This is a genomic window from Microcoleus sp. Pol7_B2, assembly GCF_036701035.1.
In the GTDB taxonomy this organism is placed as follows: Bacteria; Cyanobacteriota; Cyanobacteriia; order Cyanobacteriales; family Microcoleaceae; genus Microcoleus.
Genome location: NZ_JAUBQB010000012.1, coordinates 65,056 through 116,227, shown reverse-complemented (window position 1 = coordinate 116,227; position 51,172 = coordinate 65,056). Strand labels below are relative to the sequence as shown.

The 51,172-nt window shown below is 46.3% G+C and carries 40 protein-coding genes; 13 read left to right on the top strand and 27 right to left on the bottom strand.

The genetic code is table 11. From position 1 onward, the window contains the following. Nucleotides 1-81: 81 nt before the first annotated feature. The 3 genes from rppA to QUA57_RS07520 form a co-directional block, all read right to left on the bottom strand. Nucleotides 82-768 carry a two-component system response regulator RppA gene (gene rppA / locus QUA57_RS07530; RefSeq protein ID WP_333063066.1) on the bottom strand — a complete coding sequence of 229 codons (687 nt, stop codon included), beginning with the start codon at nt 766-768 and terminating at the stop codon, nt 82-84. A 52-nt stretch (nt 769-820) separates the two neighbouring features. Beyond that, nucleotides 821-1,471, bottom strand: coding sequence for a glutathione S-transferase family protein (locus tag QUA57_RS07525; protein ID WP_333063064.1), 651 nt, complete (start codon nt 1,469-1,471; stop codon nt 821-823). A gap of 165 nt (nt 1,472-1,636) precedes the next feature. Next, a complete protein-coding gene (locus tag QUA57_RS07520; protein WP_333063063.1) occupies nt 1,637-1,894 on the bottom strand; it encodes a hypothetical protein in 258 nt (85 codons plus the stop codon). A 197-nt stretch (nt 1,895-2,091) separates the two neighbouring features. On the opposite strand from QUA57_RS07520, the gene hisG reads away from it, so the two are divergent. Beyond that, nucleotides 2,092-2,736: an ATP phosphoribosyltransferase gene (gene hisG, locus QUA57_RS07515; RefSeq protein WP_333063061.1), complete on the top strand. Its 645-nt coding sequence runs from the start codon at nt 2,092-2,094 to the stop codon at nt 2,734-2,736. A 148-nt stretch (nt 2,737-2,884) separates the two neighbouring features. Here hisG and QUA57_RS07510 read toward each other — a convergent pair whose 3' ends face one another. The 3 genes from QUA57_RS07510 to QUA57_RS07500 form a co-directional block, all read right to left on the bottom strand. Continuing rightward, complete coding sequence (locus QUA57_RS07510; protein ID WP_333041134.1) at nt 2,885-4,345, bottom strand: response regulator; 1,461 nt, start codon at nt 4,343-4,345, stop codon at nt 2,885-2,887. 226 nt (nt 4,346-4,571) lie between these two features. Next, nucleotides 4,572-6,785 carry an ATP-binding protein gene (locus QUA57_RS07505; protein WP_333063060.1) on the bottom strand — a complete coding sequence of 738 codons (2,214 nt, stop codon included), beginning with the start codon at nt 6,783-6,785 and terminating at the stop codon, nt 4,572-4,574. 868 nt (nt 6,786-7,653) lie between these two features. Next, the gene (locus tag QUA57_RS07500) at nt 7,654-8,367 is read right to left on the bottom strand and encodes a DUF1997 domain-containing protein (RefSeq protein ID WP_333063058.1); all 714 of its coding nucleotides are present in this window, start codon (nt 8,365-8,367) and stop codon (nt 7,654-7,656) included. A 121-nt stretch (nt 8,368-8,488) separates the two neighbouring features. Here QUA57_RS07500 and QUA57_RS07495 point away from each other — a divergent pair, with 121 nt between their 5' ends. Further along, entirely contained in the window at nt 8,489-9,148 is a 660-nt protein-coding gene (locus tag QUA57_RS07495) for an NAD(P)H-binding protein (RefSeq protein WP_333041137.1), read from the top strand. Nucleotides 9,149-9,557: 409 nt separating this feature from the next. Beyond that, nucleotides 9,558-10,844 (top strand): glycoside hydrolase family protein, encoded by a 1,287-nt coding sequence (locus tag QUA57_RS07490; protein ID WP_333063056.1) that lies wholly within the window; start codon nt 9,558-9,560, stop codon nt 10,842-10,844. A 93-nt stretch (nt 10,845-10,937) separates the two neighbouring features. On the opposite strand, the gene QUA57_RS07485 is transcribed toward QUA57_RS07490, so the two are convergent. Further along, a complete protein-coding gene (locus QUA57_RS07485) occupies nt 10,938-11,330 on the bottom strand; it encodes a hypothetical protein (protein ID WP_333063054.1) in 393 nt (130 codons plus the stop codon). Between the two features lie 262 nt (nt 11,331-11,592). On the opposite strand from QUA57_RS07485, the gene QUA57_RS07480 reads away from it, so the two are divergent. Beyond that, nucleotides 11,593-11,793 (top strand): hypothetical protein, encoded by a 201-nt coding sequence (locus QUA57_RS07480; RefSeq protein ID WP_333063052.1) that lies wholly within the window; start codon nt 11,593-11,595, stop codon nt 11,791-11,793. Between the two features lie 254 nt (nt 11,794-12,047). Here the strand turns inward: QUA57_RS07480 and QUA57_RS07475 are convergent, their stop codons facing one another. Then, nucleotides 12,048-12,296, bottom strand: a complete 249-nt coding sequence (locus QUA57_RS07475; protein ID WP_190659973.1) for a hypothetical protein — start codon at nt 12,294-12,296, stop codon at nt 12,048-12,050. Between the two features lie 173 nt (nt 12,297-12,469). After that, a complete protein-coding gene (locus tag QUA57_RS07470) occupies nt 12,470-12,814 on the bottom strand; it encodes a Dethiobiotin synthetase (protein WP_333063051.1) in 345 nt (114 codons plus the stop codon). Between the two features lie 207 nt (nt 12,815-13,021). On the opposite strand from QUA57_RS07470, the gene QUA57_RS07465 reads away from it, so the two are divergent. Beyond that, the gene (locus QUA57_RS07465; RefSeq protein WP_333063049.1) at nt 13,022-14,530 is read left to right on the top strand and encodes an SGNH/GDSL hydrolase family protein; all 1,509 of its coding nucleotides are present in this window, start codon (nt 13,022-13,024) and stop codon (nt 14,528-14,530) included. A 162-nt stretch (nt 14,531-14,692) separates the two neighbouring features. On the opposite strand, the gene QUA57_RS07460 is transcribed toward QUA57_RS07465, so the two are convergent. The 5 genes from QUA57_RS07460 to QUA57_RS07440 form a co-directional block, all read right to left on the bottom strand. After that, a complete protein-coding gene (locus QUA57_RS07460; protein WP_333063048.1) occupies nt 14,693-15,505 on the bottom strand; it encodes an MlaE family lipid ABC transporter permease subunit in 813 nt (270 codons plus the stop codon). A gap of 225 nt (nt 15,506-15,730) precedes the next feature. Further along, nucleotides 15,731-16,765 (bottom strand): patatin-like phospholipase family protein, encoded by a 1,035-nt coding sequence (locus QUA57_RS07455; protein ID WP_333063047.1) that lies wholly within the window; start codon nt 16,763-16,765, stop codon nt 15,731-15,733. Nucleotides 16,766-16,920: 155 nt separating this feature from the next. After that, on the bottom strand, nt 16,921-17,541 hold the full coding sequence (mtnB, locus tag QUA57_RS07450) for a methylthioribulose 1-phosphate dehydratase (protein WP_333063045.1): 621 nt from the start codon (nt 17,539-17,541) through the stop codon (nt 16,921-16,923). A 248-nt stretch (nt 17,542-17,789) separates the two neighbouring features. Continuing rightward, nucleotides 17,790-18,629 (bottom strand): HAD-IB family phosphatase, encoded by an 840-nt coding sequence (locus QUA57_RS07445; protein WP_333063044.1) that lies wholly within the window; start codon nt 18,627-18,629, stop codon nt 17,790-17,792. Next, the gene (locus QUA57_RS07440; RefSeq protein ID WP_445242201.1) at nt 18,583-19,416 is read right to left on the bottom strand and encodes a Crp/Fnr family transcriptional regulator; all 834 of its coding nucleotides are present in this window, start codon (nt 19,414-19,416) and stop codon (nt 18,583-18,585) included. Before QUA57_RS07440 ends, QUA57_RS07445 begins: the two co-directional genes overlap by 47 nt. Before the next feature lie 355 nt (nt 19,417-19,771). Here QUA57_RS07440 and QUA57_RS07435 point away from each other — a divergent pair, with 355 nt between their 5' ends. Together QUA57_RS07435 and QUA57_RS07430 are read left to right on the top strand one after the other, a co-directional pair. Continuing rightward, the gene (locus QUA57_RS07435) at nt 19,772-20,752 is read left to right on the top strand and encodes a DALR anticodon-binding domain-containing protein (protein WP_333063042.1); all 981 of its coding nucleotides are present in this window, start codon (nt 19,772-19,774) and stop codon (nt 20,750-20,752) included. A gap of 351 nt (nt 20,753-21,103) precedes the next feature. Then, nucleotides 21,104-22,636, top strand: a complete 1,533-nt coding sequence (locus QUA57_RS07430; RefSeq protein ID WP_333063041.1) for an MFS transporter — start codon at nt 21,104-21,106, stop codon at nt 22,634-22,636. A gap of 180 nt (nt 22,637-22,816) precedes the next feature. Here QUA57_RS07430 and QUA57_RS07425 read toward each other — a convergent pair whose 3' ends face one another. From QUA57_RS07425 to QUA57_RS07410, 4 genes are all read right to left on the bottom strand, one after another. Beyond that, entirely contained in the window at nt 22,817-22,984 is a 168-nt protein-coding gene (locus tag QUA57_RS07425; protein WP_333063040.1) for a hypothetical protein, read from the bottom strand. Between the two features lie 82 nt (nt 22,985-23,066). Beyond that, nucleotides 23,067-24,224: a HAMP domain-containing sensor histidine kinase gene (locus tag QUA57_RS07420; protein WP_333063038.1), complete on the bottom strand. Its 1,158-nt coding sequence runs from the start codon at nt 24,222-24,224 to the stop codon at nt 23,067-23,069. Further along, nucleotides 24,221-24,592 carry a response regulator gene (locus QUA57_RS07415; RefSeq protein ID WP_333041151.1) on the bottom strand — a complete coding sequence of 124 codons (372 nt, stop codon included), beginning with the start codon at nt 24,590-24,592 and terminating at the stop codon, nt 24,221-24,223. Before QUA57_RS07415 ends, QUA57_RS07420 begins: the two co-directional genes overlap by 4 nt. Nucleotides 24,593-25,028: 436 nt before the next feature. Continuing rightward, entirely contained in the window at nt 25,029-26,492 is a 1,464-nt protein-coding gene (locus QUA57_RS07410; RefSeq protein ID WP_333063036.1) for an ATPase domain-containing protein, read from the bottom strand. 97 nt (nt 26,493-26,589) lie between these two features. On the opposite strand from QUA57_RS07410, the gene QUA57_RS07405 reads away from it, so the two are divergent. From QUA57_RS07405 to QUA57_RS07395, 3 genes are all read left to right on the top strand, one after another. Further along, nucleotides 26,590-28,005 carry an FAD-binding oxidoreductase gene (locus QUA57_RS07405; RefSeq protein ID WP_333063035.1) on the top strand — a complete coding sequence of 472 codons (1,416 nt, stop codon included), beginning with the start codon at nt 26,590-26,592 and terminating at the stop codon, nt 28,003-28,005. A 174-nt stretch (nt 28,006-28,179) separates the two neighbouring features. Further along, the gene (locus tag QUA57_RS07400) at nt 28,180-29,589 is read left to right on the top strand and encodes a heterodisulfide reductase-related iron-sulfur binding cluster (RefSeq protein ID WP_333063034.1); all 1,410 of its coding nucleotides are present in this window, start codon (nt 28,180-28,182) and stop codon (nt 29,587-29,589) included. A gap of 66 nt (nt 29,590-29,655) precedes the next feature. Beyond that, nucleotides 29,656-29,874, top strand: a complete 219-nt coding sequence (locus QUA57_RS07395; protein ID WP_333041155.1) for a hypothetical protein — start codon at nt 29,656-29,658, stop codon at nt 29,872-29,874. A gap of 64 nt (nt 29,875-29,938) precedes the next feature. On the opposite strand, the gene QUA57_RS07390 is transcribed toward QUA57_RS07395, so the two are convergent. After that, nucleotides 29,939-32,257: a beta-propeller domain-containing protein gene (locus tag QUA57_RS07390; RefSeq protein WP_333063031.1), complete on the bottom strand. Its 2,319-nt coding sequence runs from the start codon at nt 32,255-32,257 to the stop codon at nt 29,939-29,941. Nucleotides 32,258-32,873: 616 nt separating this feature from the next. On the opposite strand from QUA57_RS07390, the gene QUA57_RS07385 reads away from it, so the two are divergent. Continuing rightward, a complete protein-coding gene (locus tag QUA57_RS07385; protein WP_333041157.1) occupies nt 32,874-33,389 on the top strand; it encodes a phycobiliprotein lyase in 516 nt (171 codons plus the stop codon). Nucleotides 33,390-33,414: 25 nt separating this feature from the next. Here the strand turns inward: QUA57_RS07385 and QUA57_RS07380 are convergent, their stop codons facing one another. From QUA57_RS07380 to QUA57_RS07365, 4 genes are all read right to left on the bottom strand, one after another. Next, nucleotides 33,415-34,086: a hypothetical protein gene (locus QUA57_RS07380; RefSeq protein ID WP_333063030.1), complete on the bottom strand. Its 672-nt coding sequence runs from the start codon at nt 34,084-34,086 to the stop codon at nt 33,415-33,417. Nucleotides 34,087-34,260: 174 nt separating this feature from the next. Further along, the gene (locus QUA57_RS07375; RefSeq protein ID WP_333063029.1) at nt 34,261-36,792 is read right to left on the bottom strand and encodes a DUF3769 domain-containing protein; all 2,532 of its coding nucleotides are present in this window, start codon (nt 36,790-36,792) and stop codon (nt 34,261-34,263) included. Nucleotides 36,793-37,093: 301 nt separating this feature from the next. Beyond that, entirely contained in the window at nt 37,094-37,210 is a 117-nt protein-coding gene (locus tag QUA57_RS07370) for a photosystem II reaction center protein I (protein WP_039887172.1), read from the bottom strand. 78 nt (nt 37,211-37,288) lie between these two features. Further along, nucleotides 37,289-39,274, bottom strand: a complete 1,986-nt coding sequence (locus QUA57_RS07365; protein ID WP_333063028.1) for a hypothetical protein — start codon at nt 39,272-39,274, stop codon at nt 37,289-37,291. Nucleotides 39,275-39,456: 182 nt separating this feature from the next. Here QUA57_RS07365 and QUA57_RS07360 point away from each other — a divergent pair, with 182 nt between their 5' ends. Next, the gene (locus tag QUA57_RS07360; RefSeq protein ID WP_333063027.1) at nt 39,457-43,059 is read left to right on the top strand and encodes an alpha-mannosidase; all 3,603 of its coding nucleotides are present in this window, start codon (nt 39,457-39,459) and stop codon (nt 43,057-43,059) included. A 57-nt stretch (nt 43,060-43,116) separates the two neighbouring features. On the opposite strand, the gene QUA57_RS07355 is transcribed toward QUA57_RS07360, so the two are convergent. The 3 genes from QUA57_RS07355 to QUA57_RS07345 form a co-directional block, all read right to left on the bottom strand. Further along, the gene (locus QUA57_RS07355) at nt 43,117-44,304 is read right to left on the bottom strand and encodes an anion transporter (RefSeq protein ID WP_333063025.1); all 1,188 of its coding nucleotides are present in this window, start codon (nt 44,302-44,304) and stop codon (nt 43,117-43,119) included. 180 nt (nt 44,305-44,484) lie between these two features. Continuing rightward, complete coding sequence (locus tag QUA57_RS07350) at nt 44,485-45,075, bottom strand: cytochrome b (protein WP_333063023.1); 591 nt, start codon at nt 45,073-45,075, stop codon at nt 44,485-44,487. 128 nt (nt 45,076-45,203) lie between these two features. Continuing rightward, entirely contained in the window at nt 45,204-45,416 is a 213-nt protein-coding gene (locus tag QUA57_RS07345; protein ID WP_333063022.1) for a hypothetical protein, read from the bottom strand. 297 nt (nt 45,417-45,713) lie between these two features. On the opposite strand from QUA57_RS07345, the gene QUA57_RS07340 reads away from it, so the two are divergent. Next, the gene (locus QUA57_RS07340) at nt 45,714-49,667 is read left to right on the top strand and encodes a PAS domain S-box protein (RefSeq protein WP_333063020.1); all 3,954 of its coding nucleotides are present in this window, start codon (nt 45,714-45,716) and stop codon (nt 49,665-49,667) included. Between the two features lie 98 nt (nt 49,668-49,765). Here the strand turns inward: QUA57_RS07340 and QUA57_RS07335 are convergent. Next, nucleotides 49,766-51,172 (bottom strand): calcium-binding protein (locus tag QUA57_RS07335; protein ID WP_333251019.1); only part of this gene is annotated, 1,407 nt, incomplete at its 5' end.

Here is a 51,172-nt window from a genome sequence, read left to right as displayed (position 1 = left end):
TTAATCCACAGCACTTTAAAAACTGGTTTACAAGCTGCTGCTACTGTACTTCATAAACCTGGAATCGGCTGTATATTATTTTTAATTGGCTTCTCCAAAGCGATAGCCTCTGCCGTAGACTGTGTGAATTAGCACCGATTCGCCGGGGGCTTCTATTTTGCGGCGCAGCAGGCGAATTTGAGCGGCTAATACATTGCTGCTGGGTTTTTCTGCTTCACTCCACAAATACTGGTGCATTTGTTCGTGTGTTAGCAATTGACCGGTATGGCGCATTAAGTATTCTAATAACTGGCATTCTTTTTCTGATAAGTCAATTGTGCGATCGCCCCGATAAGCTAATTGATTGTCGTAGTCTAGCTGTAAATCTGCAACTTGCAGCCGCCCGACAGCAACCTCAGCATCAATAGTAGGAGGCCGCCGCAGTAAGGCGCGGACTCTGGCTAGCAGTTCTCGCAATTCAAAAGGTTTGACCAAATAGTCGTCCGCACCGGCGTCGAGTCCTTGTACGCGATCGTCTACGGTATCTTTGGCGGTGAGAAATAGCACTGGCGTACTCCTTCCTTGCGATCGCAACTTCTGGCAAATTGCCAGTCCGGTTTGTCTCGGCAGCATCCAATCCAAAATTAGCAAATCGTAATTGCCCTGCATTGCTAAATTGCTGCCACTTGCTCCGTCAAATGCCACATCAACTGTATAACCTTCGCGCGTTAAGACTCGACTCAAAGGGTCAGTTAACTCAACTTCATCATCAACTAAAAGAATCCGCATCCTGATTTCAAATTTGAGATTTGAGATTGTAGGTTAAGTAAACTGATTTTTCCTAGATTTTAATGTGTGGAATACTTTCCGTTTCGCTGCAAGCTGCTGCTACCCATTCCTGGATTGCAGGCAATGCCAAAATCGCATCCGCATAAGCTTTTGCTGATGAATCTAGTTTGACTCCGTAGGTGACAAAACGCATGACAACGGGGGCAAACATAGCGTCAACAATTGTGAATTTTCCGAACAGCATATTGCCGCCTGTCCCGAATTTTTGGCGGCATTCGCGCCAAATGGCAAAGATGCGATCGATATCTGCTTCGACACCGGCAGTCATCCCTTCTCCCGGATAGCGGTTGCGGCAGTCCATCGGCATATTTTCGCGCAAATTTTGGAACCCCGCGTGCATTTCGGCGCAGATGGAACGGGCGATCGCCCGTTCCGCTACATCGGCCGGCCACAAATCATTTGCAAAGCGATCGGCAACGTATTCGCAAATTGCTAAAGATTCCCACACTTTCAAGTCGCCGTCGATTAAAACTGGCACTTTTCCCGATGGAGAATAGCGCCGAATTTCTTCATTGGTTGTCGGCCAGTCTAAGGGGATTCTCACCTCGGCAAATTCCAGTCCAGCTTGTTTCATCGCCAGCCAAGCGCGCAGCGACCAAGAGGAATAATTTTTATTACCAATAACAAGTGTCAATTCGGTCATAGTTTAGCTGTCAGCTATTGGCGATCGCCAGTTAAATTTTAAGTTTTAGAGTTGAATACACAAAGGCGTGACACACAATGGCGATCCTGTTCGAGGGCGATCCGAAGGAAAGCCCTCGAACAGGATCGTCCTGTTCTGTGCACCGGACTGTGCAAGCATTTTACATTAACAGCCTCCCAGCGTTCCGCGTTTTTCTGCAAACTTCGATCGGGGGGCGCGATCGAACACGCTTGATTGCACATGAGATGAGAAGCCTCTGTCCCTGGGAACCCTTGCCTGGTTAGCGCTAGGTACAGCTACTGTATAGTCCATTTCCTCCCTCTCTACACCACCGCCTGAGATGATTTCATCTACTGTAATCTTTTTCAGGGAATCCTGGTCTACACTGTCAAAATTTGCGTCAAATTGTTGATTGTTTTCCATACTGCTCGCCCTTTAAAAAGTGACTCAATAAAAAATTACTAAATATAATATATCCTCAAACAAAGGAGCGAGCAATACCCTAATTTTTTTTTTACCTAGGAACTCTATGTGTTATTCTGAGTTGGGTAAAAGCTGTTTCTGCTTTTGCGACGCTTGCCCCCTTCTAAAATTTAGAAATTTACACTCTAAAAATTGACATGATTACTGTTGCACTTCCCAAAGGCGGATTGTTAGGAGATAGCATTCGGCTGTTTAAATCGGTTGGATTAGACTTCAGTGCTTTTCTCGATTCCTCTAACCGACAACTTCAAATTTATGACGCGACCGGCACTGCCAAAGCTTTGCTAGTAAGGACGCACGACGTGCCAGTTTATGTGGAATACGGTCAAGCGGATTTGGGTATTGCTGGCTATGATGTTTTGCGGGAAAAAAAGCCGAAAGTTGCCAATTTAATTGATTTAAAATTTGGCAAGTGTCGGCTGTCGGTGGCGGTGAAGGAATCTAGTTCTTATCGACGAACTGTGGATTTGCCTCCTCACGGTAGAGTTGCTTCAAAATTCGTACACTGTGCAAGGGAATATTTCCACAATTTGAATTTGCCGGTGGAAATTGTGCCGCTTTACGGTTCTGTGGAGTTAGGGCCGATTACGGGTATGTCGGAGGCAATTGTGGATTTAGTTTCGACTGGCAAAACTTTGCGAGAAAATGGTTTGGTGGAAATTGATGTTTTGTTTGAAAGTTCAGCTTATTTGATCGGTCATCCTCTGAGTTACCGTTTGAATGCGGGGGGGGTGAATGAGTTGATCGGGAAGTTGAGAGAGCAAGTTTTGACGACTGTTTGATGCTAACTCCAATTAGAGTAGACCTATTGCATAAATCTTTCATTGATAGGGAAAGCACAGACGCAACGCAGATGCAATGCAGGATAGGGATCGACTTTTTCAATAGGTATTAACTATTGTGGGGTGGGCTTCAAGCCCGCCCTAAACGTTAAATCGAACTGCTATTTGCAGGTAGAAAACCTAGTTTTTCCTGGCAGCGATTTATATAAAAACTGACGACTGTATCAGCAGGGTTTTGTTCGATTAGTTGCTGAAAATACCCCAAGGCTGCGACAAATCTTTCGGATTGCCATCCTTGAATGCCTTTGTCAAATAAACTCTGGGTAAGCTGCTTTGCCTCAGAGTCTGGACAGGAGGCTGCCCAGATTTCGTAGATTTCAATAGCTTCCTGCTTGCCGCGCGGGGTTACTCGATCGATCCAGCGATAGTAATAATTGTTGCGGGGCAAATGGCTGTCAGCAGCCGTCGCCCCAGAAGTAGAAATAATACTCTCCTGTGTTTCCACTTCTAAGTCGCACTTTAATAATAGACTTTCTTTTGAGTGGGAGTTGGAACTTATGCCATTTAGAAATTCTCTCGCATGAACGATCGCATTTTCGCTAACAATAATTTGGCAGCCGTATATTTTAGTTAAATTTTCTAACCGAGAAGCTGTATTTACCACATCGCCGATGACTGTAGAGTCCATGCGGCGATCGGAACCTAAAGTGCCGATCATGCCGATACCTGTGTTAATTCCCGTACCAATATTGACGGGAGATTCTAAATTGTATTGGTGGCGACTGGCATTAAATTCTTGCAAGGTTTCTTGCATTGCTACTGCGGCTTCGATCGCATCCATGGCGTGAGAATTTGGCTTGTCAAATACTGCCATGATTGCATCGCCTAGGTATTTGTCAATAAACCCGCCGTGAGACGTTATGCACTCGTTCATTTTAGTAAAAAAAGCGTTCAACCATTCAAAAGTCTCGCGAGCTTGTTGAGATTCAGCGATCGCAGTAAACCCGCGAATGTCACAAAATAAAACAGTCAGCTCTTCTTCTGTGGCATTGCCCAACTGAATAGATTCTATTCCTTGCGGCGCAATTCGCTCCAGAATTTGCTCTGGCACAAATAGCTGAAATTTTTCTGAAAGATATTCGTTGGCTTCCCAAGCTGCGGCGATTTGGCGTTTGCTTTGCTCTCTGACTTGCTGGTTGAATAGGGAAGATACAGCTTGCGATCGCATTTGACTCAACTGCAAAATATTTTCCACTTTCGCCAGCAACAAACGACTGTTAAAAGGCTTTGTCAAATAATCATCGGCCATCATTTCTAACCCTTTGATGCGAGACATATCGTCATCGAGGGCAGTCAAAAAAATCACCGGTACAGTTTGCAATGCCGTATCCTTCCGCAGGATCTCGCACACATCAAAACCGTCCATCTCTGGCATCATAATATCTAGTAAAATTAAATCGGGTCGAGAGGCGCGGGCAAGGGAGAGCGCTTCATGGCCAGATAGCGCTGATACTGTAGCGTATCCTTTCAGGTGCAATAACTCTTCCAGTAAAGTCAGATTAGCTGGCTCGTCATCAACCAACATGATGCAGGGCGACTTGTTTGACATGGAATATGATATAATATATTGAATTTAGCTCGGGAGTTGCGCGTGGGGAAGCTCGAAAACGGGTTGATTGGTATATTTCTCCTTACTAAACTCGATATTTTTCGTAGGAACAGGCTTTCGGAGGCAAGTGCGGGCAAGTCATATAGATATTTATCTACTATTGAGTTTAACCTTTGTTGTTATCAATTATCATAAATGGCAGTGCTGGAACTGCAAATAATTATTGTTAGCCAAGAAAAGAACGGACAGTAGCGATCGTCAAATTCAAATCCAGTGGCTTGCTCAAATAAGCAGAAGCGCCAGCTTCCAAACATCGCTCACTGTCACCGGGCATCGCCATCGCCGTCACCGCAATCATCGGTACCGAATCCCAGACAGGATCTGCTTTAACTCGGCGCATCAACTCAAAGCCGTCAACATCCGGCAACTGAATGTCCATCAAAATCAAATCCGGCAGCAACTCCGGGGCTGCAGAGGCGGCGAGAATACGATCGGCCATCGCCTTCCCATCCGCGAGTATCTCTACCCCGTATCCCTCCAATTCCATCACCTCAGAAATTAACATTTGGTTAAAAGGCTGGTCTTCGACAACCAAAATCCGCTTCCTGGCAATTGGTAAAGCAATCGCAGAAGCAGGAACTAACTTGGTATCCAAAGCACAAGAAGCAAAGTTTCCCAACTGTTGACGTATCTCCGTCAAAGGCAGCCAAACGCGGAAAAGACTTCCCCGATCGCAAACAGATTGAAAAGAAACAGTTCCCCCGTGCAATTCTGCCAGACGCTTAGTCAAAGCCAAACCCAAACCTGTACCTTCGTGCCTCCGAGTCAGGGAAGAATCCACCTGTTGAAAAGGTCGAAATAACAAGTGCCAGCGGTCTTGAGGAATGCCGATGCCGGAGTCTTTCACCTCAAAACAAAAATAAGGAGTGCTGGCATTTACAGGAGAACAATCCGGTCGGTAGTCGCCGTCTATTTCGCTGCCGTAGGCCAGACGCCCGCTGAGTTTAACTTGTCCCTGTTCGGGGGTAAATTTGATGGCATTGGAAAGTAAATTAATCACAATTTGTCGCACTCGCCGTTCGTCGAGCCAAACTTTAGTAATACGGTTGTCGAGTTCTAAAGACAAACCGATTCGCTTTTTCTCGGCCCGTGGCTGCATCATTTTCAGACAGTCTGTCGCGAGTTCTTGAACGCGAACAGGCTGTAAGTTTAGTTCTACTTTCCCCGCTTCAATTTTAGAAAGATCGAGAATATCGTTGATTAGCTGCAACAAGTGCTGGCCGCTTTTTTCGATCAGTTCTACATAGTTGATTTGTCGATCGCTCAACTGTCCGGCTGTTTGCCGCAGCAGCAAGTCAGAAAAGCCCAGAATGCTGTTCAGAGGCGTCCGCAATTCGTGGGACATCGAGGCTAAAAACTCAGATTTCAACTGAGAAGAATACTCTAATTCTTCATTAACTTGGCGCAGGTTTTCTTGTGTCTGAGCCCGCTCGATCGCCGCCCCCAAGGTCCGGCAAGCAGCCTCCAGCACTTCTTGGTTGAGGGCGGTTTGCAGTTTTTTGACGTTGCGGGACTCCAGCGTCAGTACGCCAATAATTGTACCGTCGGTGGCTGCGATCGGAAAAATGCCCAGTTGTCCAATTCCTGGATGCCGAAATTTCGGCACGGCATTGGGATGTTGGGCATAATCCTCTACGAACAAAGGTTTACCAGTTTTCACCACTTCCCACAGCAAACCGATGCCGTAGGGAATGCCTTGGTCGAGCAATTCTTGCATTGCTGCGACTACTGGTTCCCCGTAAGTAGCCAGAAATTGACCAGAAATGTGGTTGGAAATCGCCGCTGCTTGCCGATCGTTTCCCTTGCCGCTAATCACCTTGACATCTCCGAAAGCAGCATTCATTGCCTCTACTAGATAGGTGAGGGCAAACTGACCTATTTCTTGCAAACTGTCAGACTTTTGCAGGCGTTCGGTTAAACCTAAAAGAAAGCTCAGCCGCCTGACTTCTGCGTTCAAGCTAGCTTGGGAGTTTTGGTATACCGTAACGTCTCGAAAGGTTAACAGCCGTCCGCCACTGTTGGTAATCGTGGCGCACACCTCCAAACAAACCGCATTGGATTGCTCGAAATAAAATGATAAACTTTCCTGCTGAGATTTTTCGAGCGCTTGCTGAAACTCTTGCCACTGCTGAACTGACAAGTAACCCTGATCGACAATTTCCGCAAACAGCAAGTGGCACTTCGGCTTTGTTTCCAGCCATTCTGGGGACAGTCCCCAGATTCCCGCCAATTTTTTGTTAAACAAAACTAAGCAATCAGACGAGTCGAACAGAGCGATCGCATTGTCTACTTGATTGAGAATCAGTTCTTGGTCTGCCCTCAACTGGTGCAAGTCTCTCTCCATTTTCTCTGTGTGTTTAGCTCTTAGTTTCGTTGTCATAACTTTCTAGGGATATGGCAAGAGTTATTTTATAACTCCTTACTTAATGTGACATAATTTTATGTTTTTGGGCAGTGAGGGCGATCGATCGGCCTTGTGATCTGAGACACTTGCTAGTTTCGGAGGGCGCTCGGAACCCGCTTTGAACTGCGTCGGCTACACTGCTTAATCATGAGGCAATAAGGAGGGAAAGCATTATGACAGAAGCAGAATCTTTTAATAACAATGCTGTCGAACTTGATGGCATCTGACTTGAAACTCTTGTGTCCAACCCTGTGCTAAACTGACCCATAATAAAAACTAATTCCGATGATAAGAAATCAGCATATAGCAATCATAAGTCATTTGTGAATTTCTTACGGACTCCCAGCGGGTTCGGGGAGGGTTGGGGTGGGGTAAAAAATTTACGACTCCTGCAAGGATTGCTATATGTCAAATGCAATCATGACCTTACCCTTAAATTTTCTTAGCAATAACTTGATGATTGGGATTAACTGCTCAAGCAAGTATTGGATTCAAAAACATAGGCATAAGGCGCGCCCTAAGCACCCGGAGACAGTGATATCAGTTTCAAAAAAGCAACTGTAGCCTCGTGAACCCAACCCATACACAATCAGTTATTCTCAATAATTTAATCTCAAATTGTGCGATTGAGCGCTCACGCCGAAGTCTAAAATCTACAATGATATGAGTTATTACGATCGCACTTATGAGTAAGGTGTGCACAGGGCACACCCTACAAATGTGAGTTAAGCTAATCCGCATTTAAATTGCAGAGAAAAATAAATTTTTACTCTTGTGGGGTGGGCAGGAGATGCCGCACTTAACATACAATTTAAATGCAGTACAGGTTAGAGCGTAAGTATTGTTAATGTTTCTTAGGATTTTTCGGAAAAGGAATGCCCAAACTTTCGTGAAAAACAACCTGAGTTTTATAAGTCAAGCGCCGGTTAACTTGTTTGATGATTTTTTCCAAAAGCGCATCGCCGGTTTTTTCTATTAAAGGCTGAGACATCGATCGAATAAACTTGGGAAAGCAAACCCCCACAGCCAAATCCAGCTTCCAGCTAGTAATGGTAATCGCAGGCGGCAGCTTAGCACGTTCCGAGCTCGGCCAATCGGCGGCAAACTCCTGAGACGCTATCTCCACTAGCTTCATTGCCGATCGAAAATCCACTTCATACCCAGGGGAGGTATAATCCGGAACCGGAATAGTCTTAATCAAATAGCAGCCTTCAGCGTCAGGCGGCAGCAACTCTAAACCAATTCTCGCTTCAACGCGGTAGCCGAAAGCCCCAAAACGCCCGATTAATAAATCATAGCCGTTTTCTCCGAGCGGCTCGGCCTTCATCGGCGAAGCGCACTGGCAAAACCAAGTCTTGTGGTTGTTCAAATGCTTTGCCACCGTCTCCGCATCGGCGTACATCTCCATGCTGTCTTCAAAATGCGTGTGAAACCAAATCGGCTCAACTTCCTCACCTGCATCCGCGCTTCCACTTTCCGGCTGTCGGAAACTCGCATCTGGGTAGTAATTTTCGTCAGAAGCTTCAACAGTGTGATATTCAGCGGAATCCTGCTTCATTGTATGCTCTCCTGTTATACACGCCAATCGATCCGGTTGGGGATGTGTTAAGGGAGTTTCCTCCCTACAATTGAGAAATTGATAGTAACAAAACTTACCCTAATCCAGCATAACTCGACTTATGAAAGCATTTGTAGCAGGAGCCACAGGTCAGACTGGCCGCCGCATCGTCGCAGAATTAGTCAAGCGAGGTATTCCCGTGCGCGCCTTAGTCCGAAATCTAGACACAGCTAGACAAATTTTACCACCGGAGGCTGAGTTAGTGACTGGGGATGTATTAAATGCAACTTCCCTGGGCGATGCCATCGGGGATAGTACGGTATTGCTGTGTGCGACAGGGGCGGCCCCTGGTTTTGACCCGACAGCGCCTTACAAGGTGGATTTTGAAGGTACTAAAAATTTGGTGGATGCAGCTAAGGCTAAGGGCATTGAGCATTTTGTGCTTGTGACTTCTCTGTGCGTCTCTCAGTTTTTTCACCCGCTGAATTTGTTCTGGCTGATTCTGGTTTGGAAGAAGCAAGCCGAGGAGTATTTGCAAAAAAGCGGTTTGACTTATACGATCGTCCGTCCGGGCGGTCTCAAAAATGAGGATAATTCAGATGCGATCGTCATGACTGGTGCGGACAAAATGTTTGAGAGCAGCATTCCCCGCACTAAGGTAGCCCAAGTGTGCGTGGAGGCGCTGTTTCAGCCGGCTTCTCGCAACAAGGTTGTGGAAATTGTGGCGAAGTCGGAGGCTCCGCAAAAGAGTTTTGAGGAGTTGTTTGCCAGTGTGATTTGATTGAATTAGCCTCGCTTGGGTTCGGTGCGTCATATCAAATCCGTTAGCATCGGAATAGTAAATTCGAGTTCACTGTTGACTGTTGACGCCGTGAACAGTCAACAGTCAACAGTCAACCGTCAACATCATTCCGGTGTAACCGGAAATGATATCAGACCAAAAACACTTTGATTTGGATCTGAGATGTTGCACCATTGTCAAGAACAGGCAAGATGCCTGTTCCACAAAAAGTGCATTTTCTTGTGGGGTGGGCATCCTGCCCGCCCAAAAAAGGCTTATCGAGAATGGTGCAAGATGTGATTTGGGTCAAAGATTTGGGCTGACGCACCATACAACAATTTTCCGATCGCCAAATCTGGCAAAATCTTAATAGTTTTACGATTCGCCGTTAAAATTTCGTTCTCCCAGCATGAAAACTCTCAAGTGGCCAGCTTGGTTCCCCTATCCGATTTCGTGGTTAAGGGCATTTGCTCTCGCTCAGAGTTTTAGTTTTGTCCTTGGCAGGGGCATTCCTTTTGTCAGCGACGATATCGGCTTTCTGACTCTACTGCTGGCGGCTTGGCTGATTCAGTTGCCTGTGTTTTTTGTGTTTCACTTGTTCGCGGTCAAAATCTTAAATCCCTTACTAATTATGCTGCCGGGGCGCTTTCGCGTTGCGCGCAAGTTCAAGCGCAGGCACACTGGTATTCGATCGCACTTGCGAGAAGGCTTGAATGCTGTTGTAGTGATTTTTTTTGCATTTAATCTGTCGCTATTGGTGCAACTTGCGATTTTTTATTGGCCAGCGCGATCGATCGATCCGGCTCAGTTACTAACAGGAATATCTACTCTGACAAATGTTGCCACAGCCGGTGAATTAGATTTCTGGCTGAGCAAATTGGCGGGGGTTTTATCGAGTTTAACGCTGTTAGCGGCCCCCTTATATCAATACGATTTTCGGGTGCGCCGGATGCGGGTGGCTCGCAAATTAGCCGAAATTTCGGAAATGGAAATGACTTTGCTGGAAGCTGAGAAATTTGGCCGTCGAAAAAGAGGTTTGCTGAGGCGATCGGAGATTCAAATCCTCGGATTTATACTTTTAATCGGCGCTGTGATTGGCGGCGGTGTTTTTTTGGTTGACAGTTTGCGGGGAAATCAGCAGTTTTCGCAGTCGACAAGCGGGGTGGGAAAATTTCCGCCGCTGGCTATGAAAAGCGGCGATCCTTACATTCGGGCGCTGATGCGAACTATTTCTGCTAGCGAGTCGAATGTTGCTCGCCCTTATCACGTTGTTTACGGTGGCAAATATATATTAGATTTGAGCCGCCATCCTGACTGGTGCGTGAAGATTGTTAATGGCCCGAATCGAGGCAAGTGTACTACGGCAGCGGGCAGGTATCAATTTCTGACTTCGACTTGGAAGGAGAAGGCGAAGCGCTATCAGGCGCGTCGTGCTAATTTTTTATTTTGGGAAGATTACAGTTTTGAACCAGAAGATCAGGATGCTGTGGTTTATGCTTGGTTGAGCGATCGCAAGTTTTGGAAAGCTGATATTTCTGAGATGTTGCGGCAGGAAAGATTAACTGAGGTATTGCGGATGCTTTCAGGAACTTGGACGAGTTTGGGATATGGAATTGAAAACAATTCTATGAGTTCTCGTTTGCCGAAAGTCTACCGAGAAATGCTGCGGGAAGAATTGGAAAATGCTGGTTCTTAGGGAGTTAAATGTTGGCTGTTCACTGTTAACGAATGTTATTGCTATTAACAATCCAAAGCGATTAAGAAATAACCACTAATAAGTAACGAATAACTAATCTTTCAAGTTTGGTAAAAATGCTGTCAAACATTTGTACAATTCTAATCCAGGTCCAACTTGCAGGGGATAAAGCCTGTCGAAATTAATGGGGTTTCCCGGTGCTAATTTCCACTCGGTTTGCTGTGCTGTTTTTGGGGAAATTTCGATCGCTACTGTGATGTTAATAATGTTGTTCTGCTGGGGGATGCCCCGGAAGCAGTAACTTTTGCCCGTGCGTTTGTCTGAATCGCTGCCGGTGATGTATCTGTCTTGTTTGCGAAATTGAATTTCTCTGAAAGGTCGATCGATCGCAAAGGAGTCTCGGTAGCGGTAGTCTCCGTCGCGCAAGATTTCGACAGTCGGCTTGATTTGACTTATCACTGTTGCTGGACTAAGAGTTAGCATCATTGATCCGCGTTCTTCTTGTGAAATCGGTGATTTTGCTGCCTGGTGTCTGAGTCGCGGGCGATCGGCTTAAACAAATCCGCCCTGTAACAAATTAATAAAAGTTGTGATGCAGTTTAAGTTGATCCCTGTTTATCGTGAATAATTATTTCATGCTTTCATCTCTGTTACCTATCTGAGTAATAATAGAAATATACAGCAAGCCGTGAGAAATTTTACGGGCGCATATTTAGGGATTAATTGACGATACTGCGAGGATACTACTATGTTTTGCGTGACGCGAGAAACCAAAAATTTAGGGCGGGTTGAAACCGGAAATTCCCAACGGCGAGGCTCTCTCACCTCTGCGTCTAAAAGTACCCGTATTCTCCGATCGCGAGTTTACAAAGATGAGGCTCTGGTGTCCGTCGCGCTAGCGGGACTGCCAGCTCTTTTGGCATCCCTCGAAAGCTTTCGCGAGCAGTAGAACTTGGCATTTTATCTTGCTATATTTGGCGATTTGAGGTTGGTGATAGTGGCTGCAAACCGAGCAAGGGCTGTTTTGATTGCACCTAAAATTCGCCTCGATTTGAGTAGAGTTTTGCTGTACTGAACTCTTCCGGAACCCAGAAACCTGGTTGTTTACACAAAAACATTTTTACAGCCCTTTGTTACGGTAAGAAAAATGGTAGAAAAACCCGGTTTCTTGGTATGTGTCCGTAAGTCTTGTGTGAACAAAATTTATTTGTGAGTGTCATCGGGTGCGATCGATGCCTCTACCTCTTGGGAGGAACGGCTTAACATAGAGTCGTGCAGGTGTTCGCTGTGCTGCCTTTCTTGAGCCATTAATTCTCTGGCTTTTTCTTCAGCAATTCCCTCCCCAGGTGTTTCTAGCTCGTGGGAGGAACGGTTGAGCATAGAGTCTTGCAAGTGTTCGCTATGCTGTCTTTCTCGTGCAATTAGTTGTCTAGCTTTTTCTTCGGTGTTCATGAGTAGTTTCTCCAATTGTTTTTGAGAACTGATTCTTATATGTAAGATGCCACAATTCGAGGGTAAATGTAGCAATTTTAACATAAAATTTTACAAATAATTGTAGAAAAAAAATGTAGAAAAAAATTGAGTCTGCCGGCGGTGGGTATCGGGCTCGGTGGTGGTCGAGCTAATTATTGCCAGACACCGGAAAAGATATTCTTGACTGCGAGCGCAATTCGATTTAAGTCTTCCTTCAGCAGCGGTGGCCAAGAAACTCCTCTGCGGAGTCCAGCTTCAAATTGCTGCAAACCTTCTACTGACAGTAAATGCAGTGCCGAGATCAATTGTCGATCGAGCATTGGAGATTCTTGCAGCCCTTCAAACAATATTTTTAAAGCTAATAAAATCGATGTCACCTGTCCGGGTACGGGCGGTTGACCTTGTTTGAGACGCATCAGGAAGGCGTCGGGATTTTTCTTGGTTTCCAGGGCGGTTCCTTGGTCGATCAGAAAACTGCGGGCTGTTTTGTAATCCATTTGACGTGCGATCGCTCTCCTGCAATTAATTAGCAGGCATTATATCACTTTTTGGCTCGCTCAATTTGGTAATATATTTCCATACAGCCTACACTACAGCTACTCGTGAGGTGCGCCCATAAGCACGCTACAGCTACTGATTAGAGGCGTAGCATTCATCCCACAGTCGCCTTGAGCGAAGTGAAACGGACAGGAAAAAATAAAACAATGGCAAAACACCCAGGAAATAGCAGAAAATCCAAGATTTATCGCTACTTGTGGCTGCTTTTTTTGTGTCTGAGCTTTCTGTTAGTTCCGCTCATCCAAAAAATAGCTGCCGATACGCCATTCCCCCCACCCGCTCCTATTGAAAATAGTGCTACTTTTGGAGCGAGGATTCAAAGGACGATGGGGCTACTTGCTGCTAGCACTGCAACAGACCGCCGCCAAGTGCGTATCCTATTCTACGGTCAATCCATCACTCAGCAAGATTGGTGGCAAGATGTAGTGAAGGATTTGAGACAGCGATTCCCCAATGCAGATTTAATTGTGGAAAATCGGGCGCTCGGAGGATTTGCAGCACCGATTTTAATCCGTCCCAGCGAACACGATTTGTATCCTTTTTATCCAGACTTGCTAATTTTTCACGTCTACGGAGGTGGTGAAGATTACGAAGCCATAATTGCCAATGTCCGCAGCCGCACTGCTAGTGAAATACTCTTGCATTCTGACCACATCGACTGGATGCCGACAGGCAACAGCGACGATCCAAATTCAGTCAAAAGATACGAATGGCACAACACTCATTCTACTAAATGGCTGCCGGAGTTGGCCGATAAGTACGGCTGTGAAATCGCGGAAATTCGCGAACCTTGGCGCAGGTATTTGAAAGACAATCGCTTGCAGCCACAACAGCTATTGAGCGACAGCATTCACCTTAACGATTGGGGAAACTTTCTCCTAGCTGCTCTGATAAAACCGCATCTGCGATACAAGCCAAATTCTTCTCAACCGCCGCAGGATTTAGTGAAAACCTATATGGTTGGCAGCGATGTTAAGTGGCAAAATGGCAAGTTGGTTTTAGAATTTGAAGGAAATAGAATAGATGCGATCGCCGATAAAACCTTCAACGGCCAGGCAATTTCTGCTAAAATTGCGATCGACGGCAAAAAACCCTCAGAATTTCCTGAACTTTACAGCATCACCAGACCTAGCGTTACTATTGGCGTCGGTTGGCCGGCAATCATCCAAGTATCCAGCCAAAAACCGCTAATCGTCGAAGATTGGAAAGCCATAATTACTGAAATTAACAGCGACGCTAGCAAGTTTAAATTTGACGTTGTAGGTTCTAAAACAGGTTACGACGGCAGCGGTACAAACGACGAAATGTTTGTCTCAAACTCTGGCCGCGTCGTGATTGAACCGAGAAACTGGTGGCTGAAAAATTCTTATGAAGACTCTAAAAAACCGACGCCTAAAGGCTTTGAAATTTCCTGGCAGGTGCGACCAATGTTTGTTGATTCATACGTTCCTCCACAAATTACGGATTCAAGCCGCGAGTATTCTACAACATTGGCTCAGAATTTGAGCAACTCCAAACACATCCTCGAAATCGTCCCCGAAACAGATGGGAAAGTGCCTATTCAGGCAATTCGAGTGTATCGCCCTCCTTTCTCCAACCTACCATCTAAAGTTGAGAGTTTTAAACCGCAGATATCAGCGGATGAAGACGGATGAACGCTGATGCAATTTGAGCAGCGTTTATTTGCGTTCATCAGCGGTTTAAAAAATATTCCTGTTATTTTATAGCCATCCTGGTGGCACTCGGGTTGATGAGTGTTCAAACCCTTAATATTTAAGCATCTTGACTCCTGACTACGGCCATAATCGCCAAGATTATCAACTTCTCATAATCCCCAACTCTTGAAACATCAACAGCGATAAAAAGAAATCGGCCACAAAAATAAACACCCACGAAGTCACAACCGCGGCCGTTGCAGCTTGGCCTACTCCTTTCCCTCCGCCCACTGTCGTCAATCCCCAACCGCAACCGACAAGGGCAATTATTAACCCAAAAATAAAACTTTTAATCACCACAGTTACTAAATCCCCAGGCCCCAAAAAAGTCCGCACCGATTCCAAAAATACCGACGGTTCCAAATTATAAAAATGAACCGCTACAAATAGCCCGCCCAAAATCCCCACCGCTACCGCAAAAATTGTTAAAATCGGCAGCATGATGCAGCAAGCTATCACCCTCGGCACTACTAAATAATCAACCGGATTTGTTCTTAACATATACAGGGCGTCTATTTGTTCCGTCACCTGCATTTCTCCTATCTCCGCCGCAAAGGCCGAACCTACTTGTCCCGCCACCACGCCCGCCGTTAAAAGTGGTGCTAGTTCGCCACAAAATGCCACAGCAAACGCACCTCCCATAGCCCCAACCGCCCCAAAGCGCACCAATTCTCTGGCTGATTGAAATGTAAAAATCATGCCGCCAAAAAAGGCTATTAGCAGCACGGATCGCAAAGAATCCAGGCCTACTGTTACTAAATGTTCCATGATTTTGCGGCGGTCAATTTTGCCTTGGAGTATGCGTAGCAGCACTTGGCCACCCAGGAACAACGTCACAAAAAACCGCTGAAACCACCTGTTATTGAAGGTTTCATCTAAATGTTGATCGCACTTTTCTTGGTATTTTTTAACCAATGACTGAGGACTCGGGATTTATTGCAAACAGGGCGAAGCACTGCCACATAGAGATTTGCGGCAATCCTACAGCAATTATTGCACGATTTGTCAACATATATTTTTAGTCGGCTTGCCCTGCGGTTGGTGTATTCTACCTTTTTAGATTTTAGATTGGAAGTGATTAATTCTGTGGTAATTATCACTCATTTCCCAATCTAAAATCTAAAATCTAAAACCCTAGAATTACTCCGCAAGTAACAAGTCGATAAACTTATCTAACTGTTCATTATTCTCTTCGGCTTGATCCTTGCCAATTCTCAGCAGGTCTGATATTTTCTGTTCAGAGGCATCATCAATCGGCAGCGGTTGTTCGTGGCTCAAATCTGGATTAATTCTCAAATATTGAGTGGGTCTTTCAATCGCATCATAAATTTGGATTAGCTGATAATTTACCGTTTCAGCAACTCCCGTCATCATGATATTAATCAAAGGCTCAACCCACTCAACTTTACCCCAATTTTTCGCTTCTTCATAGGGGAATTTTTTCTGAGCTTCTCCTGTGCCAAGCGATAAAATTACCATATCTTTTGCTGTCGGGCCTTTGTCGGGGCGATCGTCGGGAATTCTGAATTTATTTCTAACTTCTGCATAGGCACAAAGTGCGGGATTGTTTGCGAAAACTCCCCCGTCAATTAAAGCGTAGGATTCGTTGGTCAAAGATCGGATTTTGGGAAGTTCAAAGTAAGAGGGAGCTGCTGATGTGGCTCTGGCGATATCTCTAATAAAATAGTCTTCTGCTGGATATTGTTTAGCATCTATTTGATCGAAAAAGTGAGCTTTTCTTCTTTCGATGTCGTAACTGGAAATTAAACAAGGTTTCAGCAGTTCGCTGAGTTTGCAATCTCTAAAGTTTTCCAAAAAGAATTGTTCTAAGCGCTCGCCGGGATATTTCTCATCTATCAAACCGTCTATAGAGCTGAGTTTTTGCCATAATGAACTCTTAAAAATGTCGCGACCGCTCTGAATCGAAAAATTAACAGCGTCTTGGGCTGACCACCGAGGTATGGTGGGATTTTCGGCATCAGGACACAAATAGATACAAGTTAAAATGCCTCCCGCACTTGTGCCCGCGATTAAATCAAAATAGTCAGCTATTCTCGCATCTGGGTTGCCACTTTTTTGTTGCAGCTTTGACTCAACGCTAACTAAAACTTGCGCGGGAATAATTCCTCTAATTCCGCCTCCATCTATGGATAAAATTCTGGTATATTTAGCCATAACTGTTGCCTCTTCTGAATGTTTGCTCGTTTCCTACAGTCCGGGATACAAAAAGTGTTTGAGAGGCTAATCATAGCGGTAATAGCCGTAAGCTGCTTAGGGCACACCTACATAATTCCGAATTCATGCACCGCTCAATCTCAAATCCCAAATCTTCAATCTAAATTTAATTGGCGGGCTGCGATCTTATAGCGAAAAATGTATTCTACAATTTCTACGTAATTGTAGGCGGCCGCTGGCGAGTCTGCCCAGACTGTGATGCCGTGATCGCGAATTAACAAAGCGGGTACAGAGGGCGCACAAATGGCAAAGAATTCGCAAATTTCCTTGGCTATCTTAGGGACTTCTAAATAATTTGTAAAGAGGGGTATCGACACTTGCGGGTTTTCCTCCCACACCCCCAAACCTTTCAGCATTTCGATCGCGGGTAAAGGCACTGCATCTCCTGCTGTTAGCCGAGAAACTAAATTTGCCTCGATGGAGTGCACGTGATAGCAAGCTTTAGCGTCTGGAAAACAATTGTAAACGGCTAAATGAATGCTGGTTTCGGCCGAAGGGCGGCTGTCGGCAACAGGTTGCTCGACAATTGCCCCCTCTGAGTTCATTCTGATAAAATCTTGTTCAGTTAACTGCCCTTTGGCGCGGCCGCTAGCAGTAATCCAAAAACTGCCATCTGGTAAGCGGGCTGAAAGATTGCCAGCAGTCCCAACCATCCAACCGCGATCGTAAAAATGTTTGGCTGCTGCAATTAAATCCGATCTCAAATCGCCACTCATCCTTTACAAATCCTCAGTTTTTAATCTACTTTTTACTTTAATAGGAGTTGCGCTGGCCTATCTAAACGTATGGTAATCCGTGCAAAGCTTATATCAAATTCGGTCGCATCGGACTTATCTGCACGGGGGCGGGTTTATTATATTGTTTATTATGGGCAATTATTGTTGGTGAACCCGCCCCTACAAAATTTAACATCATACAATACCGATGCAAACGGAATTTATATTACCTGAGAAAGGCGATAGTTTCAATTCCATTTTTGGGACAAATTTTCCAACACATCAAAAAAATTATCCCATTTAGTATAAGGCTTTTGTTGTTCGTCTAGATACTCGGCAAGCCGATCGCGCGCAAACACCGACGAAGCCTGCAAAGCCATATTAAAATCCGTCAGCGAATCTCCGATCGCCACCTGTTCTTCGGCCGGGTGCTGCGCCATCACCCGCACCTTAGCCACCAATTCCTCATCTCCTTCCAACTCAGAACTGACTTGCAACCGAGGGCCGCTAGCGTCCACATCCACAGCGTAAATAACGCTCGCCCGGTGTACCAAATCGCCCATTACCGTCTCTACCATGACCCGAAGACCGCCGGACACGATCGCAAAATCTACCTTTTTCTCGTCCAAAAAATCCAGCAATTCCAACAATCCCGGCCGCATTAGCCTTCCCCTAGAAAATTCCACAATTTCCCCGTAACATTCCGAGGGAATAGACTCTAATAACTGCCGCACTCCCGATCGCAAACTCAGCCTTCTAGCGTATATTTCAGGCATTAGTTGAGACGACAATTCCGGTGCGAAATGCTTGAGCATCGCCACAAAAGTTTCTTCAACAGTTATCGTGCCGTCAAAGTCGCAGAATACCACCCGTTGCTGATTGTTCGGGATTGAAGATTTTTGCTTGTCATCGGTCATTGTCAGTCGCACCTTTCGAGAACGGGAAAAGTTTACACAATTCATCGTACACTGTCGAGCGATCGAGCGCGACTGCCCAAAACTAATAGTGACGCGCTGTTTGTTGGCAATTTCCCGCAGGATTTTATGCAGATTCTTCGAGAGAATCTTCATCTTCCAGGGAATCTTCATCTTCCAGGGAATCTTCCAGGGAATCTTCCAGGGAATCTTCCAGGGAATCTTCTAAGTCCTGCTGTTGGTTTTTTGTCTTTTGGGGGTTAGACTTAGCCGGCAAACAGATTAAATTATCATCCTCAGTATTAATCAAACCTTTCGATCGCAACTTACCCATCAGGCGCGTCACAGTCACCCGCGTTGACCCGATCGCGCTGCCAATTTGAGCGTGAGTCAAGGCCCAAGGCAGGCGGTAGCCCCGAACCACATCCGGTTCGCCGTCACCTACGTAAGGTTCGCCGAACTCCTCAATCAACAAAGTGAGAAATCCCAACAGTCGGTCGATCGTCCGGCGTTGTCCCAAAGTGCTCAGCCAGAGAAGTTTCCGCTGGTGCTGGTAGCGAAACGCATCCAAAATTTCCCTACGAAAGTGAGGCCAATTATCCAAGTCGTGCCAGTACATCCACACTACGTGAGTTTGATCGGCATGAGCGTAAGCTTGGAGAGTAAAAGGAGACTGAGCAACCAGTTCAAAGGGCTGGCCAGCCCCGACGAAGCCCAAAAAAGCTTCTTCTGTAGTTTTGTCAACGGATTTTGACTTCGCCGCCGCAGCGCTAACTTGAGCGCTGCCTACGAGCCGCACAGAACCTTTCTGGACTAAATACAGCAGTCCGGGCCTTGCGGGAATCCGCTCGTCTTTGCTAAAAGTCCGGCAGCGGTAGTGTTCCTGGGCCCAGTCGATAATTCGCTGCCAAGTGATAAAAGGTCGATCGATAGTCTCTAGAGGTGTGGAAGTTGATTGCATAAGTGAGGCTCTGGGATATATTTAATAGTGAGACAAACAGTTTCTGCCAGCAGTGCGATACTAAGTGAGATAACCAACCCCCGATCGAGCTTGTACGCTTCTTAACTGTGCTGACTTTTCTGTGTTTTACCGAAAAATTAAATGTAGCAAAAAATACATCAAAATGGTAGAGATCAGCAAAAAATTTGTCTGAAATAATTGTATATTTAGCCCCAAAATCGCTACAAAGCCGATTAATTCGATTTAGCCTCGTCCGGGGGAGGCGATCGACTATCCCTAACATCCGCAGTTTAACGTACAAGAAAAGTGCAAGCGGTCACAGTTGATCGTTGCTTTTACGGTAGGATGAGCCGATATGGATACAGCAAATATCTCACAGTGCCCGGAAGTTACAGTGAAGTGTTTCTTGCTTTCAATGTTCCAAAGCGCGATCGCCCAGCAGGGAACACTGGTCCAAATTCCGTTAAATCCCATAGGTGGCAGCCTTTTCAAGAACAGGCAAGATGCCTGTGAAGCGAAGAGTGAATTTGATTGTGGGATGGGCATCCTGCCCGCCCATAACAAGCTTATTGAGAAGGGTGCAATAATTCCGTTAAATCGAAGTAAAGATAGCGCGCGGGTGCTTTATGTGTCTGCGATCGCCCTGAAATTGGCTAAAACTTGGCAGCAGACACCGCAGACAATCGCGACCGAGTTGGCCGAAACACTCGAACCGCTGTGCTATCCAGATTTCGCCGTTAAAGTAGCGCCGGGGGGAATGATCGAGATGGAGTTGACTGATGCAGGTTTAGCCGTCTGGTTGCAGCGTTTAGCTCAAACGAACCTTCCAGTTTCAGGATCTAAAATATTAGATTCTGTTGTGTGTGCCGATCGACTGTTTCCCATTCAGTACAGCCACGCGCGCTGCTGTTCCCTGCTGCGAATGGCCCACCGCGATCGGATAATTGCGATCGCGCAGCCAGATGTCAATACAGCGCCGCAAATTTGGTCGCTGGCGAGTCCAAATTTTATCCCTTGGATTGACGAGGGCGATCGACTGCGGTTAGTGCATCCAGCAGAACGCCGTTTAATATCGCAACTGTTAACAGTGCTAGACAATTTATATCCTACTTTTGAGGTAAAAAACCGCGAAAAACCTGTTAATTATTTGAAATTAGCCAATAGTTTGAGCGAAGCCTTTCAGATTTTTTACAGCCAGTGCCGAATTTGGGGAGAAGTTAAAATAGAACAGCCAAAACTCGCCCAAGCGCGATTAGGTTTAATATTTGCAACTCAATCTTTGCTGCGATTTATTCTAGAAAATTTGTTTAACGCTCTTGCTCCTTTAGAACTTTGATTGGGTTCTCATTTTTAGCAACCTTTATTCATAATAAAAGGTGGGTTTCCGAAAGTAACTTTGACTTCTTCCATCTGAAAAGCTCTCTATTTTATAGGGTTCATACTGAAGAATCCAGTAACCTACTCTCGCCGACAAATAAATATAAAAACTTAGCTATTTATATAATTATAATTAATAATATTTCGGTAATTTGGGCATTCTTATTTTTTCTAATTTATTTAAGTAATCTTTCTTTTGGCTTTTGAGAGAAATGATTTTTAGCTTGCATCTATGGCTGTGCTCCTTAAAATACTTAACCTTATATTATACAATTAAGCTGCGTAGCAGCTCATCTATTGGCTATCCAGTATGCTCGAAACACAAGAAGAAGATTACAGCTTAGTAGGAACGAATCCTCTCCCTCTTCAGGAAATCCAAGAGGATATAGCCTTACCAGAGACGGTACTTCTGACCAATCCGCCTCTAAAATTTTCCAAACCGGAAACTCGGTTAAGCCTCAGATCGCTAACTTTGGAGAGTGTCTTCGCTACGCTTTTTTACAGCATCATCGGCGGCGCGTTGCTCAGTAATTTCTTGCTGGATTTAGGGGCTGGCCCAGTCGAAATTGGTATGCTCGCCTCCATTCCTCAACTGGTAAATCTGCTCCAACCGTTCGGAGCTTATATAGGAGACCGACTGCAGAGCCGCCACTGGTATTCCATCTGGATTTTCGGACTGTCGCGACTGCTGTGGCTGATTATCGTGCCAGCCATTTGGTTGGGAGGCTCATTTCAGCTCGCTGGACATCAGCTAGTGCAGTTGACATTGGCAATCATCTGGGTAACTCAAGTCTTAGAATCTTTAGGTCGTGCTTCCTTCTTGAGCTGGTTGGCGGTTTTAGTACCTCAGCGGTTGCGCGGGCGGTATTTTGGCTTTCGCAATAGTGCTGTCAGCTTGACGAATCTCATTGGTGTGCCGTTGCTGGCTCTAGTGGTATCGAACTGGCCCGGTGGAAGGCTCCAAGGTTACAGTGCCATCTTGGTTTTAGGAATTGTGCTTGGCCTCCTCAGTCTAGGTTGTCAGTTCTTTATGACCGATGTGAACCCAAAGCTTGTACACGTCACGCATTCAGATAGAGGCGAAAAATCATCCATAGGGACAATTTTTAGCTTTCTCAAGGAACCCAATTTTTTAAAGTTTTTGCTTTACTCTGCTCTATGGAGCTTTGCCGTTAACGTCAGCGCTCCCTTCTTTAACCTCTATCTGCTGGATAACCTAAGTATAGATGTCAGTGTGGTAACGCTCTACAACAGCTTAGGAGCGGGTGCTAACTTACTGCTGCTGGTTTTTTGGGGCAAACTGGCTGACCGGGTTGGGAACCGCCCGATCATGATAGTAGTGGGAATCTTGGTGGCTCTGACCCCTCTGCTCTGGCTAGAAGCTGGAACGGCTCCAATTTTTATATGGGTGTGGTTCCCGCTGTTGCACATCATCGGCGGTGCCACGTGGGCGGCGATCGACCTGTGCAGTGGTAATCTGATGATGTCGGTGGCACCACTACGTAATCAGTCCCTTTACTTTGCGATCGCGGCGGCGGTTCCTGGTGTCACTGGGGCAATGGGAATCACCCTTGGTGGCTTTATCGCCACTTTGACCAATCTCGGTGGCTTGCCAGGGGTGTTTGCCCTCTCAGCCGTCTTACGAGTGGCGGCTCTCCTGCCCTTGGTTTTTGTTGGCGAGCAGCGTTCTGTGTCTTTGGGTAAGTTTTGGCTGCTCTTGTTGCCAGCTTGGTGGAGAAAAGTGCCAATTGAACCTGGAAACATCAGGTTTCAACCATTAATAGTTGAACAGTTGGACTCTGGGCCTGAAAGCTCAGGCGATCGCTCTTCAACTCTTGATTGATTGTAGTCGGACAATAATTCAGAAAAGAGTTGATTAACCATTTTTAAAGTGTTAAAATCAGCATCATATCATCTAAGATGTGACGGCTGTTGGGTCGCTTTTTTTCAGAAATATAAAGTCTGGCAATTCGGGATAAGTTTTGTAGGGCATCTAATTATTTTTGGGTGCCTTCAACATTTTTTACGATAGCGATCGTTGGTCGCAGCTCGATCGCCAATTCTCACGCTCGTCAATCGCTCCTAGAACGACGATGCTCAATTTCATCAGTTGACCAGCGGCCCTTAATGGTTCTTCAAATTCTGGCGTTGTAAAATAGCGAGAGTTTTCTTCAGTTTTTTGAGGATACATCTCATGGTCACACTACCACGTATAGCCTCACCCGGGCGTCAAATTCCTCGATGAATATCCTAAGATAATGCCTGCATCTAGTTTAAGGCGTTGCAGGCGAGATTTGCTTTTTTCGAGGTTGTGCGATCGGCAGCGTTACTGTAAATGTACTGCCGACGCCTTCTTCACTTATCAAAGTAATTTCGCCACCGTGCAAGTCCACGCATTTTTTAACAATGCTCAGCCCCAGTCCAGTACCGGGAATTCGACCGACATTTTTAGCCCGGTAAAATGAATTAAACAACCGTTCTTGGTCGGCGACAGGTATGCCAATTCCTGCATCCAGTACCGAAAAAATAGCCTCGGTTTCAGTAAGTTTTAATTCAAAGATTACTTCGGTATTAGGGGGAGAATACTTAATAGCATTGGACAGCAAATTCCCCAGAATGCGCCGGAGCAAGCTTACCTCCAAACACGCCATCGCGGATGGATTGTGATTTACAAAAATCAGCGTCACCCGGTCATTTTCAGGTTTCAACTTCAGGCTGTTCTGAAATTCCCCTACCAACTCATTACAAAACTTTGTTAAGTCTATCGGTAGCAAGGAAAACCCGGTTTTTCCTGACTCAACACGCCCCAGCAGCAGCACATCATCTAATAACAAATCTATGCCTTTTGCTGCTGCTTGAGTTTTGTCTAGAAGTTCTTGGGTTTTCTCCTCTGTTAATGTCAACTTGTACTTGCTAAGAAGTTGTGTAGTGCCGATGATGAAATTCAAAGGATTGCGAACGTCATGGGCAATCATGTACAGCAAAGATGTTTTCATCTCGTTGAGTTCTTGGGCTGTTTGCAGAGTGCGATCGAGTTGGTCGTGAGACAATTTGAGAGTTAAAGACAACTGGCGCGATCTCAGCAAAATCTCCACCCGCGCTTGCAATTCTATCTTCTCGATCGGAGCGATAATCAAATCGTCAATACTTTGCCAAATAAATTGCGTTGCCATCCCTACATCCGAGCGGGATGTAATCAAAAGAAAAGGCAAGCATACTGGGTGTTCTGCCTGTTTTTGGGCTGCCACCCATTGCCAATGGCGTTTCAGGGCAAGACCGTCTATTATCCCCAGGTCAAAAGATTGATTAAATGGTAAAAAATCCTCACTATCTGTTGAGTTGGGCAGCAATACCTCATAATAAACTGCTAGCCATTCTAATAACAAGCGGCGATTTTCTTTCTGTTCGACAAGCAATAAAATTTGACTCACGCAGGTTCTCCTAGCAAGCTGTGCACAATTCCCAGCAAATCTCTAACGATCAAAGGTTTTACCAACATATTCCGAGCACCGTGGCAGAGGCTTTCGTGCTGAATGGCAGCGCTTTGTTTGGGCGAGAGTATCAGAAAAGGGATTTGGTGATTTCGCAGTTGTTCGCAGCACTCCCAAATCCGGCGATCGAAACCAGAAATATCTACTAAAGCCATCCCGATCCTAGCAGGCTGACTGATAGCTTGTGCAACATCTTCAAAGTTATAAGCCGCGATCATCTGGTATCCTTCTTTGTTGAGAAACTGTGCTAATAGTTCCAAGTTGCGCTGATTGCGGTCTACGGCTAAAATTATTGAAGTGCCAGTCATTTATCAGCTTCCTGTGAATACGGGTTATAACCATTTGAGAGTTGAAATTTTAGATTTTAGAAGGGGGAGTGAGTGATTATATATGGGTTGGGAGGTTGTCTAAAGTCGGATTCTTTTTTTATCTGGTATTAGCTTACTTTTCGGCGATGGATTACATTGGTTTTCAGTGGAGTGAAGTACAGATGATCTGACACAGGACACGGCCCCGCGCCCTGTGCCCATACTGTATTTCCTAGAAGTGAAAACTGCTATAAAAGTCGAAAAATACACAAATTTACCAATATATTTAAGTTTTCCAGGACTTAGGCTAGTGGTGAGGTGCGCGGTGCGCGCACTACAGCTAGTGGTGAGGTGCGCGGTGCGCCCCTACTGATTAGTAGATTCACGACTGCAAAATTAGCTGCAATTGCCCCAAAACAGCAGGACAAATCCCGATTCAATCTTCATCTGCTCCCCCCTCAATCCACACCGGCGCCGAACTCAAAATGCCGCGCAGCCCCCCTATCGGTTTGCTGACTTTGATGCCGTAGCGAGTAATCTCAAGTTCTCGCAGAGTTCTCTCGAAATTGCTGACTCGTTTTTTAATTACTCCCATCGCCTTGCGGATTTCTGTCCTATTATGCAGTTGGCGTTCCATATAGCGTATAAACAGAAGATTATCCGCCAAATAGCTAATCCCGATCTCCGTCAGCCGAAAATCTCCGCTAATGGCTTCTACCTCATTAATCAAGATAACCGTAACTCCCATATTCTTCAGATACTTGCACAAAGCGTGCAAATTGTTCACCAAATCTTGCCCCTGCATCGAAAGCTGATAGCCAGAAATACTGTCAAGCATCACAATCCGCGTCTTTTTCTGCTCCACCTCCTGACGAACCATACAGGCAAACTGATCCGGCGAGTAGAGCAAAGGTTCCACGGGTATCACCGAAAGACTTCCTTGCCCCATCATCGCCCCAACCGGGATGTTAACTGATTCGCAGCGGCGCAGCAGAGTAGAAGTTGACTCCTCAAAAATGTAAACTACCGATCGCTCCCCCCTTCCTGCTGCTTCCTTCATAAACTGAATGCCCACCGTCGTTTTACCCACGCCGCTAGGCCCGCTAATCACCGTCACAGTCCCCCGTTCCAGTCCCCCGTGCAGTAGTTCGTCAATTTCTGGAACCCCAGAAGAAATTGCTTCAGCAACAAAATCCTGTTGATAGTTGTCCGGCAGCAATCGCGGATATACCTCCATACCAGCCTGAGTCAGGCGCAGCGAATGGCGGCCGCTGCGGAAGTTGGAGCCTCGCAGCTTGGTGACAGAGAGGGCGCGTCCTTCTTTCAATAGTTCTAAATAAATTACTCCGTCGCTGATGAATTGCAAATCGTCGTCGGGAGCACTTGATGTGCCTTCGGAGGTAAACACCACCGTCGCCCCCCCTTCTACCAAAAACCGCAGAAAAGACAGAACTTGCTTGCGAAACTGAAACTCATCCGCAGCTAAGTAGCGAAATTGAGTGATTGCGTCCAAAAACACCCGTTGTGGCTTGACAGCTTGGACTCGCTCAATAATCTTTTGTGTAGTCGGTTCTCGCTCAACCTCGGAGGGGGAGAAAATGTCATAAGTCTGAACTTCTGTAAAGAATTCTGACGATGGGCTCAAATCGAGGAACGCCATCGCTTCCATATCAAAACCGAGACTTGCCGCATTGGCCCGCAATTGCGCTTCCGGTTCTCCTAAAGTAATAAACAGGGGCGTTTCTCCCACAGCCACACCTGCTGCCAAAAAGTGAAAGCCCAGTGTCGTCTTGCCGGTACCCGGGCCGCCGCGCACCAGATAAGAGCGTTGAGAAATTAGGCCGCCGCCAATCACTTCGTTGAGACCGGTAATTCCCAGAGAAATTCGGTTTTGAGACATTTGTTTGTTCATGTTTTGAATATCGGGCCCGTATTAATATTTAATGGTTTTAGGCACTGTTTTGATAATTTTTTTTACCGGGCGTCTGATAACCTTCATGAAATCTTTTTCTACCGAAAATTACGTAAGCACACAAGAATTAGAAAGTATTGTCGGGACTGCTGGCATCTGTCGCTGGCAAGATACAGAGCCATTTTGGCAAGAACGGGTAGAAAAAGCAGTTGCCCCCGACACGAAAATAGATTGTACCGTTTACCCGAATACTCAGGAAGAACTGGCGGCTGTCATTGCTTGGGCACAGCAACGTCGCTGTGCAGTCTTGCCTTGTGGTAGCGGCAGCAAACTTGATTGGGGCGGTTTAGTAAAATTAGACTCCGATCCCCCCCAGCCCCCCTTAACAAGGGGGGAGCAAGATGTTGTCAAAGTGGGTCTTTTGAAGGGAAATTTAAGGGTATCTTCTGATGCAGCGGGGCTTGTGGCTGTCAGCACTTCGCGCCTCAATCGACTTGTACAGCACGCTGTGGGCGATTTAACCGTAACTGCCGAAGCGGGGATGAAGTTTGCGGATTTGCAGGAAATTTTAGCAGCAGCAGGTCAATTTTTGCCGATCGACCCAGCATATCCGCAAGAGGCAACTTTGGGCGGCATTATCGCTACTGCTGATGCTGGTTCCTTGCGGCATCGCTATCGCGGGGTTCGCGATTTGCTGTTGGGAATTACCTTTGTGCGATCGGACGGTAAAATTGCGGTAGCCGGAGGTCGAGTTGTTAAAAATGTCGCCGGCTACGACTTGATGAAACTGTTTACTGGTGCTTACGGTACCTTGGGCGTCATTTCTCAAGTAACTTTCCGAGTTTATCCGCTGCCTGAATCATCGGGAACCGTAGTGCTGACAGGGGAAGTTAATGCTTTGTCCCAAACGGCTCAAATCTTATTATCCTCTGCTTTGACACCAAGTGCGATCGATTTGCTGTCGCCTGAATTAGTCGCAAAATTAGGCTTAGGAAAGGGCACGGGATTAATCGTCAGATTTCAAAGTATCGCAGAAAGTGTTAAACAACAATCAGCCCGCTTACTGGAAGTTGGCGAAAAGTTGGGTTTGCAAGGCACTAGCTGCTGCGAAAATGATGAGCATCAGTTATGGCAAAGATTGCCAGAAACAATGTGGGATTCTGGCACAAAGTCGGCAATTATTTGCAAAATAGGAATCAGACCGTCGGAAGCTGTAACGGCCATTAACGAATTGCCGGTACAGGACGCTTGGATTCATGCAGGCAACGGTTTGGGGGTTTTGCGGTTTGAGAATGCGACGGCGGACAGGTTGTTGCAGGTACGCAGAGGGTGCGAAGCGAAAGGCGGTTTTCTGACTGTTTTAGCGGCGCCGACCGACATCAAGCAACAGTTAGATGTTTGGGGCTATACTGGAAGTGCGATCGATTTAATGCGCCGGATTAAACAGCAGTTTGACCCGAAAAATATTTTGAGTCCCCATCGTTTTATAAGCGGTATTTAGTTTAAAGTTTGTAGTCAGGACTTGATTCGTTCAGAAATTATGTAAAAAGTGGTTTTACACGCTACTTACAGCGGCAAATTTCCCGTTGCCAACATACATATAAAGCTTCTGCATAAATTCCCTTAAACAGACTAAACTCCTTGCTACGAAGAAAAACAATTAGGTAATATATATATGCAAACTTCAGAAAAATCTCCAATTCCCAGCGACGATTTAAGACCTGCCAAAGAAAGCAATTTTCTAGCACAAAATCCCCACTTAGAAACCCTAGAAATCCCAGGTTTCGACGCCAATAACCCGCCCGACCCCAAATTAATCGATACTTGCGTACACTGCGGCTTTTGTTTGTCAACTTGTCCGAGTTATCGCGTACTTGGCAAAGAAATGGATTCCCCCAGAGGCCGCATTTATTTAATGGATGCAATTAATGAAGGCGACGCACCTTTAAACGAAGCAACCTCGCAGCATTTCGATACTTGTTTGGGCTGTTTGGCCTGCGTTACAACTTGCCCTTCTGGAGTTCAATACGACAAGTTAATTTCTGCAACTCGCCACCAAGTTACTAGAAATCAGGAACGCACTTTTTCCGACAATGTAATTCGCACTCTGATTTTTAATCTCTTCCCTTATCCTCACAGATTGCGACCTTTGCTTGTACCGCTGTTTATTTATCAAAAATTAGGACTGCCAAAAATTGTCCGCAAAACAGGTTTGCTGAAAAAAGTATTTCCTCGCTTGGCTGCGATGGAATCAATTTTGCCGAAAGTTACTGTCGATTCTTTCCGGGATAATTTACCAGAGGTAATTCCGGCACAAGGAGAGAAACGCTATCGAGTCGGTGTGATTTTAGGCTGCGTGCAGCGGCTGTTATTTTCGCCAGTTAATGAGGCTACGGTGCGAGTTTTGACGGCTAACGGTTGCGAGGTTGTGGTTCCTAAAAGTCAGGGATGCTGTGCTGCTTTGCCGGAACACCAAGGCCAAGCGGAACAGGCGAAAGCTTTGGCGAGACAAATGATTGATAGCTTTGAAAATACGGGTGTTGATTTTGTAATTATCAACGCTGCTGGGTGCGGTCACACTTTGAAAGAATACGGTCATATTTTAGCAGATGACCCGCAATATCGGGAGAAAGCTGAGAAATTTGCTGCTAATGTTAAGGACGTGCAAGAGTTTTTGGCAAGTGCGGGAATTACGGCGAAACTCAATCCTTTGATTGACGGAGATTTGACAATTGTGTATCAGGATGCTTGTCATTTGTTGCACGGGCAAAAGATTAGTTTGCAGCCGCGTCAGTTGCTGCAACAAATTCCGGGGGTGAAGTTAAAAGAACCTGTGGATGCGGCTTTGTGCTGCGGGAGTGCGGGAGTTTATAATATGCTTCAGCCGGAGATTGCTGATGAATTGGGAGTGCAAAAGGTGGAGAATTTGCTGAATACTGGCGCGGAGTTGATTGCTTCTTCTAATCCGGGTTGTTCTTTGCAAATTAAGAAGCATTTGGAGTTGCAGGGAAAGGAAGTTACTTTAATGCACCCAATTGAGCTTTTGGATTATTCGATTCGCGGGGTGAAGTTGCTGAGGAAGTAGTTTTCTAGGGCGGGCGGTGTCCGCCCTATTTTCGATGCGCTCTTTTGTGAATGAGATTTTTTTTGAATGAATTGCAAGAATTCACAGGCGGGGCGCCTGTTCCACAGAGGAGCGTCGGGTGAAGAGTTGCAAATTTATCGTCCTGAGAGCGAACTGTTTAGAAGTTATGAGGAGGTTTCTCGCCACTTGGAACAAGCCGAAGAGCGTGCAGAACAAGCCGAAGAGCGGGCTGCTGTACTGGCAGAAAGACTGCGAGCGATGGGAATTGACCCGGAACAATTGTAAACTAGATGTGGGAAAAGAGCGATCGCACTTTTAAATTTTAGCAAAAGTGCGCTCGGCACAATGACTATTTCCCCTCTTCTAACCTCAAAAAATGCACCTGTCCCGAAGCTTCCGCCACTACGATTGTCACCCCATCAGGTGCAACAGCGCAAGCTTTCAAAGCACTATCTCCCCTGAAACTAGCAATTACTTCTCGACTTAACAAATCCCAAACTTTGAGAGTATTATCGTCCGAAACAGAAATTGCCTTGGTTCCCATAGTCGCCAGAGATGTTACCGCATCAGCATGACCTGCCAAAGTAAAAACTTCTTTTCTACCTGACAAATCCCAAACTTTCAAATTGTGTTCCCGCCCTCCTGAAATCGCCCATTTGCCATCCGCCGTAACTGCCACAGCATTCACAAAACTCTCATGACCTTTGAGAGTGAAAAGTAGATTTTTGACGGCTAAATTCCATAAAATTGCCAAAATATTCTTTTCTTTCCCCAAACTCCAAACTTTCAGAGTTTTGTCGCCGGAAGCCGAAATAACCCGCTTGCTGTTGGGGGTAACTGCCACAGCTTTTATCCCGTCCTCATGACCTGAAAAAGTAAAAAGTTCCTCTCCTGTTTCTAGATTCCAAACTTTAATAGTTTTGTCTCCCGAACCGGAAATAGCCATCGTTCCGTCTGCCGTCACTGCCACAGAATTTACCCAGTCTGTATGACCAGTGAAAGTAAAGATTTCCTTTCCGGTTTCTATATTCCAAACTTTCACAGTTTTGTCGCCGGAACCCGAAACTACTCGCTTGCTATCCGGTGTGATTGCGATCGCTTTTACCCAATCTTGATGTCCCGAAATAGTAAAAATTTCCTGTCCGTTTTTGAGATTCCAGACTTTAATGCTGTTGTCTCCTGAACCGGAAATTGCTTTCGTACCGTCCGGCGTCACTGCTACAGCATTTACCCAGTCATCGTGACCTGCAAATGATAAATTTTCTTTGCCTGTTTCTAAGTGCCAAACTTTGAGAGTTTTGTCCGAGGAACCAGAAACTATCCGCTGACCGTCGGGGGTAACAGCCACAGCATTCACTGGGGCGATGTGATTGGTAAAAGTGAAAAGTTCTTCTTTTGTTCCCAGATTCCAAACTTTTAGCGTTTTGTCGCCGGAAGCCGAAATTACTCGTTTTCCGTCGGGACTGACTGCCACAGATTGAACGAAACTGCTGTGTTTTCCTAAAGTGAAAAGTTGCTTTCTTTCTGACAAACTCCAGACTTGAACAGTTCCGTCGTAACTGCCGGAAATTATTTTTTCGCCGTCAGGAGTAACTGCTACACTTTTTACCCAGTCTTCATGACCGATGAGAGTAAAAAGTTCTTTTCCGGTTTCTAGGTTCCAGACTTTCATGCTGTTGTCTCCCGACCCGGAAATCAACCGTTTGCTATCAGGACTTACTGCTACGGACTGGACAAAACTGCTGTGACCTTTAAAGTTAAAAATTACTTCCCTGCTTCTCAAATCCCAAACTTTAATACTGCCATCCCAAGAACCTGAAATTACTCGCTTGCCGTCGGGAGTTACTGCTACTGCTTCTACGGCAAAAGTATCGCCGGCAAAAGTAAAAATTTCTTGTCCAGTTTCTAAACCCCAAATTTTAATAGTATTGTCCCAAGAACCGGAAATTACTTTAGTGCCATCGGGGGTGACAGCTACAGCATTGACGTAGGTAAGATGACCTTTGAGGGTGGCAAGTTCTTCTCCTGTTTCTAAGTGCCAAATTTTGAGATTGTGGTCAGAGGAGGCAGAAATTGCCCGCTTGCCGTCGGGGGTGATTGCTACAGCTTGTACCCAGTCTGTATGTCCGGTGAGGGTACGCAATAATCTCCCGCCGGGAGGAGTAAAGCTGGGCGTTAGCGGTCGCAGCCAGGGGGTTGTTTGGTGTTGTGCCTGTGCTAGCAGTGCTTGAATATCTGGACTTTCAAAGCACATCAAGCGGGCTATTAGTTGGGTCGCTAGTTGGCTTTTATCTGTGGCTAGAATGTGGGCAGACAGCCGAATTGCTTCTTGGATTAATTTGAGTTGGTCGGCTTTTTGCTCTGAGATAATAATATCGGAACTTGTTGCTAAATCGTAATCTTCTATTAGCGCCTGTACTCCCGATGCTGACAGCTTGGCTTTAATAAAATTGTAATCTGTTAGTAAGCTGTATAATTTTTCGGAGTCTGAAGCTGCTGCTAGCTGACTTGGCAGGATTCCCAGGTAGTGCGTCTGTTCTGCGGGCTTCATTTTATCCAGCCCTTGTTTAAACTCGGTCATAAATTTACGGATGTGTTTTTTAAATGTATACGCTAGCTGCACCCTACCGAAAAGCCGATCGAGAATCTTTTCTCTTAGACTTAGCATGACATATTTGAATGCTATGTGCTATGGGCTTGCTGTCCTCGGTTTGGTGATGGTTGGATGAATTGCTTGTTTTTTAGTCGAAGTCTGCTTTGAGAATTTTCAAGCAGTGCGATTACAATAAATCGCCGCCAATATAATTCAACTCAGCAACGCCCAATTTACAGATCGATCGACAAAAGCTCACATATATCGTTGTTTTTCTTAACATAGCTGGTATTTGGGCGATGATGGTCGATCGATCAACACTGTCAAACCTAATAATTTTTAGGTATCGCAATCCTATTTAAAGTGCGAAAAAAACTTTTTATAACGAAACATGATGGCGGATGATCTAATTTTCTCTCAAGTCGGCCGCATCAGCGAGGCAGATGTCCCCCTGGTTGGGTTTGCTACCTCAACGGCATCTGCAATCTGTTTCACCCAAAGCTCTCAGAAAGCTTTGCAGGTGCGCCCCCTTCCTCTAAAATATAGAAAAGGACTTGCACTCTTAAACCGGGTTTCTAGACAAAATCATTGGTTTGACCGCTAGGTAGGTAGAAAGAAACCGGGTTTCTGACTCCATAGCGCGCAAGTCACGATCGCAAATAAAGCAGTATTGACTTTAGAGACAAATTTCATGGATGTTATCGAGTTTTTCGAGTTAAGTGCGGGTAAATGGTTTTCTCAGCGTACCGTACACAATCTCAATTCTGGGGAATTGCAGGCGGGTAAATCCGACCTCAACATAGAAATACTGACAGCTAGCGATGCAGCAGTCGTCAAACTTTGCCAACAACACTCGATTAACCCGGCTTCAACTAAGCTAACCAGCGTTCGGATTAGTTGGGACGGTATTCCCGATCGCGACAAAGCTAAACAAATCGGTTCTACAATATTAGCGATCGTACCAAATCCCGACAATCCCAGCGAAGGCAAAGTATTGCAAGACAAGGGTAACAGCCGGTACGTGATGGGCGACGACGTGCTGACATTGATTACAGAATCAGACACCCTCCATGCCGAAGAAAGGCTGTGGTATCTCATGCCCAACCTGCGGCTGCGGACTAGCGTTGTTAAGCAAGCTAACGGTACCGAACAAGCATCTTTTTGTTCGGAAATTCGGATGGGAGTAAGTGCCCAAAATGAAAAGTGAAAAATAACTATCTAGTTCCCAAAGTTTACACTCTATTTCTGCTTTCTCCCTTCTTTCTTCGGCCTTCTCTGGCAATGGCTTTTAACTTGGTGTGAAAATCTGTGTGTTTGACAACTGGGAATGATTTTGCCACAGGTTTGTCGGCTAATTTGTGCTCAGCTTCGGCTCGATCAGCGAGGGCGGTAACAGCCACATCTTCATATACTACAAATTCTGTATTTTCTTTTGTGTGATCGTCCGCTGCGGGTAATTTTCCTGTTTCCTCTGCCTCTGTGTTTGGGACTTGTGCATGAAGTGCCACATCAAGTTGCGCCTCTGAGGACCCACGCCACTCTAACTCTGCGGCAGTTTCTTCCGATTCCTGGTTTGATAAAAGTATATCTTCCGGTGACAGTTGATCAGCACTTTCCCCGGTTAAATTTTGAGGAAAATTATTGCATACCAAGCGTTCAAACTCGCGATTGAAATGATAGAGAGGTTGACCTATCCGATGCCACATACTCAATAGCTGTCCCACAGAAACAGCCTTGTAGCGCCCTTGATAAAGCGCTTCAACCACTGCTAAACGCAGCCAATAGCCGGGATACTTGGTCAGCCATTCACCCGCCAATTTCTCGGCTTTTTTGCCACCTAGGTCAAAACCGTAGTGAACCAGCAGAGCCGCTGCTTGTGCAGATATTGCCGTCACTTCTGTCATTTGTTGTCTGTTGACTGTTGACTGTTATCTGTTGACTGTTATCTGTTATCTGTTGACTGTTGACTGTTGGTTCCAATTACCCAATTACCAATTCCCCATTACCTATTACCTATTCTCAATTCCCCCTTACCAATTCCCCACGCCCAATGACCAATGCCCAATTAGCCCATTGAATTAATCGGATAAACGCACGCCTCCTTCTACAGTTCGCGCGTCCCCGGAAAAAGGTTCGGGAGTCCCATTCCAGTTGAAGTCGCTAACTCTAAAAGTCAGGCTGCCGACTTGACGCTCAGGATTAAAACGCAAAATGATTGCGTAACTGCGGCGACTGTATTCTAAAGTGTAATTCGTACTGATTGTTTCCCCGCTTTCTAAATTAATAGCACTTTGAAATCCAACTCGAAACCCTCCGTAAACTTGCTGGACAAGCCCAAAAGACAGGACTCTCAAATCTACTAAGCGATCGAATAAAAACGGCGATATACCGTCCCGTCCTACCTGGGTATAAGTCACGTTAAACCCAGTGTAATCGAGGAAAGGGCGGGAGAAATGACCGAACTGCCCTTGAATGCCGACGCTGCCGGCGAGGGAATTTTGTCTGTCGCCACTGCTGTAATAAGTGCCAACTCCCCGGAGTCCCAAGGCCAGTTGCAAGAAAGGAACCACCGGCGTCCGCGTATACCTCAAACCCTGGGTGGGAGTGCGGGGCAGCGGTTCGCCCTCCCACAGGTTGAAGCCGCGGCTTAAGGCGAAGCTGACTTGGGAACGGCCCAGATCGACGCGGTTGTTTTCCCGCACTGGTTCGAGCAACTCTGCTCGATCGGTGTCAGCATTGATAAATTGATACCCAGCTTGGTAGCTGAGATTGATGCCAGTGCCTCCGAGTGGGATGACTGGGGAAGTGAGGACTGCCCCGAGGCTGCTCTGCACGGTTTGATAGCCCAGAGAACCGTTAAACAGTCGATCGCGATAACTGTATTCTGCTGCCAGAGTGTGAGTGCCGATCAACTGTCGCAGGCGCAAATTGCCCCGAAAGCTGTTTTCCGGCAAATTCGGGAAATCTTCCAAACTCAGAAATATTGCCGATCCGTCCAGCCTGGTGCGCGGGCCGAGACTAGCGCCCAACCTCGCTTTCAGCCCGTAGCTATCGGGAGAAAACGGATTGCCCCCGTGCTCTGCCACGACCCGCTGAAGGTAAATTTGGGGCGTCAGGGTCAGCCGCACCGGCCCGTTTCGCAACACCTCAAAACCGCACTCCGCATACAAACCGCCGCGTTCACCTCCGTCGTAGCCAAAGGTCAAACACGGGCCGTTTTGCTGCCGGCTGTCAAACACTTGCCTGCGGGGATACACGGGTATTTTCACCCGGTTGTCGAACACCAAGCGGGGTTGAGTTGTGACCAATTCCTCTGCCGTGGGCGAAATCCTTCTAATCGTCGCCCTCCGGGCCCTGTATTCAAATTCCGGCGGGGAAAACGGATCGTTAGTAAGCCGAATGTTGGTTGCTACCCTCGCGCCGTCTGGCAGCAGTTCGATGCGTTCTGCTTCAAAGCGGACGCGGTTGACGGCGCCGGTCACTTGGGGGGCTGCTAGCTGTCCGCCGCCACCGAGAGTCACTGTAGCAGCGCCGGGGGATTTGACTCCGCGCAGGGGCTGCTGGCTGGTAATTCGATCGCTCAGCGGCTGTTCGAGAATCGTCCCGGCACTGATATCCGTCGGCAGTGTGGGCGTCAATTCGCTACCTGCTGCGGGCAGGAATATTTCGCCCCTGGCTTGTTCGACTGCGCCGGCGTTGAGACCGAGATTGAACTCCATCCGCTGGCCGCGCACTACTTGTTGGCCGCGGGTATAGGCGACATTGCCGGATGCTACCACTTGGCGGGTGACTAAGTTGACGATCGCTCGATCGGCATCAATCACAGTTTGCCGGAACCGCACAACGACATTACCAACCGCCGTCACAATTTGCTGCTTGTCGTCGAATTCTTGGCTGTCAGCCTTAACTTCAATAGTATCGGCCGGAGTCACCGGAAAAGGCACCGTCCGCTGAGAAGGCGCGGTGCGGACTCCCGGCGGCGCGGCTGGTTTAGGCTTTGGTGTCGGCGCAGCGGGTGTTCTGGGTGCGGGGGCAGTTCCTGGTGTGGGAATGTCGAACTGCTGTTGTCCGCTGGGTGCTGGTTCCGGGGCGGGTTCTGGAACGGGAATCTCCGCAGGTTCGGGAGGGTTATCTTCTAACTGCCGACCTTGGGCCTGATACCAACTTTCCTGCTTTCCGACAACATTCCTCTCCTGTTTTCTCTGCGCCTCTGCGGTTCGTTCCCGATTCCGAATGGCAATGGCATTTTCTACCGAACCCAATTGGTAAGCAGTAAACGAGGAATCTTTCGGAGTTTCCGCAGTTTCGGGTTCTCCCACAGGAGGCCGACGCTGAAATCCCAGAACTGCGTCGCCACTTTCCACTTCCGCTAGGGGGTCGGCGATTTCTGGAGGCTGGTCGGTGGCTGGGGTAGTGCCGAGGAGTGTGGCTGCGGGTTCTTTTGGGGCCGGTGTGGGTTCTGGCTGAACGATATCTGGGCTTGGTTCCGGTATTTCTGCTGGGTTGCGGAGGGTGTCTCCATCGCCTGCCGCGACAGTGAGGGCGACTTTTTTTGGCTTTGCGATGTAGATGATGCCAGGGGGTTCTGGCGGCGGTACCGGATAGGGCATAGTTATAACAGGTAAGTCATCCGATTTTAGATTTTAGATTTTAGATTTTAGATTTTATAGGGTGCAAATTATTGAAAATTTTTGCATCTAAAAGGCAACTGTTTAGACATTAATCTGACATCTAAAATTTGCAGTGGCTTTGGCGCGCCGAAAGATGGCTGATTTGAGAACTTGCTTTCGCCACAAGATAACCTCGCTGCTGGTGCGAGGTCAAGTTTTGTTCGACTAATTTTTGCGGGTTTGCGGGCTAGCTGGGGGGCTGCGGTGGCGTACCCCCCAGCCAGCGGGCGGGATAACTTGTTTATTCCATGTCTCTGCGGTTGGGGTTCCGGGCTGGGTCATTGGACAAAAATCCAAATATGAACAGGGAAACAAAAAATAAAACAACTACATTAACTACGATTTTGAGGGTTAGCACTGTGGGAGTCTCCAAAGATGGCATAATACTGAGCTGATTTGCTGCTGTTGCAGCAACTTTTTTATCATAAGCTAAAGATTAGTCAATTTTATCTTTGCTTTTGAGGATTTTTGGCAAGTTGATTTTTGCCCAATTCCATAGTTGCTCGGCGATGTTTTCTAGCCGCAGCATGACTCGATCGAGCCATTCGAGCACTTGTTCTAGCGGGTGCTTAATGTATCCCATCGATTCTGCTTTTGTTTCTAAGTATTCGCTCTCGGGTTGGACGCCTGAGCTGGGATTTTTGGGTTCGGCTGCGGCGGGGGTTGCGGGGGTGTATCTGTGGGTTTGCGCGGTGATTGCTGCTGGGGATTGGTTGTTTTGTCGGGTGTTCGGGTTTTTGTTTTTTGGCACTTGGGTTTGCGGCGCGCGCCCTGGGGTTGATTCTGCTGCGAGTGCAGAGCTATTTTTTTGAGTAACTGCTAAATCAGATAAATCAGATGCTGGTTGGGGTTGACTTTTTGAGCTTTTTGTCACCAAGCTCTGTTTTAGCTGCCCCAGCAGGCGGTGAAGTGCTTCGGGGTAAGGGGAGATTGAGAGTGCGGTCGATCGACCTTCGGGCAATTCTCCTACTTCTGCAAATTCCCCCTTGACTTTTGGGCTAGCTTGTGCCATCACGCTTTGAGCTGCTGCCTCTGGTTCGGAACTGCCGTCGATTAAATGCTGCGGTGCTGCTTCTCCGAATAAGTCTTGCCAGTTCAGCCACGGTCGATCGACCTCTAGGCTTTTTTGCGTGTTTTTTTCTTCTTGGAGCTGTTGCAAATAATACTTAATTGAGAGGGACTTCTCCGTATTATCACTAGCTGCTGTTTCTTTGCCTAGGAGATGGTCTACTGACGACCAAATAATTCCTTCGATGTTTCGCGCGTATTTTTCCAGGATTTCGCGGGCGGAAAAATCTAAATTGGCGTCTGTGCCAGATGTATTAATTTTTACTCCGGGGATTTCTGTTGGTGCGGCGGTTGTTTTTAGCGCTGGCGGTAGGGTTAATTCTTCGAGGTTGACGGCGGCGCGATCGAGTAATGTAACAAAGGAGAGAGGAGTAGGGGGTCGATCGAACTTGCTGTTAAAATTAGTTTCTAGTTTTGGGGTATTGTGGTCGATCGAATTCGATGCCGCAATAGACTGCAGTGCGGTTTTTGCTTCAATCTGCGCGCGGGCTTTTTGGACTAGGATTGAATTGCGGTCGATCGATTTTTTAACTGCAAGGATTGATTCTCCAAACTGATTTCTTTTGAGAGCAACCGGACTCGTCTGAAGCCATGCCATCAATTCCCAAAAACGACGCATCGGCGGCAACTGCGCTTTTTTGGCCGCCGACTCCAAACCGAGATTAAATTTTAATTCTTTTTGGGTAATTTCCCGCCGTTCGGGCCCGCAGTTTGCTACTTCCCAAGTTATGCGACCTTCGAGCAGTTCCTGCTGTTCGGGGGTCAAAATATCTAAAACCTGATTTTCTTTTCCGACCAATACTAAAGTGCGGGCTGGTATAAAACTGGCAATTCCCTCAACTTTCGGTTGCGGTTTTAATCCAGTTTTAGCAAGCGGGAGTTCTAAGACGGAAGTTGTTTGATGCTTTGTGATTTGTCCGCTAAAATTGATTGCCGGAGGTAAATCGCTAGCAGTATTTCCCTGATTAATTAACAGCGGGAAGGTGGCTAAAGTTTTCGCGGTTTGCGACGAGTTTAGTAAATTTTCGGCGAGGTGCAAAATTTCGGCGATCGAACTTTCGTCGGAAGTTTCCCCCTGATACCAATTTTGTTGCCCATCGGGATTTTCGTCGCCGACAAATTCTTGCAGTTCAGGTAAATCTACTTTTTGACTTGATTCCCGCAACTGTCGGCCTAGCAGTCGGGAACTTTGCACCAGCAAATAAGCTGGATAAAGCAGAATTTGGGTGGCAGTGAGAGTTGCTTCTTTAATTTGACGCCAAGTTCGATCGCAATTGTCAGCGACTTGGCGGGACTGTTTCGATATAAAATTTAATAGCCGGCTTTGGTATGGGCCGTAGTAACCGTTGGACATAAGTTTAATTATTGAATTCAGATTTTTGATTCGCACCGGAACTGCTGAATATTGCTGTAAAATCAAAGCGAGATCATAATCGCAGCTTCAAACCCTCTGAAACCTTTATTTCTTCGCGTCCTTCACGTCTTCGCGGTTCAATCCGATCTTTGATTAATACACAATTCCTATTTTAGCGAAATATGAGCGCTTCTGTGTCACCTACTAGCAACAATATTTCTGCCACGGTCGAAAAGTTGCGTCGCCTCAGTCAAGTGGAGGTTCAGTCTGGTTGGAGGTTCTGCGATTCTGACTCTGCTGTCTCTTCAGTAAATATTTGTAACAAGCCGATTGCCGAACTTAACGCCAAAGGACATATTGCTTGGCCGTCTGGGAAGCAAGTTTTGTATTTGGGTCAGCAATTTGTAATTCCTGACAATTTGCACGGCTATCCTGTGGTTGGTTTGCGGTTGCTGCTGGGTTTGACTTGGTGGGCAGAAGATGCTCAAATTTTTGTCAACGGCGAGTTAGTCGGACAGGGAGATTTATTTGATTTTGCCGATCGAGTTTTGTTGAGTTCGTCGGCCAATCCCGGAGATGAATTTTTAGTTATTTTGCGGTTGGTAAGTCCGGGTCACGATAAAGGTGCTTTAGTGCGATCGATTTGTTTGTACGAAGCTGCGGATTCTTCTTGTTTCGATACGGGTTTTGTGGCTGCCGAATTAGAGATTTTGCAAAATTCGCTAAGTCGAAATTTAGAAAATTTAAATTGCCAATACCTCTCCACTGAAACAATAGCAAGTCGCCCACTGTTTGTCAAGGGGGAAACGCTGAAATCTGAGATTGATTTGGCGATGGATTTGATTGATTGGTCGGCGGTGGGCGATCGCGAAAAGTTCGATCGTTCGCTGTCTGTTTTGCGGCACAATTTACTGAGATATCTGCGGGCTTTTTCTGGGGATTTAGATGAGGGAACCGCAGAGGGCGCAGAGGGCGCAGAGAGAGGAAGAAAAGATGCGGTTTTTGAGCTTGGAGAAAATAGCAATGCTACATCTATATATATAGGAGAAAGCGGCGAGCTGACATCTATATATACAGGTAAAATCTATTTGGTCGGTCACGCTCATTTAGACTTAGCTTGGCTGTGGCCTGTCCCGGAAACTTGGGAAGCAGCAAAGCGAACTTTTGAGTCGGTATTGAAATTGCAATCGGAGTTTCCCGATTTGATTTTCTGCCATTCAACTCCCGCACTTTATGCTTGGATGGAAGAACATCGGCCGGATTTATTTGCTGCTATTAAAAAACAGGTGGCGGCGGGTTGCTGGGAAGTTGTCGGCGGGATGTGGGTAGAACCGGACTTAAACTTGATTTCTGCTGAATCAATGGTGCGGCAAGTTTTTTACGGACAGCGTTATGCAAAAGAAAAATTTGGAGAATTGATGCGGGTAGCTTGGCTACCGGATACTTTCGGTTTTGGGTGGCAATTACCTCAGATTTTGCGGCAAGGTGGAGTTGATTATTTTGTGACGCAAAAGTTGCGTTGGAACGATACAACGGAATTTCCCCACGGTGCGTTTTGGTGGGAAGGGTTGGACGGTACTAAAATATTTAGCATGATGTCTGCTCCAATTGGTGAAGGCATAGAATCTGTGAAAATGGCAAGTTATGCTTTTGACTGGCAAGTTAAAACTGGTTTGCAAGATGGTCTTTGGTTGCCTGGGGTTGGCGACCACGGCGGTGGCCCGACTCGTGATATGTTGGAGGTGGCGAAACGCTGGAAAATGTCGCCTTTTTTCCCGAAGTTGGAGTTTGCGAAAGCGGTTGATTATTTGTCTTTGATTGAGAGTCAGTTTTTGCCGGAAGTTACGGCAACTAAGTCCGAAAGCTATGTTCCAGAATCGGACAACCAGGAGAATTTACAGGCGCGAGAATTGTCAAACTTGTCGGCAATTTCGGATGCAAATCCTTCCATCTCACAACTCAAAACTATTCCCCCCACTCTCCCTGTTTGGAAAGACGAACTTTATTTAGAATTTCACCGGGGTTGCTACACGACTCGCGCCGACCAAAAACGCCAAAACCGCCGCTGCGAAGAATTGCTCTACCAAGCGGAGTTGCTGTCTTCGCTGGCAACGATTTGTACTGGTGCGGTTTATCCGAAATCCGAGTTAGAATCTGCTGGGAAACAAATTTTGTTTAACCAGTTTCACGATATTTTGCCCGGTTCTGCGATCGCCCCAGTTTATGCGGATGCTAATCTAGCCTTTGCCGAGGTCGATCGCACTTGTCGCGAAATCCTGCTAAAATCTTTGGATGCAATCTCGGCTCAAATTTCTCTGCCGAATCCCCCGCAGCCCGACGCTCAACCGATTTTGATTTTCAATACTCTCAATTGGTCGCGCTCTGAGGTTGTCGCCGTACCGCTTCCCGATGCCGCTGATTCAGCTTGGCAAATTTACGATTTTTCCCGACGGCGATTGGCTTCGCAGATTGTCAGGGGCGATCGACTCGAATCGCAATCTAAACTATTATTCTGGGCAAATAATCTCCCTGCCGTTGGCTACCAGATGTTTTGGCTGTGTCGCGAAGACCCTCAAACTGTGGATAATGCGTCCGCGAGTCCAGAAACCGAAAAAAAGACAGAGTTATCAAAACTTACATACGCTATAGCACAAAAAAACACACTTAGTCAAGAAACGCCTTTGGCAGCCGCACAAATGGTTTTAGAAAATGAATTTATTCGGGCAACAGTAGACGGACAAACCGGGGATTTATCCAGCATTTGGGATAAAATAAATAACCGAGAAGTCCTGAATGCAGCAGGTGGGAATCAACTGCAAGCATTTCAAGACAGCGGCCAATATTGGGATGCTTGGAACATCGATCCAAATTATGAAAAACATCAACTACCCGCGCCGACACTCAAAGATATTTCCTGGATAGCACAGGGAGAAATACGGCAGAGTTTGCGCGTCGTCCGACAAATTGGCAAATCGGAGTTTTGCCAAGATTATATAGTAGAAATAGGTTCGCCGCTGCTGAAAATCAAGACAGTTGCAGATTGGCAAGAAAAGCACGTTTTAGTAAAAGCAGCCTTTGGGTTAAATGTAGAAGCAGATTTTGCAACTTGCGAAATTCCCGGTGGTGCGATCGCACGCACAACCAAGCCGCAAACACCCGCCGAAAAAGCCAAATGGGAAGTGCCGATTTTGCGCTGGACTGATATCAGCAATGACGGTTTTGGAGTGAGTTTGCTCAATGATTGCAAATATGGTTGCGACCTTCAACCAAATCGCATTCGGCTGACATTGCTTCGGGGTTCGACTTGGCCGGATGCACAAGCAGATGTAGGAGTTTCCGAATTTACTTGTGCAGTGTATCCGCATAGCGGAAATTGGCAGGATGCAGGCACAGTTCGGCGCGGGTACGAGTTGAATTTGCCGCTGCTAGTAAAGGTGTTGCCGGAGTTGGGAGAAAATCGAAACAACAGTTTACCCGCAGTTGGCAAGTTCTTGGATTTGTGGGCGGACAATTTAGTTTTGATGGCTTTCAAACAATCGGAAGACGATTCTAATGTGTGGATTTTGCGGTGTTGCGAATCCGAGGGAAAGGAGGCTGTATTAAAATTCAATAGTGATTTGGGATTAGAGATTGTAGAGCCAGTAGATTTGTTAGAACGAGCGGCTAATTTGTCGGAAAAGCTGCCCGAAGGGCGAGGATTTAAGATAGATCCTTGGAAAATCGCGAGTTTTGGAGTTGTAGCGAACCGCGAAGGCGCGAAGGAAGAAGGGGAAGCGAAGAGATGAGGGGATTATTGGCAGGTTAAATGCTAAAACTTAGGGTAGTGTCGATCGCTCTGCGAATTATATCCAAAAATAAGCTATTGCCAAAGTAACGAAAGTCAGCGGCAGCCCGAACCGCAAATGTTCCTTAAAAGTCAGCCGATCGCCTGATTTCCGTGCAGCAACTTCAGCTACAATCAAATTAGCCACAGAACCCAACAAAGTTAAATTCCCCGCCAGAGTAGAACCCGCCGCCAACAACAGCCAAGCTTGGGTATCTGTTTTGACAATTACCGATTGCAGAACTAACACCGCCGGTACGTTAGAAATTAAATTAGAAAGAATTACGGTAACTCCCAACAAACTCAACGGTGTATTAGTCAAATTAGTTAAATTGTCCAACAAACCCAGTTGTTGAGTGGCTTTAGTCACCACAAACAATCCTGCAAACATTACTAGCAAATTCCAATCGACGCCTTGCAAAATGCGATCGGACTTGACGCGCCTAGTAATTAACAATATACTGGCAGCTATCCAGGCCGATTCTGCTAAAGGTGCACCCGCTAAAAAAGCTACTAAAAGTGCTGCTGTCACCCACAAACTTTTTGCTAGTAAAGGCTTGAACAATCGATACCTGACTTGAGTAACCTGCGGCAAAGATTTGCAAGAACGCACTTCTGGATAAAGCAACCACAGCCAAGCTACTTGAACCAGCAAACAAATTAAAGCTACTGGTGCGAGAGACCGGGCAAATTCCAAATAACTAATTCCCGAAAAAGAACCGACGAGAATATTTTGCGGGTTGCCACTCACAGTCGCCACTGAACCTAAATTAGTACCTCCGGCTAAAGCTAAAAGATAAGGGATAGGATTGAGAGACAAAGAGCGAGTCAGACTCAGCGTTAAAGGGGCCAGCAAAATAGCAGTAGTGTCATTGAGAAAAAATGCCGATAAAATGCCGCTGCCAAAAGTAACTGCCACCATAATGCCGAAAGGAGAACGAGTAAAGCGAGTTAAAAACTCTAAAGCGAGTTGAAAAAAACCCGATGCTCCCAAAGCCGAATTAACGACCATCATTCCCAGCAAAAAAACGATCGTATTTGGGTCGATCGCCTCCCAAGCAGTTTTGAGGTTAAGTATTCCCAAAGCCACCGCAAAACCTGACCCGACAATTGCAACCGCCGCCCGGTTCATCTGCAGCCCCGGCAAATATCCCAAACCGAATCCCAAGTAGGTCAGTCCCAATACTAGGTATTTGAGTGTTATCATATATACTTAAAATCCTTGATTGCCGCTTTTTTCCATTGTCTGGGATGCTAAAAGTACAGATCGGGTAATTGCAGCTAAACCTGCTGGCATTGCAACTAGCGCTAAATATCGCCGTGGAAAATAGCCAGTTTTGCAGTAAATTTATCAATACCAATTGAGATATAGTACCTCATCGCAAATTTATCCAACCTTTTGGGACTTTGCGAACTTAGTGCGAACAAAATTTGTCAATCGGCGCCAATTAGCCCTCACAACTTTCTTCTGATCTATAATATGCAAAATCGCGAACGCTAAAAATGTGTACGCCAGCCAAAAATGCAAACTCCTTCCCAGATCAACCATTGCGGAATTCTGGGGAAACATATCCGGCAGAACAATTCCGAAAAACTTCACATTGTTACTTTTGTAAGAGTTAGAAAGCAAGAAACCAGTAACCGGAACTAGCCACATAAAAACGTACAAAGTTGTGTGCAGAGCAAAATTTTTGTACCATTCCTTTGTAAACTTTGGCAGGCGTTTCGTATATTTTTTCCACCATACCCTCAGCAGAGTTAAAATCCGCCAAGTCAGTAAAGCCATTGTCAGCACTCCTACGGATTTGTGAAAATCGTAAAGGGGGCCTCGAATAAACAATTCTCCTGGCAATCGAGCCATAGAAGTACCGGTAATAAACAGCACTAAATAGCAAGCTGACATCACCCAGTGTAAGGACATCAGTTGTTTGAACGCAGAATTAAGTCTGGGTTTCGCAGCGGGTTTCAGGGTACTCACTCTTTCTTACCTCCTTAGCATTTGCTGCACAAGATTAAGTATAAACTATAGGACTAAAGCCCGTGGTTGATTGTGCATTATAAGATTTACTTAACTTAAGTATTGCAAATATTTATTAAACAGTCAAATTAACTATATTCACGATCGTCATTCCCAACATAAAACATCGTACTGGGGTCGATCGCCTCCCAAGCAGTTTTCAGGTCGAGTATCCCCAAAGCCACCACAAAAGCTGACCCGATAATTGCAACCGCCGCCCGGTTCATCCGCAGCCCCGGCAAATATCCCAAACCGAATCCCAAGTAGGTCAGTCCCAATACTAGGTATTTGAGTGTTATCATATATACTTAAAACCATTGATTGTCGGTTTTTTTTTATTGTCTAGGATGCTAAAAGTACAGACGGGATAATTGCAGCTAAACCTCCTGGCATTGCAACTAGCGGGAAATATCGTCTGCAGACCGTGTACCAGCTACCAAGAAACACAGTGGTTGAATGGGGAAGCGAAAACCAGCACGCTGGACAAGTGGTATTTTTGTTACAACTTGTAACTTTTTTCAAACAACAGGTTTAATTTAGTTTCACAAAAAAGTTAAATTCCAGAAAGTAAAATTAATTACAGTCGAGTTAAGCTAAAAGTGTTTGCTAAAAAAAGTAATTCAAGCAACCCCGAAACCAACTATTCTCACTTGCTCGACACGGACGGCGAGTTCGCGATAGCAAAACTTTCGTGCAGCCAACAAGTCGAACAAGATTGGTATGGAACTCTCTACGAGAATTTTCCGGGCATTTACTTCGTTCTAGATGCTTTGGGAAGAGTTTTTTCGCTCAATCAATTCGGTGCGTCTCGCCTCGCCTACAAATCGCAGGAATTAATTTGTCATTCAATTTTTAACATATTTTACTGCCAAGAACAAGGCAAAATGCAGGCAGAATTTGCTGGATTGGCCCAGCCGGAAAACGGTACGCCCACTCCAAAAATTGCCTCTTGGGAAGGCTGCTTGACTTGCAAAGACGGCAAGATTATTAGGGTAAAAGCAACCGCGCGCCCAATGCCGGCGGTTGATTGGAAAATAGAGGAAAATACCAATGGTCGCTCAATTGCCAATTTTCAACGGCCGGCTGTACTGTTAGTTTGCGAAGAAATTAAGGCCGCTTCGCAGTCACCCATGCCGCCCAACCAGAGAGGAAATTGGCGCAGTCCAACTTTGGCGATCGCAAAATTAGCCAAAAGTCAACTTAAAGAACGCAACAATATAGAAGACTTCATCCGCGAAGTAACAGAAACCGCTGTCAGTATTATCAACTGCGATCGAGCCAGTATTTGGCTCTATGGCGAAGACAAAACGCAGCTTCACTGCATCGACCTTTACGAACAAAATACTAAACTCCATTCTGTACAAATAATCATCACAGCCGCCGACTGTCCGGCCTATTTTCAAGCTTTAAAATCTGCAAGTGTGATCGCAACAGTGGCCGCAGAAAATGACCCCAGAACGCGAGAACTTGTCGGTCTTTATTTGCTCGATCAGGGCACGACTTCCCTGTTAAACGTACCGATTGTGCTAGCAGGTAAAATGGCGGGAATAGTCAGCGCCGAACGCCAGGGTGCCGACGGTGATTGGACGGAAGAAGAACACGAATTTACCCAAATATTAGCAGATTTTGTATCCTCAAGTTTGTCAGCTAGCGAAAAGTTAAAATTAGAAGCAATGCGGCACGAACAGCAGCAAAACTTGCTGACCCAATACTACGATCAACTAGAAGAAAGAGTAGAAAGACGTACTGCTGAACTCAAAAAAGCTAACCAAAAACTGCAAAAAGAAATAATTAAAAGAAAACAAGCCGAAGCCGAACTACGCCTGCAGCAACAAGAACAGCAAATAATTTTTGATTCCGTGCCGGCGATGATTTGGCTCAAAGATACCGAAAGTCGCCTGCTGCGAATTAATCAAGCCGCCGCTGCATCGAGAGGTTTGCCCGCAGCTCAATTAGAAGGTAAATCTTTTTATGAAATCTATCCAGACGAAGCAGAGCAATATTATTTAGAAGATTTGGAAGTAATCAATTCTGGCGTTCCCAAGCAGGGCCAAGTCGAACTGCTACCAACAGTTTCTGGTCAAAAATGCTGGGTGCGTACAGATAAAATACCTTACCGCGATGAAACAGGTAAAGTCGCTGGTGTAATCGTGTTTGCAGTAGATATTACTGATTTAATTAAAGTCGAAAGAGAACTGCGAGAATATCGCGATCGCCTTGCAGAAAAAGTCGAGAAACGTACTGCTATGTACAGGCAAGCCATGACCGCTTTGTACTCGGCAAATACGCAACTGCAACAGCTAATTAACAACAGCTACTCCTCTGGCGAAAATGGCAGCAGCCACTCCGCAGCACGCTTGCTCGAATGCGAAGCTTATTTTGAAGCAGTTGCCGTGGCTGACCGCGACACAATTTTGAGCGTCAGCAGTAATTTTGCCCAACTTTTCGGTTACGAACCTGCGGAAATGGTGGGAATGAGCTTGCTGGAACTACTGTCGCCGAAATCCTACAAACAGGCGCCGCAAATGATTTCTGCTGCCAGCAATACAGTCTGTGAAACGATTTTTCTTAAGCGAGATGGAACTGCTTTTCCTGCTGACGTTCGCAGCAAATTCGTATTTTGGGAAGGTCGTTTAGTACAGGTGAAAGCAGTCCGAGACCTCACAGAACGGAAATTGACCGCAGCCGAATTAGAGCGATCGCGGTCTTTGCTGCATGCTACCTTAGAAGCCACGGCAGACGGCATTCTCGCCGTTACTACCGCCGGAGAAATGATTAGTTATAACGAAAAGTTAGTTCAAATGTGGGGAATCTATGAAGAAGTTAGAAACTCTATGGATAGAACGGTGCGACTGGCTTTTCTCACTAAGCAAGTTAAAGATCCGAGAGCTTTTTTGCAGAGAGTTAAAGAATTTTATAGTGATACGGAGTCGGAAGGTTGCGATATTCTAGAATTTAAAGACGGTCGCACTTTTGAGCGCTACACGCAGCCGATTCGAGTCGGACAAAATATTATTGGCAGGGTGTGGCGCTTCCGCGATATTACATCTCGCGAAAAGGTGACGGCAATGTTGGGAGATTCTCAAAGGCGCTTTCGGGCAATTTTTGATTCTTCTTTCCAATTTGTGAGCTTATTGAAACCGGACGGCACTCTGCTGGAAGCTAACCAAACTTCTCTAGATTTTGCGGGAATTAAGCTACGGGATGTGGCCAATAAACCGTTTTGGCTATTGCCTTGGTGGGGAGATTCTGAGGAAGTTCAGGAACAGTTGCAAGAGGCGATTTCTCGATCGGCAAGAGGTGAATTTGTCCGCTATGAAGTGGAAGTTCAAGGTGTAAATCAGACGGCAACTGTTGATTTTTCTCTCAAACCCGTTGCGGATGAAACTGGCAAAATAGTATTGTTGCTCCCGGAAGGTCGGGACATTACTAAAAGTAAGCAAGCCCAAGTCGCGCTGCGGCAACAAATAGAACGGGAACGCCTGATCGGGCAGATTCAATCGCGAATCCGTTCTTCTCTGGATCTCCAAGATATTCTCAACACTACAGTAGCGGAAGTGCGGGAGTTTTTGGTAACCGATCGCGTGCTGATTTTCCGCTTCCGACCAGACTGGAACGGAGATGTGGTGGTGGAGTCGGTTGCAGAAGGATGGATGCCACTCAAAGGGATGGGAATTGACGATTGCTGTTTTGCCACTACTTACATCGGACAGTATTTAAAGGGTCGCATTCGCGCCATAGAGGATATTCATGCTTCTAATTTGAGCGAGTGTCACCTTAATTTTTTGGAGAATTGTCAGGTGAAGGCAAATTTGGTGGTGCCGATTGTCCAGCAGGGAATAGAACCGAGGGAAGGTAACGGTTCTTGTCAAGTGCCGAAGTTGTGGGGTTTGCTGATTGCCCACCACTGTTCGGCACCCCGCCAGTGGCAGCAGTTTGATGTGGATTTGCTTAGTCAGTTGGGTACTCAAGTTGCGATCGCGATCGAACAATCTTTACTTTACCAGCAGCTAGCTGCGGCCAACCAGCGGTTGGACGGGTTGGCGAATTTGGACAGTCTGACTCAACTAGCTAACCGCCGCCGTTTTGACGAGGTGATCAACCGAGAATGGGAGCAGTCGAGCTCTTCGGAACCGCTATCTTTGATTCTGTGCGACATTGACTGTTTTAAACTTTACAACGACAATTACGGCCACCAAGCCGGGGATGCTTGTTTGCAGCAAGTGGCGCGGGCGATCGGGGATGCTTGCACAAACGCACCCGCAGAACGCCTTTATTTGGCTGCTAGGTACGGCGGCGAGGAATTTGCGGTAATTTTGCCAAATACAGATGTCGTCGCTGCACAGGCTGTTGCTGAGGGAATCCGCAGCCGCGTCAAAGCCTTGGCAATTCCTCACATCAAGTCTGTTGTCAGTGATTCTGTGACTCTCAGCTTGGGAGTTGCGGCAGTTTCGCCAAGTCAAAATTCCCCGAAAATGTTGATTGAAGCTGCGGATAAGGCATTGTATCGAGCTAAGTCTGGCGGGCGCGATCGAGTGGCGATCAGCCAGTAATTATTAGTTGTTATTGGTTATTGGTTATTGGTTACTTGTTATTTGTTGGTTATGAGTAATTTGTTTCTCCTAACTCATAACCAACAAATAACCAACAACTAAAGTAAAGTGATATCGCTAAGTGCGATCGTACTAGCTTCCACCCCTACCAACAGAACCAACCGTTCCCCACTTGCTTTACTAATTAAAGTGCCTTCGGGAATTTGACTTATTGCCAAATTCCCAATTGCTTCGCCTTTATATTGTAGCACATCCAGCCCTTTAGTGAAATCAGAAATAACATCAAATTCGCCGTTATTTTCTAACACAAACGTGTCATTCCCTATGCCTCCAATTAGACTATCATCCCCCAAACCTGAGATTAAAATATCATCGCCAAAACCGCCAATGAGAGTGTCACTGCCAGCCCCGCCAAAGATAGTGTCATTTCCCTCGCAGCCATCCAGCAAATCGCTACTTTGATTCCCACTTAAGAAATCATTGCCAGCACCTCCGCAGATAGTATCACTGCCCAAATTGCCGTACAGAAGATCGTTGCCTTTGCCACCGAACACAATATCATTACCTTTGCCGCCAAATGCAGAATCATTACCTTTACCGCCCTGGATAAAATCAGCACCTTCATTGCCAAAAATTAAGTCGTTTTCTTCTTTGCCATTTAGGGAATCGTTACCACGATTGCCTAAAATGATATCTTCACCTTCACCACCAACAATGATGTCATTATTCTTGCCTCCCAAAAGGATATCATTCCCCTTGTTACCGTCAATAAAATCATTGCCTCGGTTCCCGTAAAGGATATCGTTTCCTTCACCGCCATAGAGGTTATCGTCCCCTAAATTCCCATCGAAAAGGTTCTGATTTGGACTGCCGTAAAAAGCATCATTTTCCCCGCTGCCTAACTGAATTTCACCGCTACCATTGCTGTTGATAGTATTGTCAACTGGATTGGGTTGGTTGAAATTGGGCTGCGGAATAGTATCGCAAATGCAATCGCTTTCCATTGGCGTGGGAGTCGGTGTTCCCGATGGCGTGGGAGTAGGCGTTTCCGATGGCGTGGGAGTAGGCGTTTCCGATGGCGTGGGAGTAGGCGTTTCCGATGGCGTGGGAGTAGGTGTTCCCGATGGTGTGGGAGTAGGTGTTCCCGATGGTGTGGGAGTCGGGGTTTCCGATGGCGTGGGAGTCGGGGTTTCCGATGGTGTAGGAGTAGGTGTTTCCGATGGTGTAGGAGTAGGTGTTTCCGTCGGAGTCGGGGTTCCAGTTGGAGTCGGAGTTTCCGTTGGAGTGGGCGTCGGAGTTTCCGTTGGAGTCGGGGTTCCCGTTGGAGTCGGGGTTCCCGTTGGAGTCGGAGTCGGGGTTCCCGTTGGAGTCGGAGTCGGGGTTCCCGTTGGAGTCGGAGTCGGGGTTCCCGTTGGAGTCGGAGTCGGAGTCGGCGTTTCCGTCGGAGTCGGAGTCGGAGTTTCCGTCGGAGTCGGAGTCGGCGTTTCCGTCGGAGTCGGAGTCGG

Excerpts from the sequence above, each read along its gene's own strand:
- rppA (WP_333063066.1), bottom strand. The coding sequence starts at position 768 with ATGCGGATTCTTTTAGTTGATGATGAAGTTGAGTTAACTGACCCTTTG.
- QUA57_RS07525 (WP_333063064.1), bottom strand. The coding sequence starts at position 1,471 with ATGACCGAATTGACACTTGTTATTGGTAATAAAAATTATTCCTCTTGG.
- QUA57_RS07520 (WP_333063063.1), bottom strand. The coding sequence starts at position 1,894 with ATGGAAAACAATCAACAATTTGACGCAAATTTTGACAGTGTAGACCAG.
- hisG (WP_333063061.1), top strand. The coding sequence starts at position 2,092 with ATGATTACTGTTGCACTTCCCAAAGGCGGATTGTTAGGAGATAGCATT.
- QUA57_RS07510 (WP_333041134.1), bottom strand. The coding sequence starts at position 4,345 with ATGTCAAACAAGTCGCCCTGCATCATGTTGGTTGATGACGAGCCAGCT.
- QUA57_RS07505 (WP_333063060.1), bottom strand. The coding sequence starts at position 6,785 with ATGACAACGAAACTAAGAGCTAAACACACAGAGAAAATGGAGAGAGAC.
- QUA57_RS07500 (WP_333063058.1), bottom strand. The coding sequence starts at position 8,367 with ATGAAGCAGGATTCCGCTGAATATCACACTGTTGAAGCTTCTGACGAA.
- QUA57_RS07495 (WP_333041137.1), top strand. The coding sequence starts at position 8,489 with ATGAAAGCATTTGTAGCAGGAGCCACAGGTCAGACTGGCCGCCGCATC.
- QUA57_RS07490 (WP_333063056.1), top strand. The coding sequence starts at position 9,558 with ATGAAAACTCTCAAGTGGCCAGCTTGGTTCCCCTATCCGATTTCGTGG.
- QUA57_RS07485 (WP_333063054.1), bottom strand. The coding sequence starts at position 11,330 with ATGATGCTAACTCTTAGTCCAGCAACAGTGATAAGTCAAATCAAGCCG.
- QUA57_RS07480 (WP_333063052.1), top strand. The coding sequence starts at position 11,593 with ATGTTTTGCGTGACGCGAGAAACCAAAAATTTAGGGCGGGTTGAAACC.
- QUA57_RS07475 (WP_190659973.1), bottom strand. The coding sequence starts at position 12,296 with ATGAACACCGAAGAAAAAGCTAGACAACTAATTGCACGAGAAAGACAG.
- QUA57_RS07470 (WP_333063051.1), bottom strand. The coding sequence starts at position 12,814 with ATGGATTACAAAACAGCCCGCAGTTTTCTGATCGACCAAGGAACCGCC.
- QUA57_RS07465 (WP_333063049.1), top strand. The coding sequence starts at position 13,022 with ATGGCAAAACACCCAGGAAATAGCAGAAAATCCAAGATTTATCGCTAC.
- QUA57_RS07455 (WP_333063047.1), bottom strand. The coding sequence starts at position 16,765 with ATGGCTAAATATACCAGAATTTTATCCATAGATGGAGGCGGAATTAGA.
- mtnB (WP_333063045.1), bottom strand. The coding sequence starts at position 17,541 with ATGAGTGGCGATTTGAGATCGGATTTAATTGCAGCAGCCAAACATTTT.
- QUA57_RS07445 (WP_333063044.1), bottom strand. The coding sequence starts at position 18,629 with ATGAAGATTCCCTGGAAGATGAAGATTCTCTCGAAGAATCTGCATAAA.
- QUA57_RS07440 (WP_445242201.1), bottom strand. The coding sequence starts at position 19,416 with ATGCAATCAACTTCCACACCTCTAGAGACTATCGATCGACCTTTTATC.
- QUA57_RS07435 (WP_333063042.1), top strand. The coding sequence starts at position 19,772 with ATGGATACAGCAAATATCTCACAGTGCCCGGAAGTTACAGTGAAGTGT.
- QUA57_RS07430 (WP_333063041.1), top strand. The coding sequence starts at position 21,104 with ATGCTCGAAACACAAGAAGAAGATTACAGCTTAGTAGGAACGAATCCT.
- QUA57_RS07425 (WP_333063040.1), bottom strand. The coding sequence starts at position 22,984 with ATGTATCCTCAAAAAACTGAAGAAAACTCTCGCTATTTTACAACGCCA.
- QUA57_RS07415 (WP_333041151.1), bottom strand. The coding sequence starts at position 24,592 with ATGACTGGCACTTCAATAATTTTAGCCGTAGACCGCAATCAGCGCAAC.
- QUA57_RS07410 (WP_333063036.1), bottom strand. The coding sequence starts at position 26,492 with ATGTCTCAAAACCGAATTTCTCTGGGAATTACCGGTCTCAACGAAGTG.
- QUA57_RS07405 (WP_333063035.1), top strand. The coding sequence starts at position 26,590 with ATGAAATCTTTTTCTACCGAAAATTACGTAAGCACACAAGAATTAGAA.
- QUA57_RS07400 (WP_333063034.1), top strand. The coding sequence starts at position 28,180 with ATGCAAACTTCAGAAAAATCTCCAATTCCCAGCGACGATTTAAGACCT.
- QUA57_RS07395 (WP_333041155.1), top strand. The coding sequence starts at position 29,656 with ATGAATTGCAAGAATTCACAGGCGGGGCGCCTGTTCCACAGAGGAGCG.
- QUA57_RS07390 (WP_333063031.1), bottom strand. The coding sequence starts at position 32,257 with ATGCTAAGTCTAAGAGAAAAGATTCTCGATCGGCTTTTCGGTAGGGTG.
- QUA57_RS07385 (WP_333041157.1), top strand. The coding sequence starts at position 32,874 with ATGGATGTTATCGAGTTTTTCGAGTTAAGTGCGGGTAAATGGTTTTCT.
- QUA57_RS07380 (WP_333063030.1), bottom strand. The coding sequence starts at position 34,086 with ATGACAGAAGTGACGGCAATATCTGCACAAGCAGCGGCTCTGCTGGTT.
- QUA57_RS07375 (WP_333063029.1), bottom strand. The coding sequence starts at position 36,792 with ATGCCCTATCCGGTACCGCCGCCAGAACCCCCTGGCATCATCTACATC.
- QUA57_RS07365 (WP_333063028.1), bottom strand. The coding sequence starts at position 39,274 with ATGTCCAACGGTTACTACGGCCCATACCAAAGCCGGCTATTAAATTTT.
- QUA57_RS07360 (WP_333063027.1), top strand. The coding sequence starts at position 39,457 with ATGAGCGCTTCTGTGTCACCTACTAGCAACAATATTTCTGCCACGGTC.
- QUA57_RS07355 (WP_333063025.1), bottom strand. The coding sequence starts at position 44,304 with ATGATAACACTCAAATACCTAGTATTGGGACTGACCTACTTGGGATTC.
- QUA57_RS07345 (WP_333063022.1), bottom strand. The coding sequence starts at position 45,416 with ATGATAACACTCAAATACCTAGTATTGGGACTGACCTACTTGGGATTC.